The sequence below is a fragment of the Achromobacter sp. Root170 genome, assembly GCF_001428165.1.
In the GTDB taxonomy this organism is placed as follows: domain Bacteria; phylum Pseudomonadota; class Gammaproteobacteria; order Burkholderiales; family Burkholderiaceae_B; genus Achromobacter; species Achromobacter mucicolens.
Genome location: NZ_LMHN01000019.1, coordinates 114,034 through 171,704, shown reverse-complemented (window position 1 = coordinate 171,704; position 57,671 = coordinate 114,034). Strand labels below are relative to the sequence as shown.

The 57,671-nt window shown below is 66.8% G+C and carries 48 protein-coding genes, 1 tRNA gene and 1 riboswitch (1 of these 50 running past the window's edge); of the genes, 24 read left to right on the top strand and 25 right to left on the bottom strand.

All coding sequences use genetic code 11. The features are described from left to right. The first annotated feature begins 166 nt into the window (after positions 1–166). The 3 genes from ASD87_RS24790 (at position 167) to ASD87_RS24780 (ending at position 3,901) form a co-directional block, all read left to right on the top strand. Positions 167–2,230, top strand: a complete 2,064-nt coding sequence (locus tag ASD87_RS24790) for a UvrD-helicase domain-containing protein (protein WP_056327606.1) — start codon at positions 167–169, stop codon at positions 2,228–2,230. A gap of 73 nt (positions 2,231–2,303) precedes the next feature. Continuing rightward, positions 2,304–3,158: a class II glutamine amidotransferase gene (locus ASD87_RS24785; protein ID WP_056327605.1), complete on the top strand. Its 855-nt coding sequence runs from the start codon at positions 2,304–2,306 to the stop codon at positions 3,156–3,158. Positions 3,159–3,283: 125 nt separating this feature from the next. Further along, complete coding sequence (locus tag ASD87_RS24780) at positions 3,284–3,901, top strand: hypothetical protein (RefSeq protein ID WP_056327604.1); 618 nt, start codon at positions 3,284–3,286, stop codon at positions 3,899–3,901. Positions 3,902–3,977: 76 nt separating this feature from the next. Here ASD87_RS24780 and dapD read toward each other — a convergent pair whose 3' ends face one another. From dapD to ASD87_RS24725, 11 genes are all read right to left on the bottom strand, one after another. Further along, positions 3,978–4,955, bottom strand: coding sequence for a 2,3,4,5-tetrahydropyridine-2,6-dicarboxylate N-succinyltransferase (gene dapD, locus ASD87_RS24775; RefSeq protein ID WP_056327603.1), 978 nt, complete (start codon positions 4,953–4,955; stop codon positions 3,978–3,980). 1,052 nt (positions 4,956–6,007) lie between these two features. Continuing rightward, positions 6,008–7,138, bottom strand: a complete 1,131-nt coding sequence (locus ASD87_RS24770; protein ID WP_056327602.1) for a M20 family metallopeptidase — start codon at positions 7,136–7,138, stop codon at positions 6,008–6,010. Positions 7,139–7,171: 33 nt separating this feature from the next. Further along, on the bottom strand, positions 7,172–8,077 hold the full coding sequence (locus tag ASD87_RS24765) for a hydrolase (RefSeq protein ID WP_056327601.1): 906 nt from the start codon (positions 8,075–8,077) through the stop codon (positions 7,172–7,174). After that, positions 8,077–9,087, bottom strand: a complete 1,011-nt coding sequence (locus ASD87_RS24760; protein ID WP_056327600.1) for an ABC transporter ATP-binding protein — start codon at positions 9,085–9,087, stop codon at positions 8,077–8,079. The genes ASD87_RS24765 and ASD87_RS24760 overlap by 1 nt, the downstream gene beginning before the upstream one ends. Positions 9,088–9,090: 3 nt before the next feature. Then, positions 9,091–10,068: an ABC transporter ATP-binding protein gene (locus ASD87_RS24755; protein ID WP_056327599.1), complete on the bottom strand. Its 978-nt coding sequence runs from the start codon at positions 10,066–10,068 to the stop codon at positions 9,091–9,093. Next, a complete protein-coding gene (locus ASD87_RS24750; protein ID WP_056327598.1) occupies positions 10,065–10,985 on the bottom strand; it encodes an ABC transporter permease in 921 nt (306 codons plus the stop codon). The genes ASD87_RS24755 and ASD87_RS24750 overlap by 4 nt, the downstream gene beginning before the upstream one ends. A 6-nt stretch (positions 10,986–10,991) precedes the next feature. Next, entirely contained in the window at positions 10,992–11,969 is a 978-nt protein-coding gene (locus ASD87_RS24745; RefSeq protein ID WP_056327597.1) for an ABC transporter permease, read from the bottom strand. Between the two features lie 101 nt (positions 11,970–12,070). Continuing rightward, positions 12,071–13,060, bottom strand: coding sequence for a succinylglutamate desuccinylase/aspartoacylase family protein (locus tag ASD87_RS24740; RefSeq protein WP_056327596.1), 990 nt, complete (start codon positions 13,058–13,060; stop codon positions 12,071–12,073). A 135-nt stretch (positions 13,061–13,195) separates the two neighbouring features. Beyond that, complete coding sequence (locus ASD87_RS24735) at positions 13,196–14,809, bottom strand: ABC transporter substrate-binding protein (RefSeq protein WP_056327595.1); 1,614 nt, start codon at positions 14,807–14,809, stop codon at positions 13,196–13,198. A gap of 373 nt (positions 14,810–15,182) precedes the next feature. Next, positions 15,183–15,416: a hypothetical protein gene (locus ASD87_RS24730; protein ID WP_008161006.1), complete on the bottom strand. Its 234-nt coding sequence runs from the start codon at positions 15,414–15,416 to the stop codon at positions 15,183–15,185. A 121-nt stretch (positions 15,417–15,537) separates the two neighbouring features. Continuing rightward, positions 15,538–16,386 (bottom strand): NAD(P)H-hydrate dehydratase, encoded by an 849-nt coding sequence (locus ASD87_RS24725; protein WP_056327594.1) that lies wholly within the window; start codon positions 16,384–16,386, stop codon positions 15,538–15,540. Between the two features lie 117 nt (positions 16,387–16,503). On the opposite strand from ASD87_RS24725, the gene ASD87_RS24720 reads away from it, so the two are divergent. After that, entirely contained in the window at positions 16,504–17,337 is an 834-nt protein-coding gene (locus ASD87_RS24720) for an enoyl-CoA hydratase/isomerase family protein (RefSeq protein WP_056327593.1), read from the top strand. Between the two features lies 1 nt (position 17,338). On the opposite strand, the gene ASD87_RS24715 is transcribed toward ASD87_RS24720, so the two are convergent. Then, the gene (locus tag ASD87_RS24715) at positions 17,339–18,076 is read right to left on the bottom strand and encodes an enoyl-CoA hydratase-related protein (protein WP_056327592.1); all 738 of its coding nucleotides are present in this window, start codon (positions 18,074–18,076) and stop codon (positions 17,339–17,341) included. Next, positions 18,073–19,044 (bottom strand): nitronate monooxygenase family protein, encoded by a 972-nt coding sequence (locus ASD87_RS24710; RefSeq protein ID WP_056327591.1) that lies wholly within the window; start codon positions 19,042–19,044, stop codon positions 18,073–18,075. The genes ASD87_RS24715 and ASD87_RS24710 overlap by 4 nt, the downstream gene beginning before the upstream one ends. Before the next feature lie 155 nt (positions 19,045–19,199). On the opposite strand from ASD87_RS24710, the gene ASD87_RS24705 reads away from it, so the two are divergent. The 4 genes from ASD87_RS24705 (at position 19,200) to ASD87_RS24690 (ending at position 24,045) form a co-directional block, all read left to right on the top strand. After that, positions 19,200–19,823 (top strand): TetR/AcrR family transcriptional regulator, encoded by a 624-nt coding sequence (locus tag ASD87_RS24705; protein WP_056327627.1) that lies wholly within the window; start codon positions 19,200–19,202, stop codon positions 19,821–19,823. A 53-nt stretch (positions 19,824–19,876) separates the two neighbouring features. Then, entirely contained in the window at positions 19,877–21,025 is a 1,149-nt protein-coding gene (locus ASD87_RS24700) for an acyl-CoA dehydrogenase family protein (protein WP_056327590.1), read from the top strand. Positions 21,026–21,202: 177 nt separating this feature from the next. Beyond that, on the top strand, positions 21,203–22,432 hold the full coding sequence (locus ASD87_RS24695) for a CaiB/BaiF CoA-transferase family protein (protein WP_056327589.1): 1,230 nt from the start codon (positions 21,203–21,205) through the stop codon (positions 22,430–22,432). 89 nt (positions 22,433–22,521) lie between these two features. After that, positions 22,522–24,045 (top strand): 3-hydroxyacyl-CoA dehydrogenase, encoded by a 1,524-nt coding sequence (locus tag ASD87_RS24690; protein ID WP_056327588.1) that lies wholly within the window; start codon positions 22,522–22,524, stop codon positions 24,043–24,045. 228 nt (positions 24,046–24,273) lie between these two features. Here the strand turns inward: ASD87_RS24690 and ASD87_RS24685 are convergent, their stop codons facing one another. Next, positions 24,274–25,188, bottom strand: a complete 915-nt coding sequence (locus tag ASD87_RS24685; protein ID WP_056327587.1) for a cytochrome c5 family protein — start codon at positions 25,186–25,188, stop codon at positions 24,274–24,276. Between the two features lie 232 nt (positions 25,189–25,420). Between ASD87_RS24685 and ASD87_RS24680 the strand changes: the two genes are divergently transcribed. Beyond that, positions 25,421–25,495, top strand: a tRNA-Arg gene (locus tag ASD87_RS24680). A 298-nt stretch (positions 25,496–25,793) separates the two neighbouring features. After that, complete coding sequence (locus tag ASD87_RS24675; RefSeq protein WP_200952237.1) at positions 25,794–26,729, top strand: LysR family transcriptional regulator; 936 nt, start codon at positions 25,794–25,796, stop codon at positions 26,727–26,729. A 7-nt stretch (positions 26,730–26,736) separates the two neighbouring features. Here the strand turns inward: ASD87_RS24675 and ASD87_RS24670 are convergent, their stop codons facing one another. Next, positions 26,737–27,204 (bottom strand): Rid family hydrolase, encoded by a 468-nt coding sequence (locus ASD87_RS24670; protein ID WP_056327585.1) that lies wholly within the window; start codon positions 27,202–27,204, stop codon positions 26,737–26,739. Positions 27,205–27,668: 464 nt separating this feature from the next. Here ASD87_RS24670 and ASD87_RS27570 point away from each other — a divergent pair, with 464 nt between their 5' ends. The 3 genes from ASD87_RS27570 (at position 27,669) to ASD87_RS27540 (ending at position 38,432) form a co-directional block, all read left to right on the top strand. Next, positions 27,669–30,815: an autotransporter outer membrane beta-barrel domain-containing protein gene (locus ASD87_RS27570; protein ID WP_156403505.1), complete on the top strand. Its 3,147-nt coding sequence runs from the start codon at positions 27,669–27,671 to the stop codon at positions 30,813–30,815. A gap of 387 nt (positions 30,816–31,202) precedes the next feature. After that, positions 31,203–34,550: an autotransporter outer membrane beta-barrel domain-containing protein gene (locus tag ASD87_RS27565; protein WP_156403504.1), complete on the top strand. Its 3,348-nt coding sequence runs from the start codon at positions 31,203–31,205 to the stop codon at positions 34,548–34,550. A gap of 453 nt (positions 34,551–35,003) precedes the next feature. Beyond that, on the top strand, positions 35,004–38,432 hold the full coding sequence (locus ASD87_RS27540) for an autotransporter outer membrane beta-barrel domain-containing protein (protein ID WP_056327581.1): 3,429 nt from the start codon (positions 35,004–35,006) through the stop codon (positions 38,430–38,432). A 116-nt stretch (positions 38,433–38,548) separates the two neighbouring features. On the opposite strand, the gene ASD87_RS24645 is transcribed toward ASD87_RS27540, so the two are convergent. Further along, positions 38,549–38,794: a hypothetical protein gene (locus ASD87_RS24645; protein WP_056327580.1), complete on the bottom strand. Its 246-nt coding sequence runs from the start codon at positions 38,792–38,794 to the stop codon at positions 38,549–38,551. Positions 38,795–39,022: 228 nt separating this feature from the next. Here ASD87_RS24645 and ASD87_RS24640 point away from each other — a divergent pair, with 228 nt between their 5' ends. From ASD87_RS24640 to ASD87_RS24615, 6 genes are all read left to right on the top strand, one after another. After that, positions 39,023–40,147: a cupin domain-containing protein gene (locus ASD87_RS24640; protein WP_056327579.1), complete on the top strand. Its 1,125-nt coding sequence runs from the start codon at positions 39,023–39,025 to the stop codon at positions 40,145–40,147. 67 nt (positions 40,148–40,214) lie between these two features. After that, a complete protein-coding gene (locus ASD87_RS24635; RefSeq protein ID WP_056327578.1) occupies positions 40,215–41,126 on the top strand; it encodes a fumarylacetoacetate hydrolase family protein in 912 nt (303 codons plus the stop codon). 11 nt (positions 41,127–41,137) lie between these two features. Further along, on the top strand, positions 41,138–41,893 hold the full coding sequence (locus ASD87_RS24630) for an FCD domain-containing protein (protein WP_056327577.1): 756 nt from the start codon (positions 41,138–41,140) through the stop codon (positions 41,891–41,893). 27 nt (positions 41,894–41,920) lie between these two features. Beyond that, the gene (locus tag ASD87_RS24625) at positions 41,921–42,835 is read left to right on the top strand and encodes a LysR family transcriptional regulator (protein WP_056327576.1); all 915 of its coding nucleotides are present in this window, start codon (positions 41,921–41,923) and stop codon (positions 42,833–42,835) included. A gap of 138 nt (positions 42,836–42,973) precedes the next feature. Further along, the gene (locus ASD87_RS24620) at positions 42,974–43,966 is read left to right on the top strand and encodes a tripartite tricarboxylate transporter substrate binding protein (protein ID WP_056327575.1); all 993 of its coding nucleotides are present in this window, start codon (positions 42,974–42,976) and stop codon (positions 43,964–43,966) included. A gap of 54 nt (positions 43,967–44,020) precedes the next feature. Further along, positions 44,021–44,965: a succinylglutamate desuccinylase/aspartoacylase family protein gene (locus ASD87_RS24615; RefSeq protein WP_056327574.1), complete on the top strand. Its 945-nt coding sequence runs from the start codon at positions 44,021–44,023 to the stop codon at positions 44,963–44,965. Positions 44,966–45,004: 39 nt separating this feature from the next. Here the strand turns inward: ASD87_RS24615 and ASD87_RS24610 are convergent, their stop codons facing one another. From ASD87_RS24610 to ASD87_RS24600, 3 genes are all read right to left on the bottom strand, one after another. Further along, a complete protein-coding gene (locus ASD87_RS24610) occupies positions 45,005–45,526 on the bottom strand; it encodes a lipocalin family protein (protein ID WP_056327573.1) in 522 nt (173 codons plus the stop codon). An 84-nt stretch (positions 45,527–45,610) separates the two neighbouring features. Beyond that, positions 45,611–47,182 (bottom strand): glutamate--cysteine ligase, encoded by a 1,572-nt coding sequence (gene gshA, locus ASD87_RS24605; RefSeq protein ID WP_056327572.1) that lies wholly within the window; start codon positions 47,180–47,182, stop codon positions 45,611–45,613. Positions 47,183–47,214: 32 nt separating this feature from the next. Then, the gene (locus ASD87_RS24600) at positions 47,215–48,210 is read right to left on the bottom strand and encodes an alpha/beta hydrolase (RefSeq protein ID WP_082586422.1); all 996 of its coding nucleotides are present in this window, start codon (positions 48,208–48,210) and stop codon (positions 47,215–47,217) included. Positions 48,211–48,255: 45 nt separating this feature from the next. Here ASD87_RS24600 and ASD87_RS24595 point away from each other — a divergent pair, with 45 nt between their 5' ends. Beyond that, a complete protein-coding gene (locus tag ASD87_RS24595; RefSeq protein ID WP_056327571.1) occupies positions 48,256–48,795 on the top strand; it encodes a hypothetical protein in 540 nt (179 codons plus the stop codon). Here the strand turns inward: ASD87_RS24595 and ASD87_RS24590 are convergent. Next, entirely contained in the window at positions 48,785–48,988 is a 204-nt protein-coding gene (locus tag ASD87_RS24590; protein WP_056327570.1) for a helix-turn-helix domain-containing protein, read from the bottom strand. The genes ASD87_RS24595 and ASD87_RS24590 overlap by 11 nt on opposite strands. 207 nt (positions 48,989–49,195) lie before the next feature. Between ASD87_RS24590 and ASD87_RS24585 the strand changes: the two genes are divergently transcribed. Next, a complete protein-coding gene (locus ASD87_RS24585) occupies positions 49,196–50,092 on the top strand; it encodes an AEC family transporter (protein WP_056327569.1) in 897 nt (298 codons plus the stop codon). 30 nt (positions 50,093–50,122) lie between these two features. Here the strand turns inward: ASD87_RS24585 and ASD87_RS24580 are convergent, their stop codons facing one another. From ASD87_RS24580 to ASD87_RS24560, 5 genes are all read right to left on the bottom strand, one after another. Then, positions 50,123–51,130 carry an Ldh family oxidoreductase gene (locus tag ASD87_RS24580; protein ID WP_056327568.1) on the bottom strand — a complete coding sequence of 336 codons (1,008 nt, stop codon included), beginning with the start codon at positions 51,128–51,130 and terminating at the stop codon, positions 50,123–50,125. A 34-nt stretch (positions 51,131–51,164) separates the two neighbouring features. Next, complete coding sequence (locus ASD87_RS24575) at positions 51,165–52,100, bottom strand: hydroxyacid dehydrogenase (protein WP_056327567.1); 936 nt, start codon at positions 52,098–52,100, stop codon at positions 51,165–51,167. 38 nt (positions 52,101–52,138) lie between these two features. After that, on the bottom strand, positions 52,139–53,152 hold the full coding sequence (locus tag ASD87_RS24570) for a tripartite tricarboxylate transporter substrate binding protein (protein WP_056327566.1): 1,014 nt from the start codon (positions 53,150–53,152) through the stop codon (positions 52,139–52,141). 160 nt (positions 53,153–53,312) lie between these two features. Next, positions 53,313–54,488 (bottom strand): UxaA family hydrolase, encoded by a 1,176-nt coding sequence (locus ASD87_RS24565; protein WP_056327565.1) that lies wholly within the window; start codon positions 54,486–54,488, stop codon positions 53,313–53,315. A 28-nt stretch (positions 54,489–54,516) separates the two neighbouring features. Further along, a complete protein-coding gene (locus tag ASD87_RS24560) occupies positions 54,517–54,798 on the bottom strand; it encodes a UxaA family hydrolase (RefSeq protein ID WP_056327564.1) in 282 nt (93 codons plus the stop codon). 182 nt (positions 54,799–54,980) lie between these two features. On the opposite strand from ASD87_RS24560, the gene ASD87_RS24555 reads away from it, so the two are divergent. The 3 genes from ASD87_RS24555 to metW all read left to right on the top strand — a co-directional run. Further along, positions 54,981–55,736, top strand: a complete 756-nt coding sequence (locus ASD87_RS24555) for a GntR family transcriptional regulator (protein ID WP_056327563.1) — start codon at positions 54,981–54,983, stop codon at positions 55,734–55,736. A gap of 111 nt (positions 55,737–55,847) precedes the next feature. Further along, positions 55,848–55,929, top strand: a riboswitch (SAM riboswitch). Continuing rightward, the gene (locus tag ASD87_RS24550; RefSeq protein WP_172802147.1) at positions 55,919–57,175 is read left to right on the top strand and encodes a homoserine O-acetyltransferase; all 1,257 of its coding nucleotides are present in this window, start codon (positions 55,919–55,921) and stop codon (positions 57,173–57,175) included. Its footprint overlaps the riboswitch before it by 11 nt. Continuing rightward, positions 57,172–57,671 carry the 5' portion of a methionine biosynthesis protein MetW gene (gene metW / locus ASD87_RS24545; protein WP_056327562.1) on the top strand. 115 nt of this gene lie beyond the right edge of the window, so only the first 500 of its 615 coding nucleotides appear in the window; it begins with the start codon at positions 57,172–57,174; its stop codon lies beyond the right edge, outside the window. Before ASD87_RS24550 ends, metW begins: the two co-directional genes overlap by 4 nt.

The following is a 57,671-nucleotide window of genomic DNA, read 5'->3' as shown; positions in this document are numbered from 1 at the left end:
CTATGATCGTCTTCCTCTATCGCACCGGCGCGGCAGACCCGCTGCGGCGGCTGCGCCCGTCCCCTTTTTCTCGCGTTTTTCCGGCCCATTGACGGGCAGCGGCAGGCCCCTTGCTTGCCGGCTGTCCTGGCATGGCCGCCGCAACGCATGACGATCTGAATCTCCAATGTCCGCAAGCGAACCGATTGGCCACGGCATGAATCCCGCGCAGCGGGAGGCGACGCTTTACCTGGACGGCCCCTGCCTGGTCCTGGCGGGCGCCGGCAGCGGCAAGACGCGCGTCATCACGCAGAAGATCGCGTATCTGCTGCGCGAATGCGGCTACATGGGCCGCAACGTGGTGGCGCTGACCTTCACCAACAAGGCCGCGCGCGAAATGGACGAGCGCGTGAAGACGCTGGTGGACCGCAAGCTGTCCAAGGGCCTGATCATCAGCACCTTTCACTCGCTGGGCGTGAAGATGCTGCGCGAAGAAGCGCGCAACGCGGGCCTGAAGCCCACGTTCTCCATCCTGGATGCCGACGACGCCATGTCGATCATCCAGGAACTGCTGGCGACCACCGACAAGGCCCGCCTGCGCCACGTGCAGGGCATCATCTCGCTGTGGAAAAACGCGCTGATGGAACCGGACGACGCCGCGCGTGAAGCCATCACCCCGGGCGACGTCGAAGCCGCCAACGTCTATCGCAGCTACGCCGCCACGCTGGCCGCCTATCAGGCGGTCGACTTCGACGACCTGATCCGCATTCCCGCGCAGCTGCTGGCCAGCAACGAAGAAGTGCGCACCCGCTGGCAGAACCGCGTGCGCTACCTGCTGGTCGATGAGTACCAGGACACCAACGTATGCCAGTACCGGCTGGTGCAATTGCTGACGGGCTCGCGCGCCATGTTCACCGCGGTGGGCGACGATGACCAGGCCATCTATGCCTGGCGCGGCGCCACCATCGAGAACCTGGCCAAGCTGACCACCGACTACCCCAACATCAAGCTCATCAAGCTCGAGCAGAACTACCGCTCGGTGCAGCGCATCCTGGCGGCGGCCAACCAGGTCATCGAAAAGAACCCCAAGCTCTTCGAGAAAAAACTGTGGTCCGAGCTGGGCGTGGGCGAACCCATCACGGTGGCGGCCATGGACGGCGAGGAGCAAGAGGCCGAGTCCATCGCCATGAAGGTGTCGGCGGCGCGCTTTGAGCGCCAGGCCCAATGGAAGGATTTTGCCATCCTGTACCGCAGCAATCATCAGTCGCGCATCCTGGAACAGGCGCTGCGCAACCTGAAGATCCCGTACACGATTTCCGGGGGCCAGAGCTTTTTCGACAAGGCGGAAGTGCGCGACATCCTGGCGTATCTGCGCGTGCTGGCCAACGACGACGACGATCCCGCCTTCATCCGCGCGGCAACCACGCCCAAGCGCGGCATCGGCCAGGCCACGCTGCAGGCGCTGGGCCAGTACGCGGCTAGCCGGGAACTGTCGCTGCTTGCCGCCGTGGCCGAGACCGGCCTCGAAAGCGTGCTCGCGCCCCGCCAGCTTGAACAGCTGCGCACGTTTGCCGAGTTCATCCGCCGCATGCAGTGGCGCGCCGGTCGCGGCGCGGCCTCGGGCAAGGACGCGGCGCCCGCGGAATCGGCCGGCGCGATTCTCGACGACCTGCTTGAAGCCATTCAGTACGAGCGCCACCTGTTCGAACTCTTCGAGGAACGGCCCGCGCAGACGCGCTGGCAGAACGTGCTGGAGCTGACCGGCTGGCTCAAGCGCAAGGCCGAGGAAGACAACATGACGCTCTTTGACCTGGTGCAGCACGTCGCCTTGGTCACCATGCTGGAGCGTGGCGAGGAAGACGAGCCCGACGCCGTGAAGATGTCGACGCTGCACGCTTCCAAGGGCCTGGAATATCCGCACGTGTACCTGGCGGGCGTCGAAGAAGGCCTGCTGCCTCACCTGGGCAAGGACGACGAAGTCGGCGACCCGGCGCGTGCGGCCGAAAACCTGGCCACCCGCATCCAGGAAGAACGGCGACTGATGTATGTCGGCATCACGCGCGCGCAGCGCAGCCTGCACCTGAGCTGGTGCAAGCGCCGCCGCCGTGCGCGCGAAGACCTGGTCCGCGAGCCCTCACGCTTCATCGAGGAGATGGGACTGGGCGACGTGCGCATCCAGGAAGACGACGCGACGGCCGCCATGAGCCCCAAGGAGCGCATGGCCATGCTGAAGGCGCTGCTGAACAAATAGGGCCGGCGGCGCGGGCTTGAAGAAAGTCCTGCCTCGCTCCTACACTGGCCTGTCCGGATCGAAGGAGCGCATCATGTGCCGTTGGCTGGCTTATACCGGTAGTCCCCTGCAGATGGAGAGCGTGCTGTTCAAGGCCAAGCACTCGCTCATCGAGCAGAGCCTGCATTCGCGCCTGGGCGCCACCACCACGAACGGGGACGGGTTCGGGCTGGGGTGGTACAGCCGCGCCATCGAAGGCCGGCCCGCCGAGCCGCCCTTTCGCTACCGCAGCGTGCACCCCGCCTGGAACGACCGCAACCTGCGCGAGGCGGCGCGCGCCATCCATGCGCCGCTATTCGTCGCACACATCCGCGCCGCCACCGACACCCCCGCGCAGGAAACCAATTGCCACCCCTTCCGCCACGGGCACTGGCTGTTCGTGCACAACGGCCTCATCCGCGACTATCCGCTGTTGCGGCGCGACCTGATGCTGATGATCGCGCCCGGGTATTTCGGGTCGCTGGAAGGCTCCACGGATTCCGAGGTGATGTTTCTCTTGGCCCTTACGTTCGGCCTGGACGAGGATCCCATCGCGGCCATCGCCCGCATGGTCGGCGCCGTGGAGGAAGCCGGCCGGCGTCACGGGGTGGCGCATCCCATCAACATGACGGTGTGCGCGTTGGACGGCGAACGTCTCATCGCCGTGCGCTATTCCAGCGAAAGCGACTCGCGCACGCTGTTTCACAACACCTGCGTGCGCCACCTGCGCGAACTTTATCCCGACAACGCGCAGATCGCCGCCATGGACGACGACGCCTTCCTGCTGCTGTCCGAGCCCCTGTCGGACATGGCGGGCGTCTGGGAAGAAGTGCCCGAATCCACGGCAATCATCGCGGGACGCGGCAACGTGCAGCACTTCCGGTTTGCGCCGATTCCGCCGGGCGAGTGATCTGCGTCGAAAGTGCGGGAATTGGGGTCATCAAGCACGTATTTCGCATATGGGCGAGAATACGGCTCGCAAGACATTGCGACGTCCTGGGCCGCGAGAGCACCCCAATCCAATCAGGAAGTTGCATGACAGATAGCCAAACCCCGCAGGCCATAGACGCATTCGCGGTGTTTACGCGCACGGGGCGCGCCCCGGATTGCTTTGAATTGCACGAAAAAGGCGTAGTCGCTCAGGAAGGCCGCGCCCGCTGCTACACCGCGTTCGCGGACATCCACGACCTCTGCCTGTACGCCAGCCGCCCGGACACGGCCGCGGCTCCCGCCGACAGCCTGGCGTTTCGCAGCGCCCCGCAAGGCGCTTGGACCACCGCCGACGGCGTCGACGATTTCCCCGCCTTCATGGATGCCTTTCGCGCGCAGTACGTGGCGCAGCGCCTGCCGGTGCTGGAAGCGCTGCAGGCGCAAGGCGCGCGCGTCGCGTTCCGCTATATCGCGGGCGGCGGCTTCCCCGACCTCAAGACGCGCGAGCTGTCCCTGTCCGCGCAAGGCCTGCATATCGACGGCGCCACGTGGCCGTACGAGTCGCTGCAGCCCATCGATCTGGACGATTGGACCGACACGGTCACCCTGCAGGACGACAACGGCGAGACGGTCTTCACGTGCCGTGTCGCGAACATCCTGAGTTCCGACCTCTTTGTAAACCTGGTCTACGACCGGTTGGGGCAGACGGCGCAATACGCCTGACGCCGGGCGCCGGCCCAGCAAGCCGATCGCGCCACGCTTCGCAAGATATGGCCGCCGGGGGGCGGCCATGTTTCATTCAATGCCCCGAATGCAGGGCAGGATTCAACGTGCCCCACGCCGCGGTGCGCACCAGCGCCTCCACCGCGCCCGTCTGCGAGTTGCGGCGGAACAGCAGCCCGTGCTGGCCCGCCAGCGACACCGCCTTCACGACGGCCCCTTCCGGCGTCAGCACCCGCGTGCCGGCCGTGATGTAGCAGCCGGCTTCGACCACGCAGTCATCGCCCAGCGAAATGCCCAGGCCGGAATTGGCGCCCAGCAGGCAACGCTTGCCGATCGACACCACCTGCTTGCCGCCGCCCGACATGGTGCCCATGATCGACGCGCCGCCGCCGATATCGGTGCCATCGTCCACGATCACGCCCGCGCTGATGCGGCCTTCGACCATGGACGCACCCAGCGTGCCAGCGTTGAAATTGCAGAACCCTTCATGCAGCACGGTGGTGCCCGGCGACAGGTGCGCGCCCAGCCGCACACGCGCCGTGTCCGCGATGCGCACGCCGCTCGCCACGACGTAATCGGTCATGCGCGGGATCTTGTCCACGCTGCGAATTTCCAGCACCTGCCCGGTGGCGCGCAGATGCCAGCGCAGCGCGTCCACCTGTTCCACCGCACAAGGCCCCACCGAGGTCCACGCGACGTTGGCCAGCACCCCAAACAACCCATCCAGATTGGCGCCGTGCGGCCGGATGAGCCGGTGGCTGAGCAGATGCAGCCGCAGATAGGCATCGTGCGCATCGACGGGCGGCTCATCCAGCGACGAAATCGCGGTCCGCACGGCCACGATATCCACCTTGCGGCGGGTGTCCCGGACGAGCGCGGTGGCAACGTGCTCGCCGAGGGCGGCCCGCGCTTCTTCCGGCGTCAAGTGACGCGTTCCCGTGGGCGGGGCGTTATCGGCGAGCGAGGGCCGCGGATACCAGGTGTCTAGGATGGTGCCGTCGGCGGCTAACGTTGCCAGGCCGTAGGCGATGGCGCTTGTGGGGGGGGCGGACATGACGGGGGGCGATTGATGGCGATTTTGGTGGGCGACATTCTAGGCGAATGGGGGTGGATGTTGGTGGTATTTGGGGGTSTTCGTAGGTCGCCCGACGCCGCGGTCACCGTGGGCACGATCGCCCACGATTGCGGTCCGGAGCCTTCGCTCCGGACTGCCCCGTTGTCATCTTCGTCCAGGCCTTCGGCCTTCCCTTCAGATTCCCTCGGGCGCATCGACGGCGCTCGCGCCCACGGTGCCCGCGACGCCGTGCTACGAGGGTCTTTGGTATGTGGCGCTGTAAGACCTGTGGTCAGGGCAGGAGATCTGCGGGGCCGCCGAATTGCTGCCGCCCGGGCGGCGGCAATCGGCATACGGGCGTCTGGTCGTCGGGGCGATGCGCGCTTGCGCGCTGGCAGAGAGTTGTTAGCTAATGGGCCGCCGTCACGGGGGGAGGGGCGGTGATGGGCGGCGCCGCGACGGGTCGCCACAGCTTGCCGATCGGTTCGCGCCGCCCATCCGGCACTGGGATTCAAGTGACGATTATTGGCGTCGCTGCCTGAACCTGCGCAGCGCGTTTGCTGCTGCCGGTGTCTGACACCCTAGGGAGACGCACTTGGTATGACGGAAGTCTCCCCTGGGTGTCAGACACCAGGGGCAGGCGCAGCCACGCGCGAAGCGTCATCGCCACGACGCAAGACGCCGCGTAAGTCCCCGGAGGCCGCCCGCGCGGCCGAACGGGGACGGGCACCGCAAGACGCTTCTCTCCCAAACGACTGCGTGCAAGAACCTCAAGAACCCGACTCGCCCCGCCGCCCGTAAAGATTCAACCGCAGAGCCCGGTGTGGCGTGGGCCTGGGGTGGGCGGGGCGTTTAGATGCGCCCGGCGGAAACCGAAGGGAGCCGAAGGCGGACGAGGTTGAGCACGGGGAAGTCCGGAGCGAAGGCTCCGGACCGCAATCGGAGCCCCGCCCGACCCAGGCCCACGCCGCACCGGGCGTCAAAAGAACTCAACCCCCCGCGCGACATCAACCCCCACCAACCCCACCAACAACATCCAAAAAACCAAACCTTCAAGCCAAATCCCGCAGCAGCAATTCCCAAAACTTCAACCGCTGCTCCAACGTAGACACCAGCACATACTCGTTCAGCGTATGCGCCCCATCTCCATCCGCGCCGAGACCGTCCAGCGTCGGAATACCCATTGCCGACGTGAAGTTGGCGTCGCTGCCGCCGCCCGTCATCGGCGCGTCTTCAAGCAGGAAGCCCGCGCGGTCCGCGAAACCTTGCACCAATGCCAGCAATGCAGCGGCTTCTTCCGTCTTGACCATCGGGGGCCGGTTCAGTTCGACGTCGATGTCCAGTTCAACGTCCGGACCCACCGCGCACAGCTCGCGCATGCGGCGCAGCACGTCTTCGGCGGCGCCCATGTCGGGCACGCGGAAGTCGACGACGCAGCGGCACAGGGCCGGCACCGTGTTGGTGACCGTGCCGCCGGCGATCGTGCCCACGCTGACTGTGATGCCGCGGTCGTAGTCGGTCATGGCTTCCAGCGCCAGCACCTGGTGGGCCATTTCGCGGATCGCGCTGCGGCCCTTCTCGTGCTGCATGCCTGCGTGGGCGGGGCGGCCCTTGACGTTCAGGTTCAGCATGCCCGTGCCCTTGCGCGCCGTCACGCACTTGCCGCCGTTGGGGCGGGCAGGCTCGCAGACCAGCGCGTACTTGGCATTCGCGGCGAAGCGTTCGATGTGCGGGCGCGAGGCGTGGCTGCCCGTTTCTTCGTCGGGAACCACCAGGAAGTCCACCGGCAGTTGCGTAGCGCCCGGACTCGCCACGCCGGCCAGGGCCGTCAGCGCAAGGTAGATGCCCGCCTTCATGTCATAGCTGCCCGGGCCGTAGAGACGGTCGCCGTCGATGCGCACGGGATTTTCCAGCAGCGTGCCCACCGGATGCACTGTGTCCATGTGCGCCAGGATCAGGATGCCCGGACGCGTGTCGCCGTGGGCGCGGTTGGTCGCGTACAGCAGCGGCCCCGTCGTGGGACCCAGCGACGACAGCTCAACGGTCAGGCCGGCGGCGGCCGCGTAGTCGGCGATGATGCGCGCCATCGCAGCAATGCCTTCGGGAAAGTTCGACGGCGACTCGCATTGCAGCCAGCTCTGGATGCCGGCGACGATCTGTTCAGTGCTCTGGGTATTGGACATGGCGGTATCGGGGTTCAGCGATGGGAAAAGGGTTCAGGCGACCTGCTGGCCGGCCAGGCGGGCGAGTTCGGCGTCGTCGGGCATCTTGCCGTCGAACCAGAGGCTCGCGCAGACGGCCGACATGGCGCGGCCGTCGTGGCCGATGCCGGGCACCACCTGCAGCTTCCAGCCGAACGGCACGCCGCGGCGCTCGGCTTCCTTGCGGCCGAATTCGAAGTAATTCTGCGCGCGCGCGAAGCGGTGCGGGCCTTGGCGCATGGCGGCGGGTTCGGATGGCAGGTTCGGGTCGTTGGTCTCGATGTCCTTGTCGCCTGCCAGGATGGTCATCGGGTAGGCCAGCAGCTTGACCAGGTGGTCCTCGGTCAGACCCACGCCGTCCATGCCCTCCGGATAGGGATAGTCGAACGTCGGCAGCGTATACCAGCCGGGATTGCCCGCCGTCACCGCCTTGAAGGGCGCATGCGGCTGGCTGCTCATCAGGCGGTGGACGAATTGGCCGCCCGCGCTGTGGCCGAACAGGTAGACGTTCTGCCCGTCGGTGATCTCGCCGGCAATCATGTCCCTGATGACGTTGCCCACCAGCGCGTACGTCCAGCCATCGATGTGGCGCGGATTGCCGCCCGCCGAAAACACGCGGCCGTTGTTGTAGCTTTCAACGCCCGGCCAGATCTCGTTCGAGAACGTCAGCGCCACGATCAGCAGCTTGTGCTTGTCGGCGGCTTCGACCCAGAAGTCGCGGTATTCGTCGCCGTTGCGCAGCACGCCGTGCTGCACGATCACCACCGGGCGGTCCGGCGTGTAGCCGTAGGGGCGGTAGGTCTGCAGCTTGAACGGACGGTCGTAGTTGCGGTCCTCATCCACGTACAGGATGGCGTTGCGGCCCGCATGGCCCATTTCGATGGCGATGCGGTCCACGTTGGACATGTCGGAAGGTTTCATCAGGCGCTCGCTTCGTTCAGGTGGCAGGCCGACCAGTGGCCAGCCGAGATTTCTTTCAAGGGCGGCGCCACTTCGCGGCAGCGCGGCATCGCGTGGGGACAACGGGGATTGAACGTGCAGCCGGAAGGCGGATTCAGCGGCGACGGAATCTCGCCCTTGATCGGCGTGAACTTGCGGCCGCGGCGCGCCACGTCCGGCACTTCGGCCATCAGCGCCTGCGTGTACGGATGGTTGGCGCGGGCGAAGATCTCGGCCGACGTCGAGATCTCGACGATCTTGCCCAGGTACATGATCGCGACGCGGTCCGAGATGTGCTTGACCACGCCCAGATCGTGACTGATGAACAGGTACGTGAAACCGTGTTGCTCGCGCAGGTCCATGAAAAGGTTGATCACCTGCGCCTGGATCGACACGTCCAGGGCGGCAACGGGCTCGTCGCAGACCAGGAACTTGGGGGCCACCATCAGCGCGCGGGCGATGCCGATGCGCTGGCGCTGACCGCCCGAGATCTGATGCGGGAAGCGGTCGCGGTATTCCGTGGCGAGGCCCACTTCGGTCAGCGCCTGGTCGATGCGGGCGGGGATCTCGTTGGGAGGCGCCAGCTTGTGCACCTTCAGCGATTCGCCCAGGATCTGCCGCAGCCGCTGGCGCGGGTTCAGCGACGCCTGCGGGTCCTGGAAGATCATCTGCACGCCCAGCGTGTATGCCAGCTTGTCGGCGCCGCGCAGACGGTTTGCGTCCATGCCCTGGTACAGCAGCTCGCCTTCGGTCTGGCGGTGCAGGCCGGCCACGACGCGGCCCAGCGTGGACTTGCCGCAACCGGACTCGCCCACCAGGCCCACGACTTCGCCGCGCTTGATGGACAGGTCCACGCCGTTGACCGCGTACACGGTGCGGCGGTCGATGGGACGGCCGGTCAGGGCGAGAATGCGTTGGGCCAGGTCAGGCCGCTGCTCGAAGCGCTTGTGGACGTTCTTGAGCTCGATGACGGGGGTATCGGCTTGGCTCATTGCTTACTGTGCCTCGCGGGCGATCGGCACGTAACAGCGATAGCTGCGCGAACCTTCGGTGGTGACGGAGGGGGCTTGCTCGGTGCAGCGCGTGACCGCGTGGGTGCAGCGCGGCCGGAACGCACAGCCCGCCGGACGGGCGGCAAGGCTGGGCGCCATGCCATTGATCTGGTGCAGGCGCGCGCCCGGTTGCGTGGCGCCGGGCATCGAGTCCAACAGGCCGCGGGTGTAGGGGTGGCGCGGCGCATCCAGCACCTGCTCGACCGGGCCGCTCTCGACGATGCGGCCGGCATACATCACGGCCACGCGGTCGGCCAGCTCGGCCACCACGCCCAGATCGTGGGTGATCCAGATCAGCGCCGTGTTGTGCTCGCGGCAGATCTGCTGCATGCGGTAAAGGATCTGGCCCTGGATGGTCACGTCCAGCGCCGTGGTGGGCTCGTCGCAGATGATGAGGTCGGGCTTGTTGAGCATCGCGATGGCGATCGCCACGCGCTGGCGCATGCCGCCCGAGAACTCGTGCGGGTAGCTTTTCAGCCGCTTTTCCGGCGACGGGATGCCGACCATGGCCAGCGCCTCGCGGCAGCGCTCCTCGGCCTGGGCGCGCGGCACGTCCTCGTGCGTCAGGATCGCTTCCATCATCTGCTCGCCGATGCGCAGCACCGGGTTCAGCGTCATCAGCGGGTCCTGGAAGATCATGGCGATGCGGTTGCCGCGCAACTGGCGCATCTGCTCTTCGGACAGCTTGCGCAGGTCCGTGCCCTTGAACTTCACCTCGCCGTCGACGACTTCGCCCGGCGGGTCGATAAGCCCCAGCAGCGAAAAGCCCGTCACGGACTTGCCGGAACCGGATTCGCCCACCAGACCCACGATCTCGCCACGGCGCACGGTCAGGTCGACACCGTCGACCGCCAGCCACGCGCCGGCCTCGGTATGGAATGCAGTGCGCAGGCCGCGCACATCAAGAAGAATGTCGCTCATGCTCGGCGGGGGTCCAGGGCTTCACGCAGGCGGTCGCCCACGATGTTGATGGAAAGGATCAGCACCAGGAGCGCAATGCCCGGGAACAGGCTGATCCAGTAGTCGCCCGACAGCAGGTACTGGAAGCCGTTGGAGATCAACAGGCCCAGCGACGGTTCGGTGATCGGCACGCCCACGCCCAGGAACGACAGCGTCGCTTCCAGCGCGATCGCGGTGGCGATCTGGATGGTGGCGAACACCATCACCGGCCCCAGGCAGTTGGGCAGCAGGTGATACAGCATGATGCGCCAGGCCGGAAAGCCCAGGTTGGCGGCCGCCTCGACGTATTCCTTGCGGCGTTCCTGCAGGGCGCGGCTGCGCATGATGCGCGCGTAGTGCCCCCATTGCACAAGGACCAGCGCAAGAATCACCTTGTCGACCCCGCGGCCCAGCACCACCAGCAGCACCAGCGCCACCAGAATGGTCGGAAAGCCCAGGATGAAGTCGACGATGCGCATCAACACGGTGTCGACCCAGCCGCCCACGTAGGCGGCAACCAGGCCGATCGCGCCGCCGATGGCGGTGGCCAGCACGACGGCGGTCAGGCCCACCATCAGGCTGATGCGCAGGCCATACAAAATGGCGCTGAGCATGTCGCGGCCCTGGTCGTCGGTGCCCAGCCAGGCGATGCTGCCGTCCATCAGCGCCTGGCGCGGCGCAAGCCGGCCGTCCATGAGCGACAGGTTGGCAAGGTCGTAAGGGTTCTGCGGCGCGAAGAACGGCGCGAAGACCACCAGGATCACCAGGACGGCCAGCGCGATGACGGAGCCGCGCACCGTCGGGCGCGCATGCAGTTTTTTCAGGATGGCGGCGCGCCGCGGCGTCTCGGCCAGGGGCTGGACGGTGCGGGTGCGGCCAGGATTCGGAGTATTAGCCATGGCGGTTTATTGAGCGGGGGCCACGAGCTGCACGCGCGGGTCGAGCGCCGCGTACAGGATGTCCACAACCAGGTTGATGACGACGAAGATCAGCGTGACCAGCATCACGTAGGCAACGACCACGGGACGGTCGAGCTGGTAGACGCTGTCGATCAGCAGCTTGCCCATGCCGGGCCACGCGAACACGGTTTCGGTGATGGTGGAGTAGGCGATGAGCGTGCCGAATTCCATGCCGATCACCGTGACCACGGGGATCAGGATGTTGCGCAGGATGTGGCGGCGCACGATGCGGCCCGGCTTGACGCCCTTGGCGCGCGCGAACTTCACGTAGTCCTGGCTGCGGGCCTCGACGACGCCCGAGGCGGTCATGCGCAGCACCAGCGCGATGTTGGCCAGCGCCAGGTTGATCGCCGGCATGATCAGGTGCGACCAGCCGTCGGCGGTCAGGATGGACAGGCGCACGCCCAGCACGTCGACCGTGTCGCCGCGGCCGGTGGCGGGCAGCCATCCCAGCCAGACGGCGAACAGCAGGATCAGCATCATGCCCTGCCAGAAGTTCGGCAGCGAAAAGCCCAGCACCGACGAGGCCATGATGCCGCGGCCCACGTACTCGTCGCGGTACAGGCCCGCGACCAGGCCCAGCGGAATGCCGATCACACAGGTCAGCATGATCGCGACAAACACCAGTTCGAACGTGGCCGGAATGCGCTGCACGATCAGTTCGATCGCGGGAATGCCGTGCACGAAGGAGGTGCCCAGGTGGCCATGCAGCGCGCGCCACAGGAACCCGGTGTACTGCTGCCACACGGGCAGGTCCAGGCCCAGGCGGGCGATCATCGCCTCGCGCGCGGCCTGGCTGGCTTCGGGGCTGACCAGCAGCTCGATCGGGTCGCCCACGGCATACACCGCGAAGAAGACCACGACCGAAACGGCCAGCAGCACGAACAGACTCTGTATCAGTCTGCGTAGGATGAACAAGGCCACGTGATGATTTCCTTGGTGGGCTCGGGGTTGGGGAAAAGCCGGGGTTATCGGGCGGGCCTGGCGTACAGGGCCCGGATATTCAAGTCAGGCCAGCCTGCACGCTAGGTGATCGGCTGCGCCAGGCGCACGACGGTCACGCCGGGCCGCAGGTTGGCGGTGGACGGCATGATGAGCACGCAGTTGTCGTAGGGCGTGGTGACGGGCTCGCCTTCCGACCAGCCGATGACGGTGCCCGCGCGGGGCAGCGTTTCCAGCCCCTTCCAGGGCTCGGCGAAACGGAAGTCGGCGCTCTTGGCGGCGACGGCGTGCGTGACGCGCAGCGCGCGCTGCAGCGGCGCGCCGGGGGCGAACCAGGCGGCGGGGATGTCGCCGCGGTCCACCGTGCCGGCCTGCACCAGAAAGCGCGCCATCTGGTCGGCGGCCACGCCACGCGCCTCGGGGGCGCCGTGAAAGCCGCATTCGATCAGAAGGGACCGCGTGCCGTTGTCGCCGGCTTCGCCGAAGCGGCCGAAATCGCGCATGCGCACGCCGGCGGCGTGGCCTGCGTCGGCAATGATGGTGGCGGGATTGCCCAGGGCGAGGGCCAGATCGATGTTGCGCTGTTCCAGGCCGGTCAGCTGCAGCGGCACGTCGGAATTGCTCATCGAGTGAAAGTCCAGCAGCCAGTCGGCCTGTTCCACCCACGGGCGCAGGGCTGCAGCGCGGCGGCGCTCCTGCGAGGTGGGCACGGAAAGCTTGTCGTCGCTCCAGACGCGGTTCATGTCTTCGTCCACGAAGCGCGCGGGGGCGTAGTTGCGCGCGTCGAACCGGTCGAACGCGGCCAGGTTGCAGAACGCCAGCGTCAGCGTGCCGCGGCGCGGGCGCAGGCCGGCGGCAAGCAGGTCCTTCAGCGCCCAGGCGCCACAGAGCTCGTTGCCGTGGATCAGCGCGCTCAGGAGCACGCGTTTGCCGGGCGCGCCGGAATCGAAATGCCAGACGCCGGGCGTGTCGGTGTTGCCCACGCGCTCGGCCGACAGGTCCGGACAGGCCAGCAGGAAAGGACGCAGGGGAGACGGGGGCGCGGACGAGGACGGGGGCAAAGACGTGGGCATGGCAGTTCCGATGAAGCCAGACGATTGTATAGGGGATGAGGCGGGGGGCTGCGGGCCCGGGTGCGGCAACTGCGCCGCCCCAAGGCAAAACGGCTGCACGAGGCAGCCGTTTCTTCTTTACTCAGCCCTGCCTGCTCACTTCGCGTCGGGCTTGACCGACGTGGCCAGGGTGTACTGGTCGCGGCGGCCTTCGTACGAAATGCCCTTGCGGTACGCCCAGATGCTGCTCTCGAAGTGCAGCGGGATCAGCGGCACGTTGTCCAGGGCGATCTGGGTGGATTCCTGCAGCAGCTTTTCGCGCTTGGCGGGATCGACCGTCACGATGGCCTGCTTGTAGACCTTGTCGAAGTCCGCGTTCGAGAAGCCGCCGTAGTTGCTGGTGCCCAGGCTGACGGGCGAATCCAGCGTGGCGACCCACAGCTGGAACAGCGCCGAGGCCTCACCCGTTTCCGCAGGCCAGCCGCCCATCGAGAAGCTGAACTCGCGCTTGGCGCGCTTGGGGAAGTAGATGGAGGCGGTCATCGCATCCACGTTGGTCTTGATGCCGACGCGCGACAGGTACTGGGCCACGGCCTGGGCAATCTGGCCGTCGTTGACGTAACGGTCGTTGGTGGACGACAGCGTCAGTTCAAAGCCGTTCGGATAGCCGGCTTCGGCCAGCAGCTTCTTGGCGCCTTCCGGGTCGTACTTGATTTCCGGGGCCTTGGGCAGCGCGCCGAACATGCCGTCGGGCATGTACTGGAAGGCCGGGGTGGCCATGCCGTCCATGATGCGGGCCGTGATGGTCTTGCGGTCGATGGCCATGTTGATGGCCTTGCGCACGCGCAGGTCCTGCAGCGGGTTCTTGCCGTCGGCGCTCTTGACGAACGGGCTCGGGTTGCGGCCCACGTCCGGCTGGAAGAACACCAGGCGGGTGGACGGCGTGGCCACGAAGCCGAACTTCGGATTGTCCTTCAGGCGCGGCAGGTCGCGGGCGGCGGGGTTTTCGATCATGTCGAAGTCGCCGGACAGCAGGCCGGTCAGGCGCGGGCCGGCCGAGGGCACCGGCACGAACTTCACTTCCTTCCAGTGCGGCTTCTCGCCCCAGTAGTTTTCGTTGCGCACCAGCTCGATGCCGGTGCCCTTGACGTAGGACTTCAGCATGTAGGGGCCGGTGCCGATGGCGTCCTTGCCGTTGTTGAAGTCGACCACCGTGGGCCAGGCGCCCGTCACGCCGCAACCCTTCTTGGGGTCGTACGTGAGCTTGCCGTGCTCGACGATGCCGTTCCAGATGATCGGCAGCGAGCGGGCCAGTTCGGCCGGCATCAGGGGGAACGGTTCACCCGTCTTGATGATGACGGTGTGCGCGTCCGGCGTCTGGACGTCGGTGATGCGCTTGGTCATGTCCATGTAGGACTGCGACACGTTGGTTTCGTTGTTCAGCGTCCGGCAGATCGTGAACAGCACGTCTTCGGAGGTGAACGGCTTGCCGTTGGAGAACTTGACGTCGTCGCGCAGCTTGAATTCCCAGGTCAGGTCGTCCAGGTTCTTCCAGGAAGTCGCAAGCTGGGGAATCAGCTTCATGTCGGCGCTGCGGCCCACCAGCGAGTTGTAGACGTGCGCGGAGAACGCGTCGTTCTGCGTCATCTTGTGATAGTGGGGGTCCGCCGAGGTGGGTTCGGCCGACAGGCCGATCTTCAGCGTCTGGGCTTGGGCGGCTGCCAGGGGGATGGCGGCGGCCACAAGGGCCAGGGTAGTGCGCAACTTCATGGTGACAACTCCGGATTGGGAACGAACCGGATCGTGCGGGCGGCCTCGCGTGCCAGGGGACGACTGCGTCGGCCGAAGGCGTGCGGGGAAATTGTCGCCAGGGCACGACGGCAAGGGGCCGATTATCGGTAGGGGGTTCGCGCGCTGTCAATGCGCAGCGGCGATCGAGGCGCTAGGGAAAACGCCGAGAGGGGGGAGGGAAAGAGGGCGTCGCGGGGCCCTTAGGGGCCACCCGCGGCGCGATGGCGCCGGTGAGGGATCAGCGCCGATGCGTTGCGGCGGGCGCCGGGGCTTACCCGGCGGGCGCTGCAACGTCAGCGCGCCAGGCTGATTCGCGGGAGATCTGTCGCGAATCAGCCTGGCGCGGCTGTTATTACCACTGCGATCCGGAGAAGCGCGAGCTGGCGGCGCGAGCCTTGTTCATCGATTCGTTCACTTCGTCGATGAAGGCAAAGACGGCGGCAACAGCGGCTGCTACGGATTGGCCAGCTTTCTTCAGGCTGGTCAGCGGGTGAGAATTCGGTTGGTTTTCGAGAGCGCCGCGGAGCAGGTCACGCTCCAGCGCGTCGGTCAGGCGGGCAGTGTTGTTCAGGGTCAGTTCGCTCATGGTTTGGCTCCAGTCCGTTTCGTCATGGGGTAAACCATTATAGGGATAACCCTAGGCAAATAGCAATGTCATTTTAAGGGAAAACCCTAGTATGTTGTAAAAATGTTTGTGGGACATGGACTTAGCGCCCGTTACGCAGGGCGCGGGCCGCGTCCGCAAGCTCTCCGGCCGTCAGGCCGATGGGGCCGACACCCTGGGCGACCAGCGCATCGGCGGCGGCGCCGTGCAGCCAGACCGCCCCGCGCACGGCCTGGTCCAGCGGCAGTTTCTGGGCAAGCAGGGAAGCCAGCATGCCGGCCAATACGTCCCCGGTTCCCGCGGTGGCCAGGCCCGGGTTGCCGCTGGTGTTGATGTGCAGATTGCCGTCGGGGGCGCATACGACGGTGCCGGCGCCCTTGAGGACGATCCAGGCCTGGAAGCGCTGCGCCAACTGCCGGGCGGCGGCGGGGCGGTCGCGCTGGATCTCGGGCGTGCCGATACCCAGCAAGCGGGCGGCCTCGGCGGGGTGGGGGGTCAGCACGATGGGGCCGGCGCCCCAGTTGGGATGGATTTCGCCCCGGGCCAGCAGGTTCAGGCCGTCGGCGTCCAGCACCAGCGGGGCCTCGCGCCGCAGGACGAACAACTCCGACAACGCATTTGCGGCCAGCTGGCTCGTGCCGATTCCGCAGCCGGCGACCCAGGCGGTCACACCCCAGTCTTCTTCCAGCAGCGAGCGGAAGTCGCGCAGCATCAGTTCGGGTTGCAGGGGGTCGCAGGGCAAGGGCAGCGCGTCCTGGACAAAGCCCACCAGCACCTTGCCGGCGCCGGTCTTCAAGGCGGCGCGGGCGGCGAGCAGCGCCGCGCCCGTCATGCCGGCGCCGCCGCCCACCACCCCCACGGTGCCGAAGCTGCCCTTGTGCGTATCCTGCGCGCGGGGGGCGAACAGGGCAGGCAGCGCGGCGCGGTCGATGGGGATGGCGGGGGTGTTCATGGGGTGAGGCTCCGGGGGGGAATCGTCATGGCGGGTCGGCCGTATCCACTATAGTGCGCAAAAACGCGGCCGCCTCGGGCGGGGCGCGAACAACCAAGAGACGACCCGGAGCAGACAATGACCGACATTACGCTGGAACACTATTCGGCCTACGAATCCCTGAAGCTGCGCCGCCACCCCGGCGGCGTGCTGGAATTGATCATGGGGACCAAGGGCGGCGTGCCGGGCAAGTTGTCCACGGCCGACGACCGCATGCACCGCGAACTGGCCGACATCTGGCGCGACATCGACACCGATCCGGACACGCGGGTGGTGGTGATCCGCGGCGAGGGCAAGGGGTTCTCGGGCGGCGGCGACCTGGAGCTGGTGCAGCAGATGGCCGACGACTTCCACGTGCGCACCCGCGTCTGGCGCGAGGCGCGCGACCTGGTCTACAACATCATCAATTGCAGCAAGCCGATCGTGTCTGCCATGCACGGCGCGGCGGTGGGGGCGGGTCTGGTGGCCGGGCTGTTGGCCGACATTTCCATCGCGGCGCGCGACGCCCGCATCATCGACGGCCACACCCGCCTGGGCGTGACGGCGGGCGACCACGCCGCCATTGTCTGGCCGCTGCTGTGCGGCATGGCCAAGGCCAAGTACTACCTGATGCTGTGCGAGACGGTCTCGGGCGAGGAAGCCGAGCGCATCGGCCTGGTGTCGCTCTGCGTGGACGAGGCCGAGCTGATCGGCAAGGCGTTCGAGGTGGCCAACAAGCTGGCAGCCGGGTCGCAGACGGCGATCCGCTGGACCAAGTACTCGCTGAACAACTGGCTGCGGATGGCGGGGCCGACCTTCGACACCTCGCTGGCGCTGGAATTCATGGGCTTTGGCGGCCCGGACGTGCGCGAGGGCATCAATTCCCTGCGCGAGCGCCGGGCGCCGAATTTCCGGCCCGATTCGCCGTTCTGACCTATTTCTTGAAGAACTTCGCGAACGCCGCCTGCGCTTCTTCGGTCTGCAGGCGCGCGCGAAACTGCTGGGCTTCGTAGTCCAGCGTCTCCTGGATGGCCTGCCGGTCCGCCCGCTTCATCATCGCCTTGGTGAGCCGTAGCGCGGCGGGCGGCTGGCGCGCCAGATCCGCGGCGGTGGCCTGCGCCTCGGCCAGCGCCTGGCCCTTGGGCGTGGCCGACGTGGCCAGCCCGGCCTGCACCGCGTCGTCCGCCGTGAAGGCCTTGCCCTGCATCAGCCATTGCGCTGCCCGGCGGCCGGCCAGGCGCGGCATCAGCAGGCTGGACGCGCCTTCCGGGCACAAACCCAGGGCGACGAACGGCATGCGCAGCGTGGCGCCTTCGCCGATGTGGACAAAGTCGCAATGCTGCAGCAGCGTCACGCCGATGCCGATGGCGTAGCCCTCGACGGCGGCGATGACCGGCACGTCGGCCGTGGTCAGCGCGCGCAGGAAGGTCAGGCCCGCGCTGTCGCCCGCGCCACGCTCGGCCTGGAAGTCGCGCAAGTCGTTACCCGCCGTGAAGTGATCGCCCGCGCCGGTCAGGATGACCGCAGACAGCGTCACGTCGGCGCTTGCCAGCGAAATCTGCTCCGTCAGCGCCGCGTAGGTGGCGGTGTCGAGCGCGTTGCGGCGGTCCTGCCGGTCTATCGTCAGCGTCAGGACGGCGCCGTCGCGCTGGACCTTCAGGCCGGCGCTCATGCGTGCGGGGCCGCGGCCAGGCGGGCTTTCGCCTCGGCGTACTCGCGCCGCAGCGTGTCGACGATCTTGCGCGTGGGTTCGACGCTGGCGATGCCGCCCACGCCCTGGCCGGCGCCCCAGATGTCCTTCCAGGGCTTGACGCGCGTCGAGCCGAAATTGGACGCGCCGCTATCGGGTGCGGGCAGGTTGGCAGGGTCCAGGCCGGCGGCCGCAATGCTGGCCTTCAGGTAGTTGCCCGGGATGCCCGTGAAGAACGGCGTGTACAGAATGTCCGACGCGCTGGCCTCGACGATGGCGGCCTTGTAGCCCTCGCTGGCGTTGGCTTCCTCGCTGGCGATGAAGCGCGTGCCCATGTAGGCAAAGTCCGCGCCCATGGCCTGCGCGGCGAGCACGTGCGCGCCCGAGGTGATGGCGCCCGACAGGATCAGCGGGCCGTCGTAAAAGCGGCGAACCTCGGAGATCAGCGCGAAGGGGCTCAGCGTGCCGGCGTGGCCGCCTGCGCCCGCGCACACCAGGATCAGGCCATCCACCCCCGCTTCCAGCGCCTTTTCGGCGTGGCGGATGGTGGTGACGTCATGGAAAACCTTGCCGCCCCAATCGTGAACGCCCTTCACCAGGTCGCCCGGGGCGCGCAGGCTGGTGATGATGAGCGGCACGCGGTGGCTGGCGCATACGGCCAGGTCCGCCTCCAGCCGGTCGTTGGACTGGTGGATGATCTGGTTGACGGCAAATGGTGCGACGCGCTCGCCGGGGTGGGCTTCGCGGTGGGACGCGAGCCCCGCCTGGACTTCGTCGAGCCAGTCGGTCAACAGCGTCTGCGGCCGCGCGTTCAGCGCGGGAAACGACCCCACGATGCCGCTCGTGCACTGGGCGATGACCAGTTTGGGGTTGGAGACGATGAACATCGGGGCGCTGATGACCGGCAGGGACATCTGGCCATACAAATCAGTCACGAGGGGATGGGGCATGGGGCGTCGTCTCGTTGTTGGTTTTGGAGTATATTAATTACCTACCGACCGTCCGGTAATTAATTAATCTTTATTTAACGGCATGCGCGGAAGGGCTGTCAATGGAGGTTCGCCAGAACCTTTTCGGCCCCGCGCGGCCCCTGTCAAAGGCCGACATGGCGCTTACCGCCCCACCCGTACAGAAACGCGCCCGCGCCGGCAGGCCGCCCACGCTGGCCGCTCCGCGCGAACGCATTCTGGAAGAAGCCGCCAAGCTGTTTGCCCGCAGCGGCTACGACGGCAGCTCCATTTCCGACCTGGCCGCCGCCATCGGCGTGTCCAAGGCGGCCATCTATCACTATTACCCCACCAAGCAGGACATCTACGACGCCATCATCCTTCAGGTGCTGGAAGGCCTGACGCAGACCGTCGGCCGCGACGTGGCCGGCGCTGTGGGCGGCGTGGCCCGCCTGCGCGCGTTCATGGTGGGACATGCCCGTTATTTCGAGCAGCACCACGCCCAATTCGTGACCATGCTGATCGGCTACTCGGGCATGGCGCTGTCCGAACGCGAAGATGCCGCCCGCCTGCGAGACAGCTACGAAAAGCTGTTGCGCGACGTGATCGCGCAAGGCGTGGCCGACGGCGCGTTCCGCGCGCTGGACGTGGCAGCCACGGGCCGCGCCGTGCTGTCGATGCTGAACTGGATGGTGCGCTGGTACAAGCCCGGGCAGGGCGACAGTGCCGAAACCATCGCCGACGGCTATTTCGATCTGCTGGTGGGCGGCATGCGTCCCTGAACGCGCCGCCATACCAAACCCCTGACCTGCATTCGCTCTAAGAGACTTTCCTCATGGCCCTGGACACCGAAACCCTGAACCTGCTGATCGACGCCGTCCGCCGCTTCGTGCACGAACGGCTGATTCCCGCCGAGGACGAACTGGCCGTCAGCGGCGAAGTGCCGCCGGACATCGTCAATGAAATGCGCGACCTGGGCCTGTTCGGCCTGTCCATCTCGCCGGATTTTGGCGGGCTGGGCCTGACGATGGAAGAAGAGGTCCGCGTCGTGTTCGAACTGGGCCAGACCTCGCCCGCGTTCCGGTCGCTGGCCGGCACCAACATCGGCATCGGCTCGCAGGCGATCGTCCTGGCCGGCACCGACGAGCAGCGCGCCCGATACCTGCCCAAGCTGGCCAGCGGCGAACTGATCGGGTCGTTTGCGCTGACCGAGCCCGACGCGGGCTCCGACGCCATGTCGCTGCGCGTGTCCGCCGAGCGTGACGGCGACTGCTACGTGCTGAACGGCACCAAGCGCTACATCACCAATGCGCCCATCGCCGGCCTGTTTTCGGTCATGGCCCGCACGGCGCCCGAGCGCCGGGCCAACTCCATCTCGTGCCTCCTCGTCGAGGCCGGCACGCCGGGCCTCATCATCGGCAAGCCGGACAAGAAGATGGGCCAGGCCGGCGCGCTGACCAGCGACGTCGTGTTCGACAACTGCCGCGTGCCGGCCAGCGCCTTGCTTGGCGGCGAGGAAGGCAATGGCTTCCGGACCTCCATGCGCGTGCTGGACAAGGGGCGCCTGCACATCTCCGCGTTGTGCGTGGGCATTGCCGACCGCCTGCTGCGCGACGCCGTCAAGTACGCCACCGAGCGCAAGCAGTTCGGCCAGCCCATCGCCGAATTCCAGCTCATCCAGGCGATGATCGCCGACAGCCAGGCCGAACTCTACGCGGCCCGCTGCATGGTGCTGGATGCCGCCCGCATGCGTGACCGCGGCGAGAACACCACCATGCAGGCCGCCTGCTGCAAGCTCTTCTCCACGGAAATGGTGGGCCGCGTGGCCGACCGCGCGGTGCAGATCCACGGGGGCGCGGGCTACATGTCCGAGTACGCGGTGGAGCGCTTCTACCGCGACGTGCGCCTGTTCCGCATCTTCGAAGGCACGTCGCAGATCCAGCAGCTGGTCATTGCGCGCGAGACCATCAAGGCCCATTCCTGATCTTTCCGCCGCCAGCGGTCCGGCCAACGCGTTCGAGAGGCTAATATCCAGTCTGACGAATGTTGATCGGAAGGCGGCCCCCGGCGGGCCGCCTTCTGGCATGACGGAATCCCAGTCCGCCTTGCGCCCCGGCGCGGGCGGGAAGTTCTCATTTCCCTTCTAGCGAAAAGATTACCGATGTCGCAACGTCCCGCTCCCCTAACCGGCATACGTGTGCTGGATCTGACCCGCGTGCTGGCGGGTCCCTGGTGCACCCAGAACCTCGCTGACCTTGGCGCCGAGGTCATCAAGATCGAACGGCCCGGCTCGGGCGACGACACGCGCGCCTGGGGCCCTCCGTACCTGAAGGACGAAGCGGGCCACGACACCACCGAGGCCGCGTATTACCTGTCGGCCAACCGCAACAAGATGTCGGTGGCGCTGGACATCGCCTCGCCGCGTGGGGCCGAGCTCGTGCGCGAACTGGCCTTGCAGAGCGACATCCTGGTGGAAAACTTCAAGGTCGGCGGGCTTTCCAAATACGGCCTGGACTACGAGAGCCTGAAGGAACTGAATCCGCGTCTGATCTACTGCTCGATCACGGGCTTCGGCCAGACCGGCCCCTACGCCAGCCGTCCGGGCTATGACTTCATGATCCAGGGCATGGGCGGCCTGATGAGCATCACCGGCGAGCGCGACGATCTGCCCGGCGGCGGTCCGCAGAAGGCAGGCGTTGCCGTGGCCGACCTGATGACCGGCATGTATTCCACCGTGGGCATCCTGGCGGCGCTGCACGAACGGGCCCGCAGCGGCCTGGGCCAACACATCGACATGGCGCTGCTGGACTGCCAGGTCGCCATGCTGGCCAACCAGAACCTGAACTTCATGACCTCCGGAGTGGCGCCGCGCCGCGCCGGCAACGCGCACCAGAACCTGGTGCCCTACCAGGTGTTCGCGGCCAGCGACGGCCACCTCATCGTGGCGGTGGGCAACGACAGCCAGTTCCGCAACTATTGCGGCGCGATTGGCCTGCCCGAGCTGTCGGCCGACCCGCGTTTTGCCACCAACCCGCAGCGCGTGAAGAACCGCGAGGAACTGGTGCCGCTGCTGGCCGAGCGCATGGCCACTGGCGAGCGCGACCACTGGCTCGCCGCGCTGGAAGGCGTGGGCGTGCCGGCCGGTCCCATCAACACGCTGGACCAGGTCTACGAAGACCCGCACGTGCTGGCCCGCAACATGAAGCGCGAGCTGCCCCATCCGGCCGCAGGCACCGTGCCCGTGGCGGCCAGCCCGCTGAAGTTCTCCGGCAGTCCGGTCGAGTACCGCCGCGCCCCGCCCATGCTGGGCGAGCACACCGAGCAGGTCCTGTCCGAAAAGCTGGGACTGTCGGCCGAAGAAATCCAGGCGCTGGCCCAGAGCCGCGCCTGACGCGCGCGAGAAGGCGGCCTGGCCGCCTTTTGCGCATGCCGCGCCGCGCCAGGCGCACGATCCATTCCAATACAGGCAGGAGATAGTTGATGACGGACATTCAAACCATCGGCGTCGTGGGCGCCGGGGCCATGGGGCGCGGCATCGCGCAGATCGCGGCGCAGGCCGGCTTGCGTGTGCGCCTGTACGACACCAGCGCCGACGCCATCGCGGCCGCGCGCGAGTCCTTGCGCCAGACTTGGGAGAAGCTTGCTCAGAAGGGCAAGCTGACCGCCGCCGACGCGCAAGCCGCGCTCGAACGTGTCGAATCGGCCACCGCGCTGACCGACATGGCGAACTGCCAGCTCGTGGTCGAGGCCATCGTCGAGCGCCTGGACGTCAAGCGCGATCTGTTCGCGGCGCTGGAAGGCGTGGTGTCCGACGACTGCATCCTGGCGTCCAACACCTCGTCGCTGTCCATCACGGCGATTGCGGCCGCCTGCAAGCGGCCGCAGCGCGTGGCGGGCTATCACTTCTTCAATCCGGTCGCGCTGATGAAGGTGGTCGAGGTCATCGACGGCCTGCGCAGCGCGCCGGAAGTGGGCGACGCCCTGGCCGATCTGGCCCGCCGCATGGGGCACACCCCCGTGCGCGCCAAGGACATGCCCGGCTTCATCGTCAACCACGCCGGCCGCGGCATGAATACCGAAGGCCTGCGCGTGGCGCAGGAGGCGGTGGCCACCTTCGCCCAGGTCGACGCCGTCATGCGCGAGCAGGCGGGCTTTCGCATGGGCCCGTTCGAGCTGCTGGACCTGACCGCGCTCGACGTCTCGCATCCGGTGATGGAATCCATCTACCGCCAGTTCTTCGACGAGCCGCGCTTCCGCCCGTCGCCCATCACGACGGTGCGCCTGGCCGGTGGCCTGATCGGCCGCAAGGCCGGCGAAGGCTTCTACGTCTACGCCGACGGCCAGAAGCAGGTGCCGGCCGAAGCCGCCGCGCCCGCGCTGCCCGACGGCCTGAAGGTCTGGGTCAGCCCCAAGCATGGCGAAGGCTACGCCCGCGCGTCCGCGCTGGTGGAAAAGCTGGGCGGCACGCTGGTCACGGGTTCCACGCCCGACGCCGATGCGCTGATTCTGGTCACGCCCTTCGGTGAAGACGTGTCCACCACCGTCTCCGCGCAAGGCTTGAACGCGGGCCGTACCGTCGGCCTGGACACGCTGTATGCGTTCGACGGCGCCAAGCGCCGCACGATCATGGTCTCGCCGGCCACCGAAGCCAAGTGGCGCGACGCCGCGCATGCGCTGCTGGCCGCGGACGGCGTGCCCGTCACGGTGATCGAGGATTCGCCGGGCTTCATCGCGCAGCGCATCGTGGCGCACATCGTGAATATCTCCTGCGACATCGCGCAGCAAAAGATCGCCACGCCCGAAGACATCGACCTGGCCGTGACGCTGGGACTGGGCTATCCCGTGGGCCCGCTGGCCCTGGGCGACAAGCTGGGCGCCGACCGCATCCTGGAAATCTTGAAGAGCATGCAGCGCGTCACGGGCGACACCCGTTACCGCCCGAGCCTGTGGCTGCAACGCCGCGTGCAGCTGGGCATGTCGCTGCTGAAGTCGACGGCGGACTGATCGCTGCGCGGCAAGGTCGGCAAGGTGTCTGACACCCAGCGCGGCAAGGTGTCTGACACCCAGGCGAGATGGTCGTCAATGTGCGGCGGTGTCTCAACGGGTGTCAGACACCTTTTCTCAGCGCAACAGGTGCCTGACACCTTTTCAACGCATGAAGATGTTGCGGCCATGAAAAAAGCCCCTTGAATCATCAAGGGGCTTTTTGTTGCCTGTCGTGCCGGCGGGGTATTACTTGGCGGCGTCGACCATGTATTGGACGGCGGCGCGGATGTCTTCCTCGGAGGCGTTGGCGGCGCCGCCCTTGGGAGGCATTGCGCCCTTGCCCGTTATGGCGACCTTCACCATGGTGTCCATGCCGGTCTTGATGTAGGGCTCCCAGGCAGCCTTGTCGCCGAACTTGGGCGCATTGGCGACACCCGTGGCGTGGCACGCGAAACAGGCCGTCTTGTAGAGCTTTTCGCCGGCCGGATTGACCGCGGCAGCCTGTTGGGCGGGGGCCGGGGCAGCAGCGGGTGCGGCTGCGGCTGGTGCTGCGGCAGCCGGTGCTGCGGCTGGTGCAGCGGCTGCCGGTGCAGCGGCTTGGGCGGCGGGCGCGGCTGCGGCCTCGCCTTCCTTCTTGGCGCCTTCTTCGGCGGGAGCGGCGGGTTCTTCCAGCGAGGCGCCGGACTTGTTGGCCATGTACACCACGGCGCGCGCGACTTCGTAGTCGGACAGGGCCGGGTTGCCGCCCTTGGCGGGCATGCCGCCCTTGCCGTGCAGCGCGACCTTCAGCATCTCGTCGTAGCCCGCCTTGATGAACGGCGCCCACGCGGCGTTGTCGCCCATCTTGGGAGCGCCCGCCACGCCAGCGGTGTGACAGGCCGTACAGACAGCGGCAAAGACCTGCTCGCCGGTCTTGAAGACCTTGGGCGCGTTGGCATCAACCAGTTCGAAACCTGCCACGGGGGCGATCCGCCGGGCGACCGCTTCGCCGGACAGGGCGTCCGACCCGGCGCCGGTCTTGGTGCCAGTGACCACCATGTTCACCAGAAGGATGATGATGGCGATGGGAACCACGAAAGCCAGGACGACCGTGACGATCAGTTGCTTCGGGGTCTTGATGGGGGAGGAGTGCTCTTCTATGTGTTCCTGCTCGTTGCTCATGACCAAATCCTGCTAACGGGTACCGGGGGCGCCTTGGCGGCGGCAACAGAAAATCAGTACTGCACAAGTCGGCGGCAACCCATGCCCGCCTGCAAGCAAACGCTGGATTATATAACGGTGTCAGGGACGATCGTCCAATGTGTCAGGACGGGTTTTCGATGAGTTTGCCGGAAGATTTGATCCAGTTCATGCAGATCGCGCAAAACTGGGTACAATACCGCCTCCTTGCGCTGCGCCCGTAGTTCAATGGATAGAATGAGAGTTTCCGAAGCTCTTGATACAGGTTCGATTCCTGTCGGGCGCGCCAATCCAGACAAGCTGTGCGTTTTCCAGGGCCCCTTCATAGGGGCCTTTTGTTTATGCGCCGTTCGGTTATGCGGATTCGGATATGAGGAATCGGTTATGCGGATTCGGTTATGCGCATTCTTTGTGCCGAAGCGCTTTTCATGGCGTTAAGCATCCTTTCTGTTCAGCGCTTTGATTCGACGCCTGCGACGGGCGCTTACGTTTTACGCTTACGTCTCACGCCCACGTAAGAACATCTGCCGATCATGGCGCCGCCAAAACCTGCCAAAGCCCTTCCCGCGTCCGCGACCAGCCTCGCCTTGGACAACGCCGCCGCGCCGAACACGTTGTCATGGGATGACCTACGCATCGTCAAAGTGTTGAGCGATTGCGGCAATCGGTCCTTGGCGGCCGAAAAGCTCGGCATCAATGCCTCGACGGTATCGCGCCGCGTGGCGCAGGCCGAGGCTGCGCTGGGCGTTGCCTTGTTTGACCGGCGGCGCGCAGGCTACAAGCTGACCGCCGAAGGGATGGAGCTTCGCGCGCTGAGCGAGCGTGTCGAACTCGATGTCGTCAGTGTGGCCCGCCGCATTTCCGGTTCCACGCATGACCCGCACGGCACGCTTCGGGTTGCCACCAGCGACTCGCTGCTGCTGTATTTCCTGACGCCCATCATTGCCGAATTCAGGGCAACCCACCCCGCGCTGTCGATTGAGGTCCTGGTCGGGAACGACACGCTGGACCTTGCCCGCGACGAGTCGGACATCGCGCTACGAGCGACCCAGCGGCCGCCGCAGAGCTGGGTCGGGCGCAAGCTGGCAGGCATCGCGTGGGCGCCCTACGGAAGCGCGCAACAGTTTCGGCGCAAGGCGCCTGCCGCGGATCGCATTCACGACCTGAGCTGGGTGTCCTACGCGGGCGGACTGGCTGGATTGAAGGCCGCTCGCGTTCTTGAAGGCCGGGTTGCACCGGCCAATATCGCGTACCGATCCGATTCGGTCGCCGCCGTCGGCGCGGGCATCGTTGCGGGGCTCGGGGTGGGCTATCTGCCCTGCATGCTGGGAGACACGATGGCCGACCTGGTGCGCGTGGGTCCTGTCGTGCCCGAGCTTGCGGATGACCTCTGGCTGCTCACCCACCCCGACATCCGGCGCTCACGGCGCGTTCAGATCTTCATGCGTTTTTGCGCCGCGGCCGTGGCCAAGCACAAGGCCTTGATCGAGGGCCGCCAAGCGCGGCCCCCGTCAAAGATCTGACGGATCCTCAAACGGCAGTGCGAGGACGCAGCACCGCCTTGCAGGCGATCTCGATCAACTGCGCGGGCATCGCCAACCGGGAGACACCGATCAGGTTGCTGGCGACCTGGGGACGATCGGTGCCGTAGGCGGCCTTGCGCACCTTGCCTGCAGCCGCAAAGGCGGCATCGACGTCCAAGACGTACAGCGTTTCTTCCACGACGTTATCCAGCGTGGCGCCGAACTTGCCCAGCAAGGCCGCCAGGTTCTCGTAGGTCGCGCGCATCTGCGCTTCCATGGTGGAGAAGTCACGCGGCTTGCCTTGGTCGTCAAGTTCGGCCGGCGCGATCAGGTTGCCATCCTGGTCGTGATTGAGCTGGCCCGACACGTAGATATCGTTACCCACCTGCACCGCCTGCGCATAACCATAAGCGTCTTCCCACGGCACGCCCCAATAGGCGGTTTTCTTTTCGAGCGGATTCGAGTGCGTCGTCATGGCTTTCTCCTGGGATATTGGGGAAATGAAATTCGGTGATCAGAAGGCTCCAGCGTAACTGCGCAATGGAAATACGAGAGCGCATTATTGCGCCGGTGCGGCGCAAATTTGCACTTTGTCCCGCGCCCGGATAACGCCTGCTCGGTCGACGGTCACCTGTCCGGATGACTGGCACGTCAACGATTCGAACGCAATGGCGATCCGTCGGATTTCGATGCCTACGTTGATGTTTGAGAAAGCGGTCGCGCCATCGGAGTAATAGTGCTCTCGGTGAATCCTCCGGCTCTGAACACAATCGATCACACCGACGAAGTGGGCGCCAACGATCTGCGGCCCGGCTCCGTCTTTCAACGTGAACAAACGGCTATTCACGCGCACGCGGTCACTTGCCGTCGCCGTCAGCAGCGCGCCGGGCGGAACGAGAAATCGCCGCGCGTGAATCCGAAACTCAGGATGATCGATTGATGGACGTGGATTCCCGCGCGGCGCACCAACGTGCCGATTCAACGCTGTTTCTCAAGGCCCGAACAACCGCGAACAGGCTCTGCTTTGGCCTGCTGCTGCTTTCCGTCGACGTGTCGCACCATGCCGTTGCCTCTGGCGGGATCGTTGGCGCATCGGGGGCAGGCGGCCAGGGAGGCGCATCCAATGGGGGGCGCGGCGGCGACGGTGGAGATGGCCAGGCCGCCCTGGAGCTTACGACGTCGTACACCACGGCAGGCAACGTCGAAGGCGGGGCCGGCGGCGGCGGTGGGGGTGGCGGTGGCGGCGGGCATGGCCATTCCATGGGCGGCGCTGGCGGTGCCGGGGGGAACGGCGGGGCCGGCATCGTCATCTCAGGCGACGCGGTGGTATTGCACAACGACGGCTGGTCAATCCGCGGCGGCAAGGGCGGTGGCGGCGGCGGAGGAGGAGGCTCCACCTTCCATTTCTCTGTGGAAGCAGATGGTGGTCGCGGTGGCGACGGCTCGACGGGCGTAGGCGGTGCCGCGGGCGGGGGCGGGGGAGGCGGGGCGCATATCCGGACGGGCTTCGGGGGAGACGGCGGCAATGGTGGAGAAGATGGTCTGGCGGGGGGCAGTGGTCCCCCAGGTATTTCGTGGGCTGGCGGAGGTGGCGGTGGCGGCGGCACGTCCGCCAACGGTGGGGCTGCAGGCCAGGACGTGTGGCCGGTGATAACTGAGGGGTTGGGCGGAGCGGGGGGTATTGCCGGCGGGGCATCCGGCGTCGCGGGAACCAATGCCATGCATTATGAAGGTTTTGCAGCCGGTGGAGGGGGCGGAGGCGCGCCAGGCGGCGCGGGTGGCAACGGCGGACAGTACACGCGCTTCGATACGAACGGCGGCGGCGGCGAGGGCAGCAGCAATCACGGCGTCTACGTCACGGGAGCCGATTCCGTCATCATCAACGCGGGCTCCATCATGGCGGGGCCCGTCAACCAGGACACCGCAATCAAGTATGCGGGGACCGCCAGCAACGCGACCTTGATGCTCCGGGAGGGCAGCGTGATTCAAGGCCTCGTCGACGCGACCGAATCGGCCGGCAGAAACACACTGGTCCTTGATGGCGGGGCCGCGCTGGCCTTTGACGTCGGCAAGATTGGCGACGGCGCACAAGGCCAGTATCTGGGCTTCAACGCATTCGAGAAGACGTCTGACGGCATGTGGGCGCTGACAGGGGCGCCCGCACTGGCGCTCACGCCTTGGACACTACTCGGGGGATGGCTTGCCATTACGGACGACGGCGCGCTGGGTGATTCGGCTGGTGGCCTCGTCTTCGACGGCGGCGGGTTGCAACTGAACGGCAGCATGTCGTCGCAGCGCGATTTTCAGTTGCGCGGTGATGGCGCGGTCCACACGGCCGTCGGCACGGTGTCCGTGATGCAGGGAACGATCAGTGGCGCAGGCAACCTCACCAAGACCGGTTCCGGCACATGGATCATCCTGGGCAGCGATACCGGATCGGCCAACACCACGCCGGCGGGGCCGCTCACCCATACCGGCGTGACGCGTGTCGACGAGGGCATGCTGGTCATCCATGGCACGGCCCTGGGCCAGGCCGATCAAGCGGCCGCCAGCGTCGCCGGCGCCAGCAATGCGACATTGAGCCTTGCGAACGGCGCCAGGCTCGACGGCCAGATGGACGGACCGAACCTCATCATCGATGCAACTAGCCGATGGAACGTCCTGGCCGATGCCGCTACCGCCGCGCAGGGCCTCAACCTCAGCAGCGTCAACTCACTTCAGCTTGCTGGCAGCATCGCCTTTTCGCCGCCCTCCGATGCGGCGAACAATCAAGCCGGCCGCACAGTCACCGCCAACAACCTGGTGGGCGCCGGTGGCGAAGTGCAACTGCACGTGAACCCGACCGGCGCCGCGGATCATCTGACGCTGACCCAGGGCGCCACGGGGTTGACCTACCTGAAGCTCATCACGCCGGGCGGCTTCGGAGATCCGTTGGCCGGCGACGGGTTGCTGGTGGTCAAGGCCGGCGCCAGCACCGACCACGCGTTTCTACAAACCCCCGGACAACCCACGCAGGCGGGCGCATTCAATTACGGGCTGGTGCAAGGCGCGAGAAACGGCGCAGCGGATCTGGCCAACAACTGGTATCTGTTCAGCGATATCCGTCCCGAGGTGTCCATCTACTCGCAGTTGGGCAATCAGGCCTTGCGGCAGTCCGAGGTGGCGGTGGGGTCGTTCAACGAACGGATGGGAGCGACCGAAACGCTGGCGCGAACGGTCTACCCCTATGTCTGGGCGCGGTCGCTGGGCGTCCTGGAACGCCGGGATGGCGCGCCTCAAGGGATCCGGCAAGCGAATGTCGCCGTGGATTCGCGGTTGGGCGGGCTGCAGGTGGGAACGGACCTGTTCGTGGCCAGCAAAGGTATCGGCCGCCAGAGCGTGGGCGTGTTTGGTACGGCAATGGTTTCCCGTAACGACGTGTCGCACTATCAGGCATCCACGCGATCGACGGTGGATGCCGGCCGCAGCGATCAAACCCTGTATGGCCTGGGCGCTTACTACACGTTGATGGACGGCAAGGGCGGTTACGCCGATTTCGTCGGACAGGTCAGCCGGTATGGCGTGAAGACGCAATCGCGCGGTGCGCATGGCACGTCCCTGCAGACATCCGGATGGGGCGCCGCGCTGTCGGCCGAAGCCGGAAAGGCCTTCGATGTTCGCGATGGCCGCGGTCTTCGCGTTGAACCGCAAGCCCAGGTGATGGTCCAGCACGTCAAGTTGCGCGATGCTGAAGACAGCGGGGGCCGGGTTGCCCTGCCGGGACTGCACGCGCTGCATTCGCGTGTGAGTCTGAAGCTATCGAAAGTCTGGGGTGCGCAAGCCCAGACGCAAAGCCACGGCTGGCTGATGCTGAGCTACCGCCACACGCTGGGAAGCTCCTCCAGTTCGTATCCCACCGCCACGCAGGGCGATATCGCATTCGACAACGATCTGGATGGATCGCGCGTCGGCCTGGCGGCGGGCTATGACCGGCGCGTGGGCAGGAATACCTTCGTCAATGTGCAAGTGCAGGCCGAACAGGGCTTGGGCAGCTCGTCAGGATTGCGGGCGGTGGCCGGCTCGTTGGGGGTGAAGTATCTGTTCTAGCGCCCTTGCATGACGAGGCCCGCGGGATCGCTGGCACGGTCTTGGAACACGCGCCATAGCGATCGTCTGATTTTCCACGGCAACTGATTCTTATGAAGACTGTCGCGCATTCCGAGTAATCCTACTCTGGGTAAAGCCGGGACGCATAAAGAGAATCTGACACACCGACGACACGGCCTTTAACGCTTTTTAGCTCGCCGCCGTCGCTCGATGTGATTAACCGGATTACTCAAACGCGCAACCGGCAGCCCCGGTGTTCCACGTTCTTGCGAGATCAAGATCACGTTTCTGCCTGGAGCGTCCCCTGTGCTCCCGGTGCAATCGAATTCGTGAAGCCGCGCGTGAATCCACACCCAGGATGAACCAACGATGCACACGGATTCTTGCTTGGCGTTGCAACATGAACATTCGACTCGAAATCGAACCGACAAGGCGCGCGGTATTGCGCTCAAGCTTTGTTTTGGCCTGTCTCTGATCTCTCTTGGCATGTCCCCGCATCCGGCCGCACGCGCCTTGATCGTCGGCGAGGCGGGGGTGGGCGGCGCAGGCGGGGCTGCCAATGGCGGCAATGGCGGCGATGGCGGGGATGGCTTTGCCGCCCTGGATCTCACCACGTCGTATACGACCTATGACGACATTGAAGGCGCGCCGGGCGGAGGGGGAGGCGGCGGCGGGGGAGGCGGGCCGGGAAACTTTGACGGCGGCGGGGGCGGCGCGGGCGGGAACGGTGGGCACGGCATCGTGATCTCCGGCGACGGCGTGGTCCTGCATAACGACGGGTATTCGATCAGCGGCGGCAAGGGCGGCGGCGGCGGGGGCGGGGGTGGCGGTAGCTACAGTGAGGATGCGGTCAGCAACGGCGGTCGCGGTGGTGATGGCTCCGGAGGAGCAGGCGGCGGGGCGGGCGGTGGCGGCGGGGGCGGTGCGGATATAAATCCCGGCGGGATCGATGGAACGGGTTACGGCGGAAACGGCGGCAATGGGGGCGAAAATGGCATGCCGGGTGGCGGCGACGTCCCGGGGACTTCTTCGTATGCCGGTGGTGGAGGCGGTGGTGGCGGCACCTACACCAACGGTGGGTCGGCGGGCCAGGGGTTATTCCAGAGCCAAAGTCCGGGTGTAGGCGGATCAGGCGGTATGGCTGGCGGTGAGTCCGGCGTCGACGGTGGCCGAGCAAATCCAGGAACGGCATTGGAAGGATGGGGTGGGGGTGGCGGAGGCGGCGGCGCGGCCGGTGGATCTGGCGGCAACGGCGGGCGAGGGTCTGGATTCGCCGGCGGGCCTTCTGGTGGCGCTGGCGGCAACAGCGGTCACGGTGTCCACGTCACCGGCGCCAACTCCGTGATCATCAATTCAGGCACGATCTCGCAGGGGCCGGCGAACCAGAACATCGCCATCAAGTATGCGGCGACCGCCCATGATTCCACGCTGGTCCTGCAGGCCGGCAGTGAAATCATCGGCCTGGTCGACGCCACGGAGTCGGGCGGCAAGAACACGTTCAGGTTGGATGGCGGCGCGGCGCTGGCCTTTGATGTCAGCCTGATTGGAAGCGGCCCGCAGGCCCAATACCTGGGCTTCAATGCCTTCGAAAAGACCTCGGAAGGAACCTGGACGCTGACGGGTACGCCCACCCAGGCCCTCACGCCGTGGACGCTGTCGGGCGGGTGGCTCGCGATTGCCGACGACGCCAGCCTGGGTGACGCGAGCGGCGCACTCACATTCAACGGCGGCGGCTTACAGTTGGACGCCAGCGTGACCTCGCAACGCGACATGCAGTTCGTCAGTGACGGCGCGATCCGCACGGCGGATGGCACGGTCTCCGTGATGGAGGGCGCGATCACCGGATCGGGCTCGCTTACCAAGACCGGCGCGGGGACGTGGATCATCGGCAGCGACAATGCCTTCGCCGGCGCAACGCTGATCGACGACGGCGTGCTGCAACTGGGCGCGGGCCAGGCCGTCGGATCGTTGGGGGAGGGCGTGATCGAGAACAACGCCGTTCTGGCCATCGACCGCACCGATGCAGTCATCCTGTCCAACGCCATATCGGGAACGGGCGATCTGCTGCAGGCGGGTTCGGGCACGACCACGCTGACCGGGCCGCTTACCTACACCGGCTTCACGCGGGTGGACAACGGCACGCTGGTCATCGATGGCACCTCGTTGGGGCAGGCTGAACTTGCGGTTGCCCGGGTCGTTGGGGCGGGCGGTGCGAACCTCGGACTGGCCAACGGCGCACGGCTCGACGGCTGGGTGGATGGACCGAATCTTTCCATCGACGCGGCCAGCCGTTGGAACATCCTGACCGATGGGTCCAACCCCGCGCAAGCAAACAACCTCAGCACTGTCAACGAACTTCGGCTTGCCGGCAGCGTCGCGTTTGCGCCGCCCGCCGAGTGGACCCACGATGCCATCGGCCGCACGTTCACCGCCAACAATCTGGCGGGCGGCGGCGGGGAAGTGCAGCTGCACATGATTCCGACCTCGGCCGGCACGGTGGATTACCTGACCTTGAATGCGGGGGCGACGGGGCTGACGAATCTGACGCTCAACACCGACAGCGGCTTCGGCGATCCGCTACACGGAAACGGCTTTCTGGTGGTCAAGGCGGGCGCCAGCACGGACAACGCGTTCCAGCTGACGCCCGGCCAGGCGCCTCGGGGCGGGGCGTTTCGCTATGTGCTGTCGCATGGCGCGCAGGATGGCTCGCCGACACTTGCCAACAACTGGTACCTCATCAGCGAGGTCCGCCCCGAGGTCTCCATTTACTCGCAGCTGGGCGGGCAAGCGCTGCGGCAGTCCGAATTGGCGGTGGGCACCTTCAACGAGCGCATGGGCGCGACCGAAACGCTGGCTCGGAAGGTGTACCCGTATGCCTGGGCCAGATCGCTGGGCGGATGGGAGAACCGCGATGCTGCGGCGCGCGGCATTCTGCAGTCGCAAGTGGGAAGCCGCACGACGCTGGGGGGCCTCCAGGTGGGCACGGACGTCTTTGTGACCAACAAGGGCATCCGCCGCAACAGTCTGGGCGTGTTCGGCACTGCATTGGTTTCCCGCGCGGACGTGGATCATTACCAGGCCTCCACGCGTTCAACCATCAATGCCGGCCGCAGCGACCAGACGATGTATGGCTTGGGCGCGTATTACACGATGATGGATGGCAAGGGCGGGTACGTCGACTTCGTCACGCAGATCAGCCGCTATGGCGTGAAGACCCAATCGAGCGGCGCCGACGGCATGTCGATGCAGACGTCGGGATGGGGCGCGGCACTGTCGGCCGAAGCCGGCAAGGCGTTCGACATTGGCGACGCGTCTAGGGGGCTTCGACTCGAACCGCAGGCGCAGGTGATGGTCCAGCACGTCAAGCTGCGCGACGGCGATGATGACCTCGGTCAGGTTGCGCTGCCGGCATCGCGTGCGCTGCATTCGCGCGTGAGCCTGAAGCTGTCAAAAGCCTGGGGCGAGCAGGACGATGCGCGCAACCACGGCTGGCTGATGCTGAGTTACCGGCACACGCTGGGGGAGTCGTCCAGCGAATACCAGACGCTCACTCAGGGCGACATTGCCTTCGAGAACAAACTGGACGGATCGCGTGTGGGACTGTCGGCAGGCTATGACCGGCGGGCGGGCAAGAACACGTTCGTCAATGTGCAGTTGAACGCCGAGCAGGGCTTGGGCGGCGCGTCGGGCTTGCGCGCGGTGGGGGGCTCGTTGGGGATCAAGCACCTGTTCTAACGTTCGCGGGTCCGCGTCTTGCACGACCCATCCTGTAGCGGCCGATGTGCTGGCGTCGGCCGCTCTCAGACCAGTCGGATTCTACGAGGGCCGGTGATGATTTTGGACGCTTGCGAGCCAACTGAGTAAACGTACTCTCGGCGAATCCGAGGCGCGTACGGAACACTGATCACGCCGACGAGAGGGTTCCAGCAAGCGCTCAATACCCGCAGTCCACGTCGCGCGATGTGATTAATCGGATTATTCCGCGCGTAGCCGGCTAGCCCGGTGTTCCACGTTCTTGAAACCTCAAGCAGATGATTTTGCCTGGCGCGGCTACGTGCCGGGTGCAATCGAAATTCGTGAAGCCGCGCGTGAATCCATACCCAGGATGAACCAATGATGCACACGGATTCTTGCTTGGCGTTGCGACATGCGGATTCGGCTCGAAATCGAATCGACAAGGCGCGCGGCATGGCGCTCAAGCTCTGTTTTGGCCTGTCTTTGATCTCTCTGGGCGTGTCCCATCCCACCGCACACGCCCTGATCATCGGTGAGGCGGGGACGGGCGGCGTGGGCGGGGCTGCCAATGGCGGCAGGGGCGGGGACGGCGGGGATGGCGTTACCGCCCTGGACATCACAACGTCCTACACGACTTATGACGACATCGAAGGGGCGCCCGGCGGCGGAGGTGGCGGCGGCGGGGGCGGTGGACGCGGCGGCGTCGTGGGCGGCGCGGGAGGCACGGGTGGCAATGGCGGGCACGGCATCGTGATCTCGGGCGACGGCGTGGTCTTGCATAACGACGGCTACTCGATCAGCGGCGGCAAGGGCGGCGGCGGCGGGGGCGGCGGCGGGGGCGCGTTTCATGTGACCGTGTCCAGTAATGGCGGCCGCGGCGGTGACGGAAGTGGGGGCGCGGGCGGCGGCGCGGGCGGCGGTGGCGGCGGCGGCGCGGACCTCACCTTTGGCGGCGTGATCGGGGCGGGTTTTGGGGGCGATGGCGGCCACGGGGGATTCAATGGTTCGCCCGGCGGCGGTAATTTGCAGAGCCCGGGGGCCAGCAAATTTGCAGGGGGCGGCGGCGGGGGCGGCGGCACATACACCCATGGAGGCACGCCAGGCCAGGCATTACGCGAAAGCGAGGTTTCGGGCGTGGGCGGCGTGGGTGGCATTGCTGGCGGAGAGCCCGGGGTGGACGGCGGCATCGCCAACCCTGAAGCGGCCGAAGCGCTGGCGCTGGGGCTGAGTCGGGATGAAATAGATGCCGTCCTGGACGGCTACGGCGGTGGCGGCGGTGGTGGCGGCGCGGCCGGCGGATCGGGCGGCAACGGCGGGCCTGGCAGCTACAACGAGGGCGGCCCGGCGGGCGGCGCCGGCGGCAGGAGCGGTCACGGCGTCTACGTCACGGGCGCCAACTCCGTGATCATCAATACGGGAACGATATCGCACGGGCCGGAGAACCAGGACACCGCCATCAAATATGCCGCGACCGCCCGCGATTCCACGCTGGTGATCAAAGGGCAGGGCGGCTGGGACAACCCGGACAGCCAGATCATTGGCCTGGTCGATGCCACGGAACCCGGCGGTAAGAATACGCTTGTCCTGGATGGTGGCTGGAACTCCCGTCTGGATGTCGAGAGCAACGCCTTTGATGTCCGTCTGATCGGAAACAGCGCGACCGGGTCGGCGCAGTATCTGGGCTTCAATGCCTTCGAGAAAACCTCTGCCGGGACGTGGAAGCTGACAGACTGGACCGACCCGGCGGTTCAGACGTCCTGGACCCTCTCTGGCGGGTGGCTCGCGATCGATCACGATAAAAGCCTTGGCAACCCGCAAGGCCTGCTCACCTTCAACGGCGGCGGGCTGCAAATCGATAGCCACATGCAGATGTATCGCGACGTGCATTTCGCGGGAGACGGCGCGATCCGTACGGCAGGCCCCGATCTGCCTGCCGGGTTGCAGCCGGACCTGCATATGAGGGGGAATATCACGGGCTCGGGCACGCTCACCAAGACGGGCGCTGGCACCCTGTTCATCAGCGAAGACAACCATGCATTTTCCGGTCCCGTCGTGATCGAAGAGGGCGTGCTGCACCTTGGCATTGGGGGGCTCTACGACGGCGGATCCCTGGGCGCGAGCGCGATCGAGAACAACGCCATCCTGGCGATATCTCAACGCGACGGTTGGTTCTCCAATGCCATATCGGGCACGGGAGAGCTGCATCAATTGGGCGGCACCACCACACTGACCGGACCGCTCTCCTATACCGGCATGACGCGGGTGGACAATGGCACGCTGGTCATCAATGGCACGTCGCTGGGCCAGGCCGATCATGCGGTGGCCCGGGTCGTGGGGTCGGGCGGCGCCGATTTGCATCTGACCCACGGCGCCACGCTGGATGGCTGGGTGGATGGACCGAATCTTTCCATCGACGCGACCAGCAAATGGAACGTCCTGACGGATGATTCCAACTCCGCTTCCAACCCCTCGCAAGCCAACAACCTCAGCACCGTCAACGAGCTTCGGCTTGAAGGCAGCGTCGCGTTTGCGCCGCCCGCGGACGGGACCAACGCGTCGATCGGACGAACGTTCACCGCCAACAACCTGGTGGGCAGCGGCGGCGAAGTGAAGTTGCACATGATCCCGACCTCGGCCGGCACCGTGGATTACCTGACCTTGAATGCAGGGGCGACGGGGCTGACGAACCTGACGCTCAACACCGACAGCGGCTTCGGGGATCCCTATGCCGGCAACGGCTTTCTGGTCGTCAAGGCCGGCGCCAGCACGGACAATGCGTTCCAGCAAACGCCCGGACAAGCCCCGCGGGCCGGCGCGTTTCACTATGTGCTGACGCATGGCGCGCAGGATGGCTCGCCGGAACTTGCCAACAACTGGTACTTGATCAGCGAGGTCCGCCCCGAGGTCTCGCTTTACTCGCAGCTGGGTGGTCAAGCCCTAAGGCAGTCTGAGTTGGCGGTGGGCACCTTCAATGAGCGCATGGGCGCGACCGAAACGCTGGCCCGTAAGGTCTACCCCTACGTCTGGGCCAGAACGCTGGGGGGCTGGGAAGACCGCGATGGCGCTTCGCGCGGCATCCTGCAGTCGCAAGTCGGAAGCCGCACGACGCTGGGTGGCCTGCAGGTGGGCACGGACCTGTTCGTGACCAGTAAGGGCATCCGCCGCGACAGCCTGGGCGTGTTCGGCACCGCATTGGTTTCCCGCTCCGACGTGGATCACTATCAGGCCTCCACGCGATCGACGATCCATGCCGGCCGCAGCGATCAGACGATGTATGGCCTGGGCGCGTATTACACGATGATGGACGGCAAGGGCGGGTATGTGGACTTCGTCACGCAGATCAGCCGCTATGGCGTAAAGACCGAATCGAACGGTAGGGAAGGCATGTCCATGCAGACGTCGGGATGGGGCGCGGCGCTTTCCGCGGAAGCCGGCAAGGCGTTCGACATTGGCGATGCGTCCAGCGGGCTTCGACTCGAACCGCAGGCGCAGGTGATGGTTCAGCATGTCAAGTTGCGCGACGGCGATGACGACATTGGCCAAGTGGCGCTGCCGGCATCGCATGCGCTGCATTCGCGCGTGAGTCTGAAGCTGTCAAAAGCCTGGGGCGAACAGGATGACGTGCGGAACCACGGTTGGCTGATGCTGAGTTACCGGCACACGCTGGGGGAGTCGTCCAGCGAATACCAGACGCTGACGCAAGGCGACATTGCTTTTGACAACAAACTGGACGGATCGCGTGTGGGACTGTCGGCAGGCTATGACCGGCGGGCCGGCAAGAACACCTTCGTCAATGTGCAGTTGAACGCTGAGCAGGGATTGGGCGGCGCGTCGGGCATGCGCGCGGTGGGGGGCTCGTTGGGGATCAAGTATCTGTTCTAGCGCACGCAGATCAGGATACAGCGGATGACCGATCCCACGGAAGGTGCGCTGGCAAAGCGCGCCATACCATTGAATCGCCCGCCCCGCGTGCATGCGGGGCGGGCGATTTGCGTTGGCTAGTCGTCCAGTGAAGGCACGGTGCCGATCTGCATCAGGATGCGCGGCGATTCCATGTCGCCGGTTTCCTTGTCGATCATCACTTCGTAGGCGGCAACGCCTGCAAATTTGGAAGCCATGGAATTCGCGATGCGGATGGCTCCGAATTCGCTGCTGGCCGGACGGATTTCCCCGGGGGCGACGCCATTGGCGGCGGCGCGATAGGGAACGACGATGTACTGAACGAGATGAGCAGCTTCTGACACAGGAATTCTCCCCTGGACGACAGTTTTTCGGGCGAGCGAAATGTATCACGTCGCACTGTGTTTTTGTACAGTATTTTTGCGCAGGTCGTCCAGATATTTTCGCGGCGTGGCGTTGAACGCCTTTACGGCATTGCAGGAAAACCCCTAGCGCTTGCCCATTGCCCACCCTTCGTGGCGCGCTTAGTATTTTCGAAAATCCTCGGCGTTTTATAAAACCAGGGGCACGACATGGAAGCGAACCGCTACGACGCTTACCGCGAGGACACCGCGGGCCGCGCCAATGTGGCCGACTCGCCGGAGCGGGTGGCCTACTACCAGGAACTGGCGCGGCTTGAGACGGGCGCGTTGTGGACGGTGGCGAACAAGATCGAGCCGTGGGCGCCGCGGTCGGCGTCGGTGCCCGTGGTCTGGCGGTACCGGGACCTGCGCGGTCATGTGTTGCGCTCCGCCGAGCTGGTGTCCCCCGAAGAGGCGGGCCGGCGCGTGATCTACCTGAACAACCCCGGCCGGCAGGACGTTGCCGCGGCGGTGGGCTGGCTGTATTCCGGATTGCAGGTGATGAAGCCGGGCGAGCTGGCCAGTGCGCACGCGCACACGCATTCGGCGCTGCGCTTCATCATGGAAGGGCAAGGCGCGTACACGGTGGTGGACGGCCACAAGATGACGCTGGGCGCGAACGATTTCGTGCTGACGCCCAACGGCACGTGGCACGAGCATGGCGTGGCCGAGGACGGCACGACCTGCATCTGGCAGGACGGCCTGGACATTCCGCTGGTCAATGCGCTGGAAGCCGGGTTCTATGCCGTGCATCCCGACCTTAACCAGACCATCACGCACCCGGTGGACGACACCAGCGGCGCGTGGGGCGGCGTGGCGCTGCGGCCGCAGGTGTCCGGGTGGACCAAGCCCTATTCCCCGCTATTCAAGTACGAATGGGAGCCTACGTATGAGGCCCTGCGCCGCTATGCGCGCACCGCACCGGGCAGTCCGTACGATGGCATCCTGCTGGAATACGTGAATCCGGCAACGGGCGGCGCGGTCATGCCTACCATCGGCGCCAGCATGCAGTTGCTGCGCCCGGGCGAACACACCCAGGCGCACCGGCACACCGGCAGCTTCATTTATCAGGTGGCCAAGGGCAGCGGGTTTTCCGTGATCGACGGCAAGCGTTACGACTGGACCGAGCGCGACATCTTCTGCGTGCCGTCCTGGGCCATTCACGAACACGCGAACCTGTCGTCCAACGATGACGCGTGCCTCTTCTGTTTTAACGACCTGCCCGTCATGCGCGCGCTTGCGCTGTACCGCGAGGAAGCGGTAGAGGACAACGGCGGCCATCAACAACTGATCTAGTTTCTGAACGCACGACGCCGCGCCGCGCCGGCCGGTTCCACCCCCCTTTGACCTTCTGGAGTTCCCGATGCGCCTCGTGACTTTTCGCGCTCATCCCACCGCCGCCGCCCGCCTGGGTGCGCTCGCGGACGGCTATGTGATCGACCTTTTCTTGCTGGGCCAGGAAGGCGGGGTGGACCAGCCCGGCGACATGCTGGAATTCATCGACCTGGGGCCGGTGGCGGTCGCGCAGGCGACGCGCCTGTTGGACACGTTTCGCGGCAACTGGCCGGTGGGCACGGCCCTGCCGCAGGAGAACGTGAAGCTGCTGGCGCCCATCCCGCGTCCGCGCAAGAACATCTTTGGCATCGGGCTGAACTATGTGGAGCACGTGGCCGAATCCAGCCGCACGCTGGACACGTCGGCCGACCTGCCCAAGCAGCCGGTGATCTTTTCCAAGCCGCCCACCACCGTGATCGGGCCGGGCGATGCCATCGAGCACAACGCCAGGATCACGCAGCAACTGGACTGGGAAGTGGAACTGGCCGTCATCATCGGGCGGCGCGCGTCGCGCGTGGCCGAGGCCGACGCGCTGTCCTATGTGTTCGGCTACAGCGTGATGCTGGACATGAGCGCGCGCGATTGCCGCCGGGCGGGGCAGTGGATCTATTCCAAGGGACAGGACACGTACGCGCCGTTCGGCCCGTGCATCGTGACCGCCGACGAAATCCCCGATCCGCAGGTGCTGGACCTGTGGCTGACGGTCAACGGCGAAAAGAAGCAGGGCTCGAACACGCGCCACATGCTGTTCAAGGTGCCGTTTTTGATTTCCGATATCAGCGCCGGCATCACGCTGGAGCCGGGCGACATCATCGCCACCGGCACGCCGGAGGGCGTGGGCGCCGGGCGCAAGCCGCAGGAATTCCTGTGGCCGGGCGACGTGGTCGTGGCCTGCGTGGAAGGCATCGGCACGCTGCGCCATCCGGTGGTGGCCGTCTAGGAGCACAACGCTTGAAACCCAGAATCAAGGCCCCGCGCGAGGATGCGGCCGCTGACGGCGGCGCCGGGGTCGAAGACATCACGCTGTCCGAACACATCTACCGGCAGTTGCGCCGCGACATCATGCGCGGCGCGTTTGCGCCGGGCCAGTCGCTGCGGCTGGAACTGCTGCGCCAGCGCTACGGTGGCAGTTTTTCGCCGATCCGCGAGGCGCTGAACCGGTTGCGCAGCGAACGCATGGTGCTTACCACCACGTCGCGCGGCTTTCGGATCGCGCCGCTGTCCGTGGAAGAAATGCGCGATGCTTGCGAAACCCGCGTCCTGATCGATTGCGATGCGCTGCGGCGGTCGCTGGCCAACGCCGACGACGCCTGGGAGGCGCGGCTGGTGGGGGCGTTTCATGCGCTGGCGCTGGCGGCCCGCCGGGCGGACGCCGCGCCCGGCCTGGACCCGGATCGCGAGGACGCGCTGGAGGCCCGGCACCAGGAGTTTCATCAGGCACTCATCGGCGCCTGCCGCTCGCCCTGGCTGCTGGACCTGTCCGCGCAGCTATACGCGCAGACGGAACGCTATCGCCGGCCGGCGCGCGCCCAGGCCGTGGCGTATGGCCATGAACGCGACGTCGACGACGAGCACCGCGCGCTGCTCGATGCTGCGGTCGCGCGCGACGCCGGCCGCGCGGCCGCGCTGCTGGCGGCGCACTATCGCGAGACGGCGCAGGTCATCGAGCGCATCCTTACCCTGCCCGAGGGACAAGCCGCGGCCTAGCGCCGCGATGCCGTAAGCTTGTCGTCCATGGCAGACCTGAAACTCCTGGAAGACCTGATCGCGCTGGCGCAGACCGGCAGCTTCGTGCGCGCCGCGGAACTGCGCCACGTCACGCATCCCGCCTTTGGCCGGCGCATCCGCGCCCTGGAGGCGTGGGCAGGCACCCCGCTGGTGGAGCGCCAGCGCCTGCCGGTGACGCTGACGCCCGAAGGCGAGACGCTGCTGAAAACCGCCACGCAGGTGGTCGAGCAGATGGGACTGGTACGCCATCGCATCCGCAGTTCCGGCGCGGGCGGCGAGGCCGTGCTGCGGATCGCCACGGGGCGCAGCCTGGCGCGCACGCTGGTGGCCGACTGGATTGCGCGGCTGCGGCACCGCGCGCCCCGGGTGCTGACCGACGGCACGCAGGTGGAGCTGTCCACCGGCAAGGCGCAGGACCTGGTGGTCCGGCTGGAGCAGGGCAAGGTGGACCTCCTGTGCTGTTACGAGCACCCCGCGCTGTCCGTGCCGCTCAGCCCCTCGCGCTACCGCTACATGACGCTGGCGACCGACAAGCTGGTGCCGGTCAGCCAGATGGACGCCCGCGGCCGGCCACGCTATCAGCTGCAGGTGGGCGGCGCGCCGGTGCCGCTGATCACCTATACCGGCGGTCTGGCGATGGAGCGCATCGTGGGAGACCGGCTGGAGGCCACGCCGTACGCGCTGACGCCCTTCGTGCGCAGCGATTCGCTGGACGCGGCACATGGCGCGGTCGCCAAGGGCGTGGGCGTGGCGTGGCTGCCCTGGTCCATGGTGGCGGCGGATTGCCGCCGCGGCGCATTGGCCGAGCTGGGCGGGCGTAGCGACGAGATCGCCTTCGAGGTCCGCCTGTACCGCCCGCGCGCCCGGCTGACCGACCTGGCCGAAGCTGCCTGGGAAGCGACGGCCAGCCGCAAGGCCTGATTGGCGGGCACCAAACCGGATTAGCACAACGATGTGCCTCTTCGGCACGGTATGTCCGTGGGCCGCGCTTGAAAATAGCCCCCGAAACTCAAAAGAGGCGGCTCCGCCGTCCACCCACAGCACCCCAGGGAGAAATTCATGAAGTCCATCTTGCATCCGTTGCGCGCAGCGCTAGTCTCGTTGTGCGCCGCCTCGGCCCTTGCCGTGGCACCCGTTGCCAGCGCGGCCGACTATCCGGCCCGCAGCATTTCGCTGATCGTCGGCTATCCCGCAGGCGGCAGCCTGGACCTGACCGCGCGCCTGCTGGGCGAAGAACTGGGCAAGCGCCTGGGCCAGACGGTCGTGGTCGAGAACGTCGGCGGCGCCGGCGGCACGATCGGCGCGCAGCGCGTGGCCCGCGCCGCGCCGGACGGCTACACCATCTTTTTGGGCTCCACCAACGAAATGGTGATCGCCCGCATGATCAACACCGCGGTCAAGTACGACAGCGCCAAGGACTTCACGGCGCTGGGCATCGTGGCCTCGCAGCCGATGCTGCTGGCCGCCAGCAAGAACTCCGGCGTGAAGACCGCCGCCGAATACCTGGAAAAGCTCAAGGGCGCCGCGCCCGGCACGTTCAACTACGGTTCTTCGGGCGTGGGCACGACCCTGCACCTGGCGGGCGAGATGATCAACCAGGCCACCGGCACCCGCGCCGAACACGTGCCTTACCGCGGCGTGTCGCCGCTGGTCACGGACCTGATGAGCGGCCAGCTGGATTTCGGCATGCTGGTGCTGTCCTCGGGCCTGCCGCAGGTCCGCAGCGGCAACATCGTCGCGCTGGGCCTGACCGAGAACAAGCGTTCGCCCGCCGCGCCCGAGATCGCGCCGCTGGCCGCCACCAAGGGTTTCGAGTCCGTCGACATCAACCTGTGGTTTGCACTGTACGGCCCGGCGGGCCTGCCCGAGCCGGTGGTGACCAAGCTGCGCGCCGCGCTGGATGAGTCGCTGAAGTCCGACACCTTCCGCGCCAAGATGCAGGACGCGGGCGGCGAAGTCGCCAAGCCGGGCGTGGATCCGGTGGCCTTCCAGGCGGAAGAGACCAAGAAGTACGCCGCGCTGGTCAAGGCCGCCAAGATCGAGGCGCAATAAGGCCGCACGGCACATCACGACATCGAAAGACCCTCGCAGCACACGGATATCACCATGCATTTCAAGCTTCCCGTTCCCGACATCGCCGCCGAGCGCGCAGGCAATACCGACACGCCCGGCGTGTGGCACTTTGATTCGGGCGTTCCGGGACGGGCGCTCATGGTGAGCGCGCTGGTGCATGGCAACGAGCTGTGCGGCGCCTGGGCGCTAAAGGACCTGCTGGCGTCGGGCCTGCGGCCGCGCCGCGGCAGCCTGACGCTGGCCTTCTGCAATCTGGATGCGTTCGACCGCTTCGACGCGGCGAATCACGATGCCTCGCGATTCGTGCAGGAAGACATGAACCGCGTCTGGAGCGCCGAGCGCCTGGACAATCCCACCACGCCCGACCGCCAGCGCGGCGCGGCGCTGCGTCCATGGGTGCGGCGCGCCGACTGGCTGCTGGATCTGCATTCGATGCACGAGCCGGGAGCGCCGCTGCTGTTGACGGGGGTGTTGCCGCGCAATATCGCGCTGGCCCGCCGCCTGAAGGCGCCGCAGCACGTGATCGTGGATGCCGGCCACAAGGACGGCGTGCGCATGCGCGACTTCGAGCATTTCGGCGATCCGGCCCGGGAAGACGCCTGCGCGCTGCTGATCGAATGCGGCTTTCATGGCGACCTGTCTTCGCGCGAGGTGGCGCGCGACATGGTGGCGCGGATGCTGGTGGAGTCGGGCGTGGCCGACCGGTCCGACCTGCCCGAAGGCTGGCTGCTGCCGGACCCGGCGCAGCAGCGCGTGCTGGAGGTGACGGACGCCGTGGTGGCGCCGTCCATGAACGTGCGTTTTGCGGGCCCCTGGTCGGGACTGGAGACGTTCGAGAAGGCCGGATCGCCCATCGGCTGGGCTGACGAGCAGCCGATTGTCACGCCGTACGACAACTGCACGCTGATCATGCCGTCGCTGCGGCAGTTGAAGCCCGGCGTGACGGTGGTCAGGCTGGCCCGCGATTACGCGGGCTGAGCGGACCGCAGACTTCCGCGGTCTTTACTTCCAGGGTCTTTACTTCTGCGGCGTGTAGCGCAGCTCGTCGAGCTGGTAGCCTTGCGCCGTGGCGGCAGCCAACGCCTTGTCCAGTTCTTCCTTGGGCAGTTGCGGCGAGCGCGACAGGATCCACAGGTACTTGCGGTCGGGCGTGCCGACAACCGCCCAGCGGTACTCCGGATCCAGGCCGATCACCCAGTAGTCGCCCTTGAACGGCTTGAAGAACGTGACTTCAAGCTTGGCATTGTTGCTGCCTTCAACCACGGTGGCCGTGCCCGAGGCCGAATCGATATCCCCGTCCTTGGTGCGGCAGCGGTTGTTCACGCCGATCGTGCCGTCCGGATGCGCGGTGTATTCCGCCGTGGTGTCTCCCACGCAATTGCGTTGGAAGAACATGGGGAAGTTGGCGATTTCGTACCACATCCCGACGTAGCGTTTCAGGTCTACGGATTCCACGGTCTGCATGGGGGGCGGCGCGGCGTGGGCAATGCCCGCCACACTGGCCGCCAGGGCCAGCAGGAATGTTGCGGTGCGGCGCATGAAGAAAACCTCCTGATGTGACTGGTAAGGCTGGCGCCGGCCGCCGTATGGCGCGCGGCGCAACCCGAGCCCTAACGATACGCCTTATTTGCGTGGCGCTTTCAGCGCGGCGTGATAGCGCGCGACGTAGGTGTCGAAATCTTCAGTGTCCGACTGCTCCAGCCGTAGCTGTTCGGCGGTGGACTGCGCCGCGGCTTGCTCGTAGGCCGCGGCCACGTCGGCCGGCAGCGGTTCGGCGCGCAGGGCATCGGCCTGCTTGCGGCTCAGCGCCAGCGAGTAATCGTGGAACGAAAGACCGCTGTCCTTCAGGTCGGCCAGCAGGCGCGCCGACGGCGTCGTGTCCGGCTGGTCGAGCTTGGCGCGTTGCGCGGCCAGCGCATCGGCATAGGCGGTGCCGCCCAGCGCGCTGTCGTACAGCGCGGCGTACGGCGCGATCTGGTCGAGCAGTTCGTGGCCCCATTGCGCAAGGCCGATCGACTGGCCTTCGCGGTCCAGCATGAGGCCGGGCTTGCGGCCTTCCTTGACGACCACCGAGAAGTTGTCAGCGCTGCGCTGACAGTAGCCATTGGCCGGGAAGAAGGGGCTGTCCGAGGCGGTGCAGAACAGGAGAAAGGCGTCGACGAAGCGCGCGGTGGCCGCGTCGATGCCCACCGGCGAATACGGATCGATGTCCAGGCAGCGCACTTCGACGTATTGCACGCCGCGCTCGGCCAGCGCGGTGATGGGGCGCTCGCAGCGGCCGGTTGCGCGCTTGGGACGGATGCTGGAGTAGTACTCGTTTTCGATCTGCAGCACGTTGGTGTTGAGCTGGATCCATTCACCGTTGCGATGCGTGCCGATCTTCTGGTATTCGGGCCAGGGCTGCGTCACGGCGCCGTACAGGCGGCCAAGGAAGGTGTCCAGGTCGTTGTAGCAGAGCTTGAGCTGCGACTGCGCCTTGTTCTGGTAACCCAGGTCGCTCATGCGCAGGCTGGTGGCGTAGGGCAGGTACAGCGTGTGGTCGCCCAGCTTTTCCAGCTGATGGTCCTGACCTTGCAGGAAATCGCTGGCCAGCGCCGGGGCCGAGCCGAACAGGTACATCAGCAGCCACGAATAGCGCGTGAAGTTGCGGATCAGGCCAATATAGCCGCGCGAGCGGCGGTCTTGCGCGGAGCCGGGCTGCGTGTCCAGCACGGACCACAGGTCTTCGGGCAGCGAGAAGTTGTAGTGCACGCCGGCGATGCACTGCATCGTCTTGCCGTAGCGTTCGGCAAGACCGCGGCGGTACACGTGCTTGAGCATGCCGGTGTTGGACGTGCCGTACCAGGCGATGGGGATCTCAGGCTCCGGCGGCAGCGTGGCCGGCATGGACTGGTTCCAGATCAGCTCGTGGTCCAGCACGCCGTAGACGTGGCGGTGCGTATCGGCAAGCTCGGCCAGCAACGCGTCCACGTCCTGGTGCGTGCCCGTGATGAGTTCGAGCAGCGATTCGGAATAATCGGTGGTGACGTGTTCGTTGGTCAGCGCCGAGCCCAGCCCGGCGGGGTGCGGCGTGCGGGCCAGGATGCCCTGTTCGTCCACGCGCAGGCCTTCTTTCTCGATGCCCCGCAGGGTCTGGGTCAGCAGCGAGCGGTTGGCCTCTAGGCGGGCGAGGCGGTTGGCGGCAGTATCGGTCACGGATTGTTCTCGTTGGGGGCTGTCGCCGGATTTTACGGGGTGCTGGCCTCCTGTGCTTCGGGAACCAGTACTGGGGACAGGGACAATGCCTGGGCGGTGCGCGCCAGCCATTCGTCCAGGTCAGCATAGACCGGATCGGCGATGGGGGCGGCTTCGTTGAAGATCTCGTGCCAGGCCGTGTCGTACCAGCGCAGGGTAAGGAGTTCGGCGGGGGCCCGCTGGGCAAATTGGCGGCTGCCTTCGGCCGCCACGATGGCATCGTCGCCGGCCACCATCAGCAGGGTGCGGCAAGGCAGCAGACTGGCCTCGCGCAGGGCTTGCTGGCCGGCTTCGTCGACAAAGCGCGCCAGGCGGCCGGTCATGCGGCGCCGCACCAGGGGATCGGCGCGGTAGGCCTTCACCACGGCCCGGTCGTGCGAGATGCGGGCGGGCGCCAGGCCGTGCGGCACGCGCAGGTCGGGCGCGTGCAGGGACATCCATGTGAGGGTGCGGCGCACCCACAGCGGCACGTTGACGGCAAAGGGCGGCGAACTGAGCACCAGGCCGTCCAGGTCGGCCAGACGGCGCTGCGCGATGCGCACGGCGACCAGGGCGCCCAGGCTGTGGCCCAGCAGGATGGGCGGGCGGCCGCAGCGCTGTGTCCAGGCGCGCAGCCGGTCCACGGCATCGGTGACCAGGTCTTCCTGGTCTCGCAGGGTGGCGGCATGCCCGCCCGAGCGGCCGTGGCCGCGATGGTCGTGCGCGCCCACGTCCCAGCCCCGGGCGGTCAGCCAGCGCGCCAGCCGGTCGTAGCGCCCGGCGTGCTCGCTCAAACCGTGCAGCAGGTAGATGCTGGGGCGGGCCATCCCGGGGCGGGCTATCCCGGGGCGGGCCTTCCCGGGGCGGGCCGTCCCGGGGCCGGCCATCTCCGGGCGAGCCCCGGAGTCCTCCAATCCCGCGATCGGGGGCGGCACGTTGGGGGCGGCGGGCCAGGAATAATTGGCGAGCGGGGTGCCGTCGGGCGCGGGGGCCATGGAAATCGGCGACAATTTCTGAATTCCTCGAAATGACTGGACCCTGTGGGTTCTCGGGTAATGACGATTTCATCGCTGTTTCGTTTCATGTTCAAGAAAGCGGGCGTTTTTTTGGCGCTGGCGCTGGCGTTGGCGGCTTGCTCGCCCAGTTACAACTGGCGCGAGATGGATGTGGCCGACGGCCACGTCCGCGCGGCGTTTCCTGCCCGCGTCTCGACCGAAACCCGCGATCTGAAGCTGGACACGCACGCCTTGCAGTTCACGCTGGCCAGCGCCACCGTTGGCGAAGCGGTGTTCGCCGTGGGATCGGCGCCCCTGCCGCCGGAGATCGCGGCCAGCCCCGCGGCCCGGCAGGCGCTGGGCATGGCCTTGATGCGATCGCTCTACACCAACATGCAGGCCCCGCCGCCCTCGGAATGGCCGCCCTACGGCGAGACGATCGAGGTGCGCGGCAAGGCGGTGGGCAAGCCCGGATGGCTGCAAGCCAGGGTGTGGGTGACCGACACCATGCTGATCGAGGCCGTGGCCGCCGGCACCGAGGAAAGCCTGCCCGCCGAGCGTGCGCGCGAATTCCTGCGGTCCGTCGTCATCAAGCCTTGAACTCGAGCAGCCCCAGCCGCAGCGCCGCCACCACGGCAGCGCGCCGGCCCCGCACGCCAAGCCGGTTGCACGCGTTGCGCAGGTGGAAATTCACCGTGCTTTCGCTGACGCCCAATATGCGGGAGGTTTCCCAGCTGGTCTTGCCCGCGGCCGACCATTTCAGGCAGGCGGCCTGCCTGTCGGACAGATGCAAGGCGGCGCTTCGGACCGGACTGCGGTCGGCGCTGCGATCGGCGCAACGCGATGAGTGGGCAAGACTGCGCATCGGTGTGGCGGACATGGCGGCGAGGACGGGATGGCCCTTTTGTGAACAATGCGCCCATGCTGCTGCGACCGCCCCAGCGGGGGCAAGCAATGATGCCGTGACGCATCAATCTTTTTATCTCTGACGGAATAGTCCATGTTGGCCATCGCGCAGTTCTACCTGTCAGCCATTGTGCTGATGCTGCCCCTGCTTTCCTGCGTGGGAATCGGGCTTTTCTGGGGCAAGCGCGATCTTCCCTTCGGCGGCAACTTCATCACCACGCTGGTGACCTCCGTCACCACGCCGGCGCTGGTGTTTCATACCTTCGTCACCACCCATCTGGACGACCGGGCGCTGGCCGACGTGGCCGCCGCAACGCTGATCGCCCTGCTGCTGTGCGCGCTGATCAGCGCGGCGCTGCTCAAGGCCTGGAAGCTGCCCGTGCTGAGCCTGCTGCCCACGGCGTTCCTGCCCAATGCCGGCAACCTGGGGCTGCCCATTTCGCAGCTGGCCTTCGGCGATGCGGGGCTGTCCGTCGCGGTGGCGTTCTTTGCCGTGAATTCCTTTGTGATGCACACGATCGCGGTGCGCATGCTGCCCGGCGTGAACACCAAGGGAAGCTGGAAGAGTCCGATCCTGCTGGCCTCCGTGGTGGCGGTGGCGCTGCGCCTGCTGAACATTCCGGTGCCCGCGTGGATCATCGAGACGGCGCGCATGCTGGGCGCGGTGACCGTGCCGCTGATGCTGTTGAGCCTGGGCCATGCGCTGGCGCTCATTCCGTCGAACGGCGTGCGCGACGGCGCCAAGGTTGCCGCGATCCGGCTGGTGGTGGGCCTGGCGACGGGGGGGGCGGTGGTGTGGGCGCTGAACCTGGAGCCGGTGCTGGCCGGGGCGCTGACGCTGCAGATGGCCATGCCGTGCGCGGTGGTCAGCTACATGTACGCGCGGCGCTACACGCCGCTGGGCGACACCGCGGCGGGCGCCGTGCTGGTGTCCACCGTGGTGTTTCTGCTGCTGGCGCCGCTGATGCTGTGGTTCACCCACGGGCATTAAGCACGGGCAACAGGGCGCCCCGGCGACGGGTCAGCCCGCGCCAGCCAGCGTGCGCAATTGCGTCATCAGCGGATCGGATAAATCCAGTCCGTGCTTGACGGCCTCGTCGCGCAGCTTGCGGCGGCGCTCGCCCGGCAGGCGCACGTCCTCGTCTTCGAGCATCGCATCGACCAGCGTTTCCACGCGTTCCAGGTAGACGTCGTTGCCCGCCAACGCATTGGGGTCGATCGCCATGAACGCCTGTCCCAGCCGCGCCGGGCCGCCTTCGTCCACGAAGAACGACTCGTTCTCGTAGCCGAAGCGCGCGCCGGTGAGCGCGCAGGCCATGAGTTCCACGATGAGGGCCAGCATCGCGCCCTTGACGCCGCCCGCTGGCAGCATGCTGCCAGCCAGGCCCGCCTTCGGATCGGTGGTCGGCTGGCCGTCCGCGTCCAGCGCCCAGCCCAGCGGGATCGGCTGGTTGTCGCGCGCGGCGATCATGAGCTTGCCGCGCGCCACCTGCGACAGCGACAGGTCGATGACCAGCCGCGCGCCGCCACGGCGCGGGAAGATCGCCGCGATGGGGTTGGTGCCGAACAGCGGGCGCTTGCCGCCCCATGCGGGCATGGCGGCGGGCGAATTGCTGAGCGCCAGCCCCACCATGCCGGCGTCGGCCAGGGCTTCCAGGTGGTAAGCGGCCTCGCCGAAATGATGGCTGTTGGCCACGCCGACGAACGCCACGCCATGTTCGCGGGCGCGCACCGTGGCCTGCTCGACCGCCATGCCGCAAGCGGGGAAGGCCAGGCCCGAGCCGGCATCGATCAGCGCCGCGCCGCCGCGCTCGTTCAGGATGCGCGGCACGGCCGAGCCGATGGCGCGGCCGGTGCGCAGGTGGCCGGCGTAGAACGGCACGCGCGACAGGCCGTGGGAGCTGAGCCCCTGGCTTTCCGCGAAGACCAGCGCGCGGGCGGTGCTGTCCGCCATGACCGGGTTGGCGCCGGCGGCGGCAAGACCCGCCGCGGCCAGGTGTTGAAGTTCGTCCAGATAGATGTGAGCCATATCCTTCCTGTCGTGTGAGGCGCGCCGCGCCTCGTCAGCGTGCGCGGGCGTCAAGCGCCATTGTCACACCGGCGGCCACCATGTCGGAAACGCGCGTGTTGGCCTCTTGCGTGAGGCCGGCGATGTGCGGCGTGAGGATCAGGTTCGGCGCGTCGGCCAGCGGGCCGCCCGCGGGCAGGGGTTCCTGCTCGAAGACGTCCAGCGCGGCGCCGCGCAGCCGCCCGGCGCGCAGCGCGGCCGCCAGCGCAGCCTCGTCCACGATGCCGCCGCGCGACGTGTTGATGAGGATGGCGCCGGGGCGCATGCGCGCGATGCGCGCCGCGTCCAGCAGGTGACGGGTCTCGGACGTGAGCGGCACATGCAGCGTCACGACGTCCGCCTGGCCCAGCAGCTCGTCCAGGGCCAGCGGCTCGGCGCCGGCTTCCTGCCACGCGGGATGCGCCGGCGGCAGGGCCGCATCGCTGCCCACGATGCGCATGCCCAGCCCGCGCGCAAGCTGGGCTGCCAGCCGGCCGATGCCGCCGAATCCCACCACGCCCAGCGTGCGGCCGTGCGCCTCCAGCCCCTGCGACAGCGCGGTGCGCGGCCAGGCGCCGGCCGCGACGTCCGCCGTGGACGCATAGGCGCCGCGCAACAGCGACAGCATGGTGCCGATAACGTACTCGGCCACGGCGCGGGCATTGGCGCCCGTGGCCGGAATGACCTTGATGCCGCGCGCCTCGCAGCCCGCGAGGTCAATGTTGTCCAGCCCCACGCCCAGCCTGCCCACCGCCACCAGGCGCGGCGCCGCCGCCAGCAGTTCGGCGTTCACCTGGCTGCGGTTGCGCACGATGAGGGCGTCGGCATCCGCGGCGGCTTCAAGCAGCGCGGCGCGCTGCTCCACCAGCTCGGGGGCGTAGCGCACGTCGAACCGCTGCCGCAAGGCATCGACGGCGGGCGCGTCCATGAACTCCGAAATCAATACTCGCATCTGCCGGACTCCTCTTTGTGGTGGGCAGGGCGGCCGCCTCAGGCGACCTGGATGTTGGCGTCGCGGATGATCTTGGCCCAGCGGTCGACCTCGGACTTCAGGTACGCACCGAACTCCTTGGGGCCGCGCGGCTGGGGCACGAAACCCAATTGCAGCAGGGCCTGCTGCATGGCGGGCTGCGAGACCTGCTTGACGATGGCGTCGCCGATCCGTTGGACCAGTTCGGGCGGGGTGCCAGCGGGCGCGAGCACGCCGGTGAAGTTCTCGACGATCAGGTCCGGCAGGCCGGCTTCGGCCGTGGTGGGCAGATCGGGCAGGTCCTTGCTGCGTTCGCGCGTGGTGATCGCCAGGGCGCGCAGCGACCCGTTCTTCACATGCGCCAGCGACTCGGGATAGTTCGAGAACACCACATCCAGGTGACCGCCGATCAGGTCCGTCAGCGATGGCGCGCCGCCCTTGTAGGGCACGTGCATCAGCGGCACGCCGGTGAGCTTCTGATACAGCGCCAGCGTCAGGTGCGGCGGCGTGCCGTTGCCGCTGGAGCCGGCCGACAGGGCCTTGGCCTTGGCGGCGCGCGCCAGGTCGTCCATGGACTTGATGTTGCTCTTGGCGTTGACGACCACCATGATGGGCGAGGACGCCAGCCCGGCGAGCGGCGTCAGGTCGCGGGTCAGGTCGTAGCCGGCCTTGCCCGCGAACAGCGTGGCGTTGGCCGCGTGCGACAGGGTGATGGCCAGCCACGTGTAGCCATCGGGCGCGGCGTGCGACACATGCGCCGCGCCGATGTTGGCGCTGCCGCCCGGCTTGTTTTCGATCACCACGTTCCAGCGTTCGGCATCCGCCAGCGCCTTGCCCACCTGGCGCGCGGCCACGTCGGTCAGGCCGCCCGGCGGAAAAGGCACCACGTAGTTGATGGGACGCTCGGGCCATGCGCCTTTCTGCGCCAGCGCCCGTTCCCACGGGGCCAGCGCACAGAGGCCGGCGGCGCCCAGGGCGCCCAGCAGGCGACGGCGCTGCGCATCTTGCAGGGGGTAATGCGGTTCGCTACTCATCTGTCTTCCTCCTTGGGGATAACGCCCGGGTAGGAATGCGTACGCCTTTGCTGCCGCGGACTGCGCCCGGGTCTGCAGGTTCTTGTCGTTGATGTTGCGATGATGCCGCGAGGGACGGCCGGCGCGTTCTCCTGGTCGCGCCGGCGCCCGGAAGGCCTTGTCAGGCGCTTTCGAAGATCCGCGTGAGGACGAATTCGCGGTGGCCCAGGGCCTCGGCCGCGGTCCACCGGCCATTGGCGGTGGCCAGCATGCACTCCAGCAGCTTGTCGCCGGCCTGGTTCAGGTCGATCTCGCGCTGCAAGAGGCCGCTGGTGTCCACGTCGATGTGTTCGGACATCGTGCGCACCGTGCGCGGATTGGCGCAGATCTTGATGACAGGCAGGATCGGGTTGCCGATGACGTTGCCCTGGCCGGTGGGGAAGAAGTGCACGGCGTAGCCGGAGGCAGCGCACAGCGTGACCATTTCCGCCGCGGCCGAGGACGAGTCCATGAACCACAAGCCGGGGCCGTCGGGGATCTCGGCCTTGTCGATCACGCCGTCTACGCGGCATTTCTTGCCGATCTTCTGGATGTTGCCCAGCGCCTTTTCTTCGATGGTGGTCAGGCCCCCGGCGATATTGCCCTTGGTGGGCTGGGATTCGGACAGGTCGCTGGTCTTCCAGCGGTCGATCATGGCCTGGTAGCGGTCGAACATGAACATGAAGCGTTCACGCACGGCGTCGTTCGCGCAGCGCTCGGCGACGATGTGCTCGCCGCCGGTCAGTTCCGAGGTTTCGCCAAAGACCAGCGTGGAGCCCAGTTCATAGAGTTTGTCGAACGCATTGCCCACCGTGGGATTGGCGCCGCAGCCGGACGTGGTGTCGGATTCGCCGCACTTGGTGGAGACCCACAGATCGGAGATGGGGCATTCGCTGCGCGTGAGCGCGGTAGCGTAATGCACGTATTCCTTGGCGCAGCGGGAGGCGCGCATGATGGTGTCGTGGTCGCCGTGCAGTTCGATGGAAAAGCCCATGACCGGCTTGCCGGTGGCGGCAATGCCGTCGACGACGCGCTTGGTCCAGCCTTCCTCGATGCCGATCACGACCACGGCGGCCACGTTGGGGTTACAGCCGGTGCCGATCAGCGTGCGAAAGTGCAGTTCAAGATCCTCGCCGAATTGCAGCCGGCCGTAGGGATGAGGCAGGGCGAGGGTGCCCTTGATATTGTTGGCAACGGCCTCGGCCGCGGCGTTGGAGATGTCGTCCACGGGCAGGACGATGACGTGGTTGCGCACGCCGACGCGGCCATTGTCGCGGCGATAGCCTTGGAAGGTGGTCTGGGCAGTGATGATGGACATGGTGGGTTCCTGTGCGATGGACGGGCGCTTACCAGCGCTTGGTCTTGATGTTGTGCACGTGGGCGTGCTGGCCGGCCTTGATGGGCGCCACCACGCGGCCGATGTCGACGCCGTACTTGAAGACGGTGTCGCCCACGGCCATGTCCTTCATCGCGACCTTGTGGCCGATGGGAATGTCCTGCGACGCGCGCACATGGATGATCTTGTCCTCATCCATGATCCAGGCGTTCAGCTCCGTTCCGGCGGTCAGGCCCTCCACCACGGCGACCGCCACCGTGTCCTTCGCATCGTGCAATACGGCGTGAATCATTGTCTTCCTCTCTGGGGTCAGGGCGCCGCCCGGGTGCTGCCTGCGGCGCGGATCACAACGGCCAGGAAATCTTAGGCCGGGCTTTTTTCAAAGTCAACTAAATCATCTATATGAATTAGATGACTTGAGCGGGCGGCCGTTGCGCCGCTACACTGGAGGTCCTTGATTTTTGCGATGCACCCATGAACACCAGCCTGTCACCGACTGTGCCTTTGGGCAGTCCCTTGTACGAACAGGTCAAGCAGGCCGTGCTTGCCGCGCTGGCGCAAGGCGAGTGGAAGCAGGGCGAGGCGATTCCTCCGGAAAAGCATCTGGCCGAGCGGTTCGGCGTGTCGATCGGCACGCTGCGCAAGGCCATCGACGAGCTGGCCGCCGAGAACATCCTGGTGCGGCATCAGGGGCGCGGCACCTACGTTGCGGTGCATACGCGCAACCATCACTTCTTCAAGTTTTTCCGCATCGTCGGGCAGGACGGCAGCAAGTCCTATCCCACCACGGAACTGCTGCGCTTTCGCCGCGTGAAGGCCTCTGCGGTGGCGCGCGAAAAGCTGGCGCTGCCCGCAGGCGCGTACGTTTTCGAGTTCCTGAATGTGCTGTCGCTCAACGGCGACGTGGTGATGGCCGACGACGTGTGCCTGCCCGAATCGCGCTTTCCGGGGCTGCTGGAAGCGCACCTGCGCGAGCGCACCAGCACGCTCTACGCGCTGTACCAGGACCTGTTCGGCGTCAACGTCATCGCCACCGACGAGCGGCTGCGGACCTGCCTGGCCGAGCGCACGCACGCGCGCTGCCTGGGCGTGGCCGAAGGCAGCGCGCTCCTGGAAATCCGCCGCATCGCGTTTTCCTATAACCGCCAGCCGGTGGAATGGCGCGTGTCGCGCGTGAACACCGAACGCTACGAGTACCTGGGACAGGAACCCTGGGAGGCCGGCGCCTGAGCCAGCCGCGAGGGGATTGCCGTCTTGCGCGCCGGGGCAATGCGCAGTTGTCGCGGCCCGTGGGGCTTGCTGCCCGTGCGCCAAGCAGTGCTAGAATTCCTGCCGCACTATCCAATTTTCGGCGCCGATTTGCCTGATCCGCTTGCGGGCGCCTTCCAATAAATCCAGCTAAAGAGGTCCGTATGACCACTCCTGCCCAGAATTTGGCCGGTGATTCGGCCAGCGGGTTCGTTCCCGCAACCGTCACGACGTCCGATACCGTTGATCCCGGTTCGGTCGGCCTCGTCTCCCCCACCTTCATCCGTTTCGATGAGCCGCTGCCCTTGCTGAGCGGCCAGTCGCTGGCGTCGTACGAGCTTGCGGTCGAAACCTACGGCACGCTCAATGCGCAGCGCACCAATGCCGTGCTCATCTGCCACGCGCTCAATGCCTCGCACCACGTGGCGGGGCAGGCCGCCGACAATCCCAGCGACCTGGGCTGGTGGGACAACATGGTGGGACCCGGCAAGCCGGTGGACACCAACATCTTCTTCGTGATCGGGGTCAACAACCTGGGCTCGTGCTTCGGCTCGACCGGGCCGGCCAGCATCAATCCCGAGACCGGCAAGCCCTGGGGCGCCGCGTTCCCGGTACTGACGGTCGAAGACTGGGTGCGGGCGCAGGCGCGGGTGGCGGACCACTTCGGCATCGAGCGCTTCGCGGCCGTGATGGGCGGATCGCTGGGCGGCATGCAGGCCCTGAGCTGGTCGATCACCCTGCCCGAGCGCGTGGCCAACTGCATCGTCATCGCCAGCACGCCGCGCCTGTCGGCGCAGAATATCGGCTTTAACGAAGTGGCCCGGCGCGCCATCATCACCGATCCGGATTTCCACGGCGGCGACTACTACGCGCAGGACACCGTGCCGCGCCGCGGCCTGTCGGTCGCGCGCATGATCGGCCACATCACGTACCTGTCCGACGACGACATGGCCGAGAAATTCGGCCGCGCCCAGCGCGCGCCCGCCGAAAACGGCGCTTACCGCTACGGCTACGACGTCGAATTCGAGGTGGAGTCGTACCTGCGCTACCAAGGCGAAAAGTTCACGCGTTATTTCGACGCCAACACCTACCTGCTGATCACGCGCGCGCTGGACTACTTCGATCCGGCGCGCACCACGGGCGGCGATCTGGCCCGCGCGCTGGCGCCCGCCAAGTCCAACTTCCTGCTGGTGTCGTTCTCGACCGATTGGCGCTTTCCGCCGGAACGGTCGCGCGAGATCGTGCGCGCGCTGCTCAAGAACGCCAGCCCCGTCACGTACGCCGAAATCGACGCGCCGCACGGCCACGACGCCTTCCTGCTCGAAGACGCCCGCTACCACGCGGTCGTGCGCGGCTACTACGAACGCATCGCACGCGAGCTGGGCCTGGAGGCCCAGTTGACCGAAGGATCTTCCGAATGACTCCCGTGACCCCTCGCTATGCCCACGGCGCGCTGCGGCCCGACCTGGCGCGCATCGCCAGCTGGATCGAACCGGGCAGCCGCGTCCTGGACCTGGGCTGTGGCGACGGCGCCCTCTTGGCGCATCTGCGCGATCATCGCCAGGTCAAGGGCGCCGGCGTCGAGCTCGACGACACCTGCGTGATCGCCTGCGTGCGCCGCGGCGTCGAGGTCATCCAGCAGAACCTGGAAGACGGCCTGGCGCTCTTTGACGACAAGCAGTTCGACACCGTCGTGCTGTCGCAGACGTTGCAGTCCATGCACCGCACCGAACACATCCTGCGCGAAATGGCGCGGGTGGCGCGTTACGGCGTGGTGTCGTTTCCCAACTTCGGCTACTGGCCGCACGGCTGGGCCATCCTGCGCGGCCGCATGCCCGTGACGGGGCAGATGCCCTACCAGTGGTACAACACGCCCAACATCCACCTGTGCACGCTGCGCGACTTCGAACAGCTGGC

Excerpts from the sequence above, each read along its gene's own strand:
- ASD87_RS24550 (WP_172802147.1), top strand. The coding sequence starts at position 55,919 with ATGACCACTCCTGCCCAGAATTTGGCCGGTGATTCGGCCAGCGGGTTC.
- ASD87_RS24770 (WP_056327602.1), bottom strand. The coding sequence starts at position 7,138 with ATGTCCAATACCCAGAGCACTGAACAGATCGTCGCCGGCATCCAGAGC.
- ASD87_RS24565 (WP_056327565.1), bottom strand. The coding sequence starts at position 54,488 with ATGTCCATCATCACTGCCCAGACCACCTTCCAAGGCTATCGCCGCGAC.
- ASD87_RS24785 (WP_056327605.1), top strand. The coding sequence starts at position 2,304 with ATGTGCCGTTGGCTGGCTTATACCGGTAGTCCCCTGCAGATGGAGAGC.
- ASD87_RS24740 (WP_056327596.1), bottom strand. The coding sequence starts at position 13,060 with ATGCCCACGTCTTTGCCCCCGTCCTCGTCCGCGCCCCCGTCTCCCCTG.
- ASD87_RS24720 (WP_056327593.1), top strand. The coding sequence starts at position 16,504 with ATGACCGACATTACGCTGGAACACTATTCGGCCTACGAATCCCTGAAG.
- ASD87_RS24555 (WP_056327563.1), top strand. The coding sequence starts at position 54,981 with ATGAACACCAGCCTGTCACCGACTGTGCCTTTGGGCAGTCCCTTGTAC.
- ASD87_RS24690 (WP_056327588.1), top strand. The coding sequence starts at position 22,522 with ATGACGGACATTCAAACCATCGGCGTCGTGGGCGCCGGGGCCATGGGG.
- ASD87_RS24750 (WP_056327598.1), bottom strand. The coding sequence starts at position 10,985 with ATGGCTAATACTCCGAATCCTGGCCGCACCCGCACCGTCCAGCCCCTG.
- ASD87_RS24695 (WP_056327589.1), top strand. The coding sequence starts at position 21,203 with ATGTCGCAACGTCCCGCTCCCCTAACCGGCATACGTGTGCTGGATCTG.
- ASD87_RS24735 (WP_056327595.1), bottom strand. The coding sequence starts at position 14,809 with ATGAAGTTGCGCACTACCCTGGCCCTTGTGGCCGCCGCCATCCCCCTG.
- ASD87_RS24620 (WP_056327575.1), top strand. The coding sequence starts at position 42,974 with ATGAAGTCCATCTTGCATCCGTTGCGCGCAGCGCTAGTCTCGTTGTGC.
- ASD87_RS24570 (WP_056327566.1), bottom strand. The coding sequence starts at position 53,152 with ATGAGTAGCGAACCGCATTACCCCCTGCAAGATGCGCAGCGCCGTCGC.
- ASD87_RS24710 (WP_056327591.1), bottom strand. The coding sequence starts at position 19,044 with ATGCCCCATCCCCTCGTGACTGATTTGTATGGCCAGATGTCCCTGCCG.
- ASD87_RS24595 (WP_056327571.1), top strand. The coding sequence starts at position 48,256 with ATGACGATTTCATCGCTGTTTCGTTTCATGTTCAAGAAAGCGGGCGTT.
- ASD87_RS24685 (WP_056327587.1), bottom strand. The coding sequence starts at position 25,188 with ATGAGCAACGAGCAGGAACACATAGAAGAGCACTCCTCCCCCATCAAG.
- ASD87_RS24585 (WP_056327569.1), top strand. The coding sequence starts at position 49,196 with ATGTTGGCCATCGCGCAGTTCTACCTGTCAGCCATTGTGCTGATGCTG.
- ASD87_RS24575 (WP_056327567.1), bottom strand. The coding sequence starts at position 52,100 with ATGCGAGTATTGATTTCGGAGTTCATGGACGCGCCCGCCGTCGATGCC.
- ASD87_RS24560 (WP_056327564.1), bottom strand. The coding sequence starts at position 54,798 with ATGATTCACGCCGTATTGCACGATGCGAAGGACACGGTGGCGGTCGCC.
- ASD87_RS24705 (WP_056327627.1), top strand. The coding sequence starts at position 19,200 with ATGGCGCTTACCGCCCCACCCGTACAGAAACGCGCCCGCGCCGGCAGG.
- ASD87_RS24580 (WP_056327568.1), bottom strand. The coding sequence starts at position 51,130 with ATGGCTCACATCTATCTGGACGAACTTCAACACCTGGCCGCGGCGGGT.
- ASD87_RS24610 (WP_056327573.1), bottom strand. The coding sequence starts at position 45,526 with ATGCGCCGCACCGCAACATTCCTGCTGGCCCTGGCGGCCAGTGTGGCG.
- ASD87_RS24765 (WP_056327601.1), bottom strand. The coding sequence starts at position 8,077 with ATGAAACCTTCCGACATGTCCAACGTGGACCGCATCGCCATCGAAATG.
- dapD (WP_056327603.1), bottom strand. The coding sequence starts at position 4,955 with ATGTCCGCCCCCCCCACAAGCGCCATCGCCTACGGCCTGGCAACGTTA.
- ASD87_RS24700 (WP_056327590.1), top strand. The coding sequence starts at position 19,877 with ATGGCCCTGGACACCGAAACCCTGAACCTGCTGATCGACGCCGTCCGC.
- ASD87_RS27570 (WP_156403505.1), top strand. The coding sequence starts at position 27,669 with ATGGACGTGGATTCCCGCGCGGCGCACCAACGTGCCGATTCAACGCTG.
- ASD87_RS24615 (WP_056327574.1), top strand. The coding sequence starts at position 44,021 with ATGCATTTCAAGCTTCCCGTTCCCGACATCGCCGCCGAGCGCGCAGGC.
- ASD87_RS24640 (WP_056327579.1), top strand. The coding sequence starts at position 39,023 with ATGGAAGCGAACCGCTACGACGCTTACCGCGAGGACACCGCGGGCCGC.
- ASD87_RS24625 (WP_056327576.1), top strand. The coding sequence starts at position 41,921 with ATGGCAGACCTGAAACTCCTGGAAGACCTGATCGCGCTGGCGCAGACC.
- ASD87_RS24715 (WP_056327592.1), bottom strand. The coding sequence starts at position 18,076 with ATGAGCGCCGGCCTGAAGGTCCAGCGCGACGGCGCCGTCCTGACGCTG.
- ASD87_RS24755 (WP_056327599.1), bottom strand. The coding sequence starts at position 10,068 with ATGAGCGACATTCTTCTTGATGTGCGCGGCCTGCGCACTGCATTCCAT.
- ASD87_RS24790 (WP_056327606.1), top strand. The coding sequence starts at position 167 with ATGTCCGCAAGCGAACCGATTGGCCACGGCATGAATCCCGCGCAGCGG.
- ASD87_RS24670 (WP_056327585.1), bottom strand. The coding sequence starts at position 27,204 with ATGACGACGCACTCGAATCCGCTCGAAAAGAAAACCGCCTATTGGGGC.
- ASD87_RS24725 (WP_056327594.1), bottom strand. The coding sequence starts at position 16,386 with ATGAACACCCCCGCCATCCCCATCGACCGCGCCGCGCTGCCTGCCCTG.
- ASD87_RS24780 (WP_056327604.1), top strand. The coding sequence starts at position 3,284 with ATGACAGATAGCCAAACCCCGCAGGCCATAGACGCATTCGCGGTGTTT.
- ASD87_RS24760 (WP_056327600.1), bottom strand. The coding sequence starts at position 9,087 with ATGAGCCAAGCCGATACCCCCGTCATCGAGCTCAAGAACGTCCACAAG.
- ASD87_RS27540 (WP_056327581.1), top strand. The coding sequence starts at position 35,004 with ATGGCGCTCAAGCTCTGTTTTGGCCTGTCTTTGATCTCTCTGGGCGTG.
- ASD87_RS24635 (WP_056327578.1), top strand. The coding sequence starts at position 40,215 with ATGCGCCTCGTGACTTTTCGCGCTCATCCCACCGCCGCCGCCCGCCTG.
- ASD87_RS24730 (WP_008161006.1), bottom strand. The coding sequence starts at position 15,416 with ATGAGCGAACTGACCCTGAACAACACTGCCCGCCTGACCGACGCGCTG.